We start from the raw sequence: 42,350 nt of genomic DNA on the forward strand, positions 1-42,350 counted from the left end.
ATCAAGTGGATCCATCAGTACAACGTATTTTGCGTTTTTGTTGAGCTCTTTATTGAAGGCGACGGCTTCGTCTTCTTCTTCACTCGCGACACCACAAACTTGATCTCGAGCTTCAAGTGCGGCTTTAAATTTGTCGTTAGCGTACAGGTCTAGCTTTTGTTGCTCTTCACCTTGAACGTTGTCTGTACCAACAGCGCCAGTAATATCGACAAGACCTGCCTTGTTAATTTCGCGGTTAACAATTTTTGCAGCAAGACGAATTGATGACAAAAGGGATGATAGATCACCGCTTGCATGGGGGAAGTCATTTTGTTTTGCAACAATGAACTCACCAAGGGTGCGCATCTCAGACATGTTATTTCCTTAAACTTCTCTGAATATTAGGGGGATTTGAGCACTATAGAATTGGCCTCTTGTACGGGCTTTATTCATCTAGACGCTTACCTAAATTCTAAAGGCTAGATCTTTTTAATGGTAATGAACTAAGCGACGAAGATCTCACTTACTATGTCGACTAAATTTGTTTTGCATTGCCGCTCGCTTTTAACCGCTATTTAATGATAATGAGTGCAAGCCGTTTTAATTAGGGCATCGTTTATTTAGCCAAGCGTTTGGAAGCAATTTATGCATATTCATATCTTAGGAATTTGTGGCACCTTTATGGGTGGTGCTGCGGTATTGGCTCGTCAACTAGGTCACAAGGTTACCGGTAGTGACGCGAATGTTTACCCACCAATGAGCACTTTGTTGGAATCTCAAGGGATTGAAATTATTGAAGGGTTCGACCCTAGCCAACTCGAGCCAAGGCCGGATCTCGTGGTTATCGGTAACGCGATGAGCCGTGGTAACCCGTGTGTTGAGTATGTATTGGATAACAATCTTAGATACACCTCTGGCCCTCAGTGGTTGCAAGAATTCTTGCTGCATGACCGTTGGGTGTTGGCGGTATCGGGAACGCATGGTAAGACCACGACATCAAGCATGCTGGCTTGGGTCTTGGAAGACTGTGGCTATGCACCGGGCTTTTTAGTTGGCGGTGTGTTGGGTAACTTTGGTATCTCTGCTCGCCTTGGTGAAAGCATGTTCTTCGTGGTCGAAGCTGACGAATATGACAGTGCTTTTTTCGATAAACGATCTAAGTTCGTCCATTACCACCCAAGAACCTTGGTCATGAATAACCTAGAGTTCGATCATGCGGACATCTTCGATGATCTTGAGGCGATTAAACGTCAGTTCCATCACTTAGTGCGCACTGTGCCAAGCAATGGCCGTATTTTCTCACCTAAACAAGATGTGGCTATTCAAGATGTTCTATCTCGTGGCTGTTGGAGTGAGACTGAATCAAGCGGCGAGCAAGGCGATTGGGATGCTAAGAAGTTAGTCAAAGACGGCTCTCAATTTGAGGTCTACTTCCAAAATGAATGTGTTGGAACGGTAAACTGGGATTTAGTGGGCGACCACAACGTAAACAATGCCTTGATGGCGATAGCAGCTGCACGACACGTAGGTGTGACTCCTGACTTAGCGTGTGAATCACTAGCTACTTTCATTAACACTAAGCGCCGCTTGGAGTTTAAAGGCGAGGTGGCAGGTGTTTCTGTTTATGACGATTTTGCTCATCACCCAACGGCGATTGAACTTACGCTAGGCGGGTTACGTAATAAGGTCGACACTAAGAAGATCATTGTCGTTTTAGAGCCTCGTTCTGCCACCATGAAACGTGGTGTGCACAAAGAAACCTTGGCTGATTCGTTGAAGCAGGCGGATTCTACCTACTTATTCCAACCGGGTAACATTGATTGGTCGGTTCAAGATGTTGCAGACGCTTGTCACCAACCTGCACACGTGAGTGATGACATGGATGCATTCGTTGCTAAAATTGTCTCAGAGGCACAAGCGGGTGACCAAATCTTGGTAATGAGTAATGGTGGCTTTGGTGGTATTCACCAAAAACTGTTGGATGGATTGGCACTCAAAGGCTAACGGCATCCACGACCTTATAATTTGAAGTAATTGAGAACATGACAAAACACGATAAAGCGATAACTCTTGCTTTCACTGGCGCATCCGGTGCGCCTTATGGCCTACGTTTACTTGAATGCCTTTTGGCGGCCGATTATCAGGTCTATTTGCTGATTTCATCGGCTGCGCGAGTGGTATTGGCGACCGAGCATGAGCTTAAGTTACCTGCTGGGCCGGATGCGGCGAAACAAGCTTTGGTTAAACACCTTGGCTGCGCCCCAGAAAAGCTGGTGGTGTGTGGCAAAGACGACTGGTTCTCACCGGTTGCCTCTGGTTCAGCTGCGCCTAAGCAGATGGTAGTGTGTCCATGTTCTGCGGGAAGTTTGGCTTCGATTGCACACGGCTTGTCGGATAACTTGATTGAGCGAGCAGCAGACGTGGTCATGAAAGAGCGAGGTCAACTGTTATTAGTAGTTCGTGAAACGCCATTTTCTACGCTTCATCTAGAGAACATGCACAAACTGTCGACCATGGGCGTGACGATCATGCCTGCGGCTCCGGGGTTTTATCACCAACCTAAGTCTATTGAAGATCTGGTCGACTTTATGGTGGCGCGTATTCTTGATCATCTTGGTATCGAACAAGGTTTAGTGCCACGTTGGGGCTACGATCAACGTAATTGATCCAAACTTGATAGCTTATTGTTAAAAATCAAATTACAATTCTGAACACTCATCGGGGAGCGAACCATTCAAATAATGAATGCGAGCTGAGATCAAGCAGATGCTTGGGACCCGTAAACCTGAACCAGATAATGCTGGCGTAGGAATTGAGTTAGGAACAACCTCTACCGTTCTCCTCCCTCAAACCTGTGCCGCTCAGACTATGGAGAGCGTCCAGTGAAATTCACATTAACTACTCTTGCTGTTACTACAGCGATCTCTTTTTCTGCCTTTGCTGCAGACAATACTTTGACCGTATACACCTATGACTCTTTTGCTGCGGATTGGGGCCCTCGTCCTGCCGTTGAAAAAGCATTCGAAGAAAAATGTGGTTGTGATGTGAATTTTGTCGCGCTAGAAGATGGCGTCTCTATCCTGAACCGTTTACGTCTTGAAGGGGGCAACAGCAAAGCCGATATCTTGCTAGGTCTCGACAACAACCTGATGGCTGAAGCGAAAGCGACGGGCTTATTGGCTGAGCATAATGTTGATACTTCATCAGTAACGCTTCCTAATGGTTGGAACGATAGCACTTTTGTTCCCTATGACTTTGGCTACTTTGCTTTTGTTTACAACAAAGAGAAGTTGGCAAACCCGCCGAAGAGCTTGAAAGAACTGGTTGAGCTGCGAGATGATCTTAAGGTTATCTACCAAGACCCACGTACATCAACACCAGGCCAAGGCATGATGCTTTGGATGAAGTCGGTATACGGTGATGAAGCGACAGCAGCATGGAAGAAGCTTGCTCAGAAAACAGTGACTGTAACTAAAGGTTGGTCTGAAGCTTATTCTATGTTCCTAGAAGGTGAGTCGGATTTAGTGTTGTCTTACACAACGTCTCCGGCTTACCACATTATTGCTGAGAGCGATTCTAAGTACGCAGCAGCAAGCTTCGAAGAAGGGCATTACACTCAAGTTGAAGTGGCCGCTAAAGTTAAAGGCAGTAAGAACGAGAAACTGGCTGATGATTTTATGGCGTTTATCCTAAGTGATGAATTCCAATCGGCGATGCCAACAGGCAACTGGATGTACCCAGTGACCGATATTGAGCTTCCAAAAGGGTTCGAGCAACTTACGGTTCCTCAGAAAGCGCTAAGCTTCACGCCTGAAGAAATTGCCGCTAAGCGCAAGCCTTGGATCCGAGAGTGGCAGAGCGCGCTTACTTTTTAACTTACTATTTAAAAAATGAGCTTTCTAACGTACTTTAAAAAAACTAGCTTTCTGTATTTAAAGGTTCATTCGTTATGTTTGGAGTGAACCATTTACGGTAAAAAATCAATTTATGATAAAGAAAACACCTAAGGTCGGGATCTGGGTTGCGATACTCATTACCGCCTTCGTGGTTTCAGCAGTTGGGGCATTGCTTAGCAATGCCCCTTCTCTTGATATCAGCCAAGTATGGTCCGATCCCTACTATTGGCATGTAACGAAATTCAGCTTTTATCAAGCGACACTCTCAACAGTGCTGAGTGTTGGCTTTGCTATACCTATTGCTCATGCGCTGTGTCGTAGGCAATTTTTTGGGCGAGCTCTGTTGTTAAGGCTGTTCGCGTCGACCTTGGTTTTGCCTGTGTTAGTCGGTGTGTTTGGTTTGCTTGCAATTTATGGCAACAGTGGTTGGTTAGCTAAATTTCTGGCGAACTTCGATATTGAATTACCATTCTCCATCTATGGATTGAATGGCATTTTGCTCGCACATGTCTTTTTTAATCTGCCCTATGCCAGTCGTTTACTTTTACAAGCTTTAGATACCGTGCCTGCAGAGCAACATAAGCTGTGTGCTCATTTGGGTATGAGTCATTGGAACAAATTCAGATGGGTCGAATGGCCGCGATTGAGACAACAACTGCCTCATGTATGTGGCTTAGTCTTCATGTTGTGCTTTACTAGCTTTGCTACCGTGATGGCGCTAGGTGGAGGTCCGAAATCGACCACTATCGAACTCGCTATTTATCAAGCGATTAAATTCGACTTTGACCTGCAGGCTGGTGCCTTGCTCGCGATATGGCAAATGCTGTTGTGTGGAGTGCTCGCGGTCAGCATTCAACGCCTATCGAAACCTATTTCTGTGACGGCCAGCCAGTTGGCGGAAGAGAAATATTTGGTTAAGGATAGCTGGTGGTCAAAAGCTTGGGACAGCTTCTGGATCATCATAGTCTCAATGCTGGTATTGCCGCCATTAGCTATGGTTATCGTCAGTGGTATTAACTCGCAAGCACTGACAGTACTCAGCAGTGAGCCGTTTTGGGCGGCATTAATGACCTCGGTTAAAGTCGCGTCATTAGCAAGTGTTATCGCGGTTGGTATTGGTATCGCGATACTACTGACCAGCAGAGCATGGCGCTTACAGAATAAGAACTTTCGAGCCGATAAAATCGAGCTGATTGGCACTATTATCTTAGTCACTCCGGGGCTAGTGATCAGTACGGGTATCTTCCTACTATTACGCTCATTTACCGATGTGTTCAGCTTGGCTTTCTTTATCGTGATTGCCGTCAACAGTTTAATGGCACTGCCTTACGTAATTAAAATCTTAGCTCAACCTATGCTGCATTTGTCTCAGCAGTACCAGTATGTGTGTGCAAGCTTAGGAATGACAGGATTCACTCGCTTTAGGTTGGTGGAGTGGCGCGCATTACGTAAGCCGATGGCGCAAGCCTTCTCGATCAGCTTTATGCTGGCGATGGGCGACTTAAGTGCGATTGCCTTATTTGGTAGCCAAGACTTTAGAACACTGCCTTTGTACCTATTCCAATTGCTAGGCAGCTATCAGATGGAAGCCGCAGCCGTTGTTTCGGTTAGTCTGCTGCTGTTGAGTGTGGGCAGTTTTAGCTTCATTGAATTTTTATTTACTCGAACCTCAAATCTCAATGCTAAAAAGTTAAGGAACCGATGATGTTAGTGATGAAAGATGTGGATTACCACTATCACCAAGAGTTGTTTAGTTTTGATTTCCAAGCAGAGCAGGGCGATATTGTTGCTCTGATGGGACCAAGTGGTGCGGGCAAATCAACACTGTTGGCGCTAGTTGCTGGATTTATCGAGCCTACATCGGGTGAGATCTCAGTGGCTGGGCAGTCGCTGATTGGTAAAGAGGCACATCAACGCCCGTTGGCGATGTTGTTTCAAGAGCACAACCTATTTGCCCATCTCACGGTGCGTGAAAATATTGGATTAGGCTTACATCCGGGGTTAAAGCTTACCGCAACCCAAAAGCAATCTGTGGAACAAGCTGCAGCGCAAGTTGGCGTCGCTGAGTATTTGGATAGATTGCCTGAGCACTTATCCGGCGGTCAACGCCAGCGTGTCGCACTAGCGCGTTGCTTTGTTCAGCCTCATGATATTTGGTTGTTGGATGAGCCTTTCTCGGCGCTGGATCCGCTATTGCGAGAAGAGATGCTTAGCTTAGTGAAGCGATTAGCGGCAGAGCGAAATATTACGGTTTTGATGGTGACTCACCATTTAGGTGACGCACGCAGTATCGCAAATAAGTTTGTGTTTGTGGCGCTAGGTAAGGTGCTGGTTGAAGACTCGATAGAGGCACTGACGGCGGATCATCCACAGCCAGAATTAAGCTCATTTGTTAAAGCGGGTGAGTGACTATTCATTACTCCTGTGAGTACTTATTGATATTGAGTGCGTCAAAAACAAAAAGACCTAGCATGCGCTAGGTCTTTTATTCACTCTATGGGTAAAGCGAGATAACGATTAGTCTTCTAGCTTTAGCTCTTTTAAGATTTGGAAGATCTCACGAGAAGACTTTGCAGGCTTGTTCGCAGATTTCTCTTTGTTAGCTTGGCGAGCTAGCTGACGAAGACGTTGACGGTCTGCTTCAGGGTACATTTCCATGACTTCTGAAATAGCCGTATCACCTTCTGCAACAACACGATCACGCAGTTGCTCAAGCTTATGTAGCTCAGCTGTTGCTTGTGAGTGTTTATTACGTACTTTATCCAAAGCCGCCTGAATTGGCTCTGGATCGACATTGCGCATTACTTTACCAATGTATTGAAGTTGACGACGCTTCGCTTCATTTTTAAAGCGTTGTGCATCTTTAATCGCTTGTGCCAAATCTTCAGACAGCGGAAATTTGTCTAATACAGAAGGCTTTAGACCAACAAGCTCTTCTCCCAGCTTTTGCAGGGCATCCATGTCCGTTTTCATTTCTGTCTTACTTACCCAGATGATTTCTTCTTCTGGTTCCCATGGGGCTTTTTGGTTTTTGCGAGCCATCTTTTCTGCCTATGTCACTATCTCAAACGAATATATTGCCTATTTTAGCAAGAATCTTGGGGAGAAAGCGAAATTCTTGTTATCCTACGTAATATTGACCTGAAAAATTAGAATAGATATGGATGTAAAACAGCAAGTCGCCCAGCAAAGAGTTGAACTAGAAGCCGCAGTAGCAAAAGCGTTGGACATGGCCTCTGTGAGTGCCGACGCCGCTGAAGTTGCTATTACTAAGTCAACGGGTTTAAGTGTTTCAACACGTATGTGTGAAGTGGAAAACGTTGAATTTAATAGTGATGGTGCGCTTGGTATTACTGTTTATCGCGGCCAGAAAAAAGGCAGCGCATCTACATCTGATCTGAGCGAGAAGGCGATTGCCCAAACGGTAGCAGCCGCACTTGATATCGCTCAGTACACATCTGAAGACCCGTTTGCAGGTCCTGCAGCAAAAGAATACATGGTAAAAGAAATTCCAGACTTGGATCTTTTCCACCCTGATGAGCCTAACCCAGATTATGCCGCTGAGATTGCGATTGCTGCTGAGAAGCAAGCGTTAGCTTACAGCGACAAGATCAAACAAAGCGATGGCGCGAGCTACGACAGTCACTACGGTGTTAAGGTTTATGGTAACAGCCATGGCTTACTAGCAAGCTACGCTTCAAGCCGCCACAGCACGAGCTGCTGCGTGATTGGGCAAGGCGCTAACGGTGAAATGGAACGTGACTACAGCTACACCGTTGCACGTCACCGTGATGAGCTGTGGACGCCTGAGCGTGTAGGTCAGGAAGCTGCAGAAAAGACCATTAGCCGTTTGGATGCGAAAAAGCTACCAACAGGCCAATACCCAATTATGTTCGCTAACGATGTTGCTACTGGCCTGATCGGTCACCTTGTGATGGCAATCAGTGGTGGTAATCTTTACCGTAAATCCTCTTTCTTATTGGATCATCTAGGACAGAAAATTCTACCGGATTGGTTCAATATATCAGAGCGTCCTCATATCCTGCGTGGCTTGGCTTCGAGCCCATTTGATAGCGAAGGTGTTTACACTCAAGATCGCGAAATCATCACTGATGGCGTGTTAGCAACTTACCTGCTAACGAGCTATGCCGCACGTAAAATGGATATGACACCAACAGGTCATGCTGGTGGTATTCATAACTGGTTTGTTAAATCGACCGGTCAAAACTTTGAGCAGATGCTAAAAGAGCTAGGTACAGGCTTCTTAGTGACGGAAGTGATGGGCCAAGGCGTTAATACCGTAACGGGTGATTACTCTCGTGGCGCTGCGGGTTTCTGGGTTGAGAACGGAGAGATCCAATACCCAGTATCGGAAGTGACGATTGCGGGTAACCTAAAAGACATGTTTACTCAGATTGTAGCGGTTGGTAACGACGTAGAAACACGTTCGCAAATTCAAACGGGTTCTATCTTGCTTGAATCAATGAAAGTTGCGGGTGAGTAATTAGCTCAATTTGCTTCAGTTTAAATCTGGAGCTTAAAACCTGATGTATTAAAAAGGGAGCCGATGGCTCCCTTTTTGTATTCAGCGTATCGTCTTAGATAGGCTATCTGTTTATTCACGCTAGATAAGTATGATTTAAATAAGAATGGTTGCTAAGCCTAAGAACACCGATAGGCCAATAACATCGGTTACTGTGGTCAGTGCCATACCGCCAGCAAGGGCTGGATCGATATTCATTTTCTTCAGCATCACTGGGATAGTTACACCTGCAATACCTGCGACAATCAAGTTAGTCATCATCGCCGCTGAGATGATACCTCCCAGTATCCAGTTACCTTTCCAAGCCACCACTATACCACCAATGATAACGGCCCATAGAACGCCGTTTAGGAAGCCGATGGCCGCCTCTTTGAGTAGCAGTTCGCGTTTGTTACTGTCACCGATATGACCGAGTGCCAAACCACGAATAACCAAAGCAACGGTTTGGTTACCAGCAACACCACCCATTGAAGGTACGATAGTCATCAGTACTGCAATCGCTGCCATTTGGTCGAGCGTTGCTTCAAACATATTCGATACCGATGCTGCAGCAAGTGCAGCGAGTACGTTGGCACCAAGCCACACACTACGACGACGAGCGGACTTTACGACTGGTGCGAAGGTATCTTCGTCATCGTCCATACCCGCCATACTCATCATTGAGTGCTCGGCATCTTCACGGATAACATCAACCACGTCATCGATGGTGATACGACCAACAAGGTGTTGATTGCTATCAACTACTGGCGCTGAAACCCAATTACGACGTTCGAACAGGCTCGCAATATCGGAAGCGCTGGTTTCAACCGCGATCGCTTCGTCGGCATCCTCCATCACTTCGGAAACTGCCACATCAGGCTGAGTCGTTACCAGTGTGGTAAGCGATAGGTTACCGATAAGACGTTCTTCTTCATCAATAACATATAGTGCATCAGTTGCATCGGGCAGTTCGCCACGCATACGCATGTAGCGTAATACAACATCAACATCGACATCACCACGAATCGTGATTACGTCGGTATTCATGATCGCACCCGCTGAATCTTCAGGGTACGACAGGGCGGTTTCAACTAATGCACGATCAACAGAGTCCATTTGAGAAAGGACTTCGCGAGAAACATCATCAGGTAGGCTTCGAAGTACGTACGCGACGTCATCGGTTTCCATGCCTTCGGTTGCTTCTGCTAAGGTCTCAGGTGCCATTTTCGACACAAGAGCATCTTTGACATCTTCGTTTAGTTCATCAAGAATTTCACCGTAGTCTTCAGGATCGGTGAGTTGCCAGAGTACGTCACGACTTTTGCGAGGGGAGGCTTCTAAAAGGTGTGCAATATCTTCAGGTTCCATGTCCTGAAGTTGTCGGCGTACGTGAACAAATCGGCCGTTTTCTAGGGCTTCGCTGACTTCTTGGAGGGTTTGGTGAGCTTGGTCGAATTCTAATTGCTCTGCCATATTTTCCTCCTATCTCATTATTCTAACAATGGTTGGAATAGTAACTTAATTCTGGGACTTATTTAAATCATAAACTTAGATAGAACTAAGATTTAATATTGGTTGGTTCGTTGTTTGAGTCTTAGGCGTTGTGAGTGAAGCGTTTTCGCTACTCACCCTCATCAAACTTGTCTTCAATGAGATGACAGACGGCATCCAGTGCTTGCTGCGAGTCGGTGCCTGCAGCTTGAATAGTAATATGTTGCCCTTGTGCTGATTCCAGCATAAGTAGCCCCATTACGCTGTCTGCTGTCGCTGTTTTGTCTTCTTCGCTATGGATAGTGATGGTTGCATCAAAGCTTTGTGCAAGCTCAACCAACTTTACGGCTGCTCTAGCGTGAAGACCCAAGCGATTTTGGATCAGTACAGTTCGAGTTAATTCCATGGTTAGCCCTGTTGGTGCTTCTCTAGGGAGGCGTGTCTGATTTGGACTTGATGGCCAAGTTGCTCGAAGTACTCACCAATTTTCTGAGTTAGATAAACCGAGCGGTGTTTGCCGCCAGTGCAGCCAATCGCGACCGTCAGGTAACTTCGATTGTTCTTCTCTAACATTGGTAACCACTGTTCAACAAAGCCTTGGATCTGTTGCTTGAGTTCAAGAACTTCTGAGTGTTCTTCAAGAAAAGAGTGAATTGGTGCATCTAGCCCAGTTAGTGGTCGTAGTGCGGGTTCCCAGTGTGGGTTAGGCAAAAAGCGAACGTCGAACACATAGTCGGCATCACTTGGCAGGCCATACTTAAAACCGAAAGATTGAAAGACAATAATCAGCTCTTGCTTCTCTTGACCTTCAACTTTAAATCGAACCTTTTCACTCAATTCGTAGAGGTTGCAGTCGCTACTGTCAATCACAATGCATGCTTGCTCTGCGAGAGGTGTCAGGAGTGTCTTCTCTAAATCAATCGCTTGCTCAAGAGAGAGCTTTTCTTGGCCGATCGATAAAGGGTGAATTCTACGTGTTTCGCTGTAGCGCTTGAGTAACGTCTGCTTGCTCGCATCTAGGAACAAGACGTTCACATCAATATTAGTGGCAGACTCTAGCTGTTCTAGCATCTCTGTAACTAATTGAGGCTCTTTCGGTAGATTACGAATATCAATGCTAACCGCGACGTTTTGATTTATCTCACGTACCGATTCGACAAAGTCGTTGAGCAGGTTTACTGGCAGGTTATCGACACAGTAATACCCCAAGTCTTCAAGGACTCGTAGCGCAACACTTTTACCGGCCCCTGATTGGCCACTAACAACGATTAACCGCATGTTATTGCTCGCAAGTTGGCACTTGAATCATGATGTCGTAAAGCTCTTGATCGCTTTGAGCATTACGCAACTGTTTCAGAGTCTGCTTATCGTTTAGTCGCTCTGCCATACAAGAAAGGGTTTTTAGATGCTCCTTACATTGTTCACTTGGAACAAGCAGGGCAAATAGTAGGTCGACAGGACGGTTATCAATCGCATCAAATTCGATGGGATCTTGGCATTGCAGTAATACAGCAATCGCTTTATCACTGACATTCATACGAGCGTGGGGAATAGCAATGCCATTACCAATACCTGTACTGCCCATTTTTTCACGGCTCAACATGCACTCAAACAGTTCTGTTGAATCTTGACCACAGCTTTCTGCTGCGATCTGACTGATGAGCTCAAGGGCTCTTTTTTTGCTTGTGCATTGGACTGCACTTTTGGTGCAGTCCAATGAAAGTACTTCGCTTAATTGCATGTTAGTGACTACTTAGCTTTTCTTTGTGCTTGTTGAGTTGGCGGACGAGTTTATCAACCAATGAATCAATCGCGGCATACATGCTTTCATCTGTTGCTGTCGCATGGATTTCCCCCTGATTTATATGCAGGGTAGCTTCTGCGATTTGATTGATTTTCTCAACTTTTAAAACAACCTGGACGCTATTTATATGATCAAAGAAGCGCTCAAGTTTGTCGAATTTAGTGTGAACATAGTCTTGCATTGAATCGGTAAGATCAACGTGATGGCCTTGAATATTGATTTGCATAGACTTTCCTTTTCAGTTGGTTGCCTGGCTATAGTTACTAAGTAAATAGCGACTAAATTAGCTTATAGCAGGCGTTTACGCTGACTCGATGGGGCAATGCCCAGAGACTCACGGTATTTCGCTATGGTACGTCTAGCTACCTGAATTCCTTGGTCAGCCAGTAAAGCAGCAATCTTACTATCACTTAGAGGCTTCGCGGTATTTTCCGCTGCGACAAGCTTCTTAATGAGTGCACGAATTGCTGTAGATGAACATTCACCGCCATTGTCAGTGCTGACATGGCTTGAGAAAAAGTATTTGAGTTCGAAGATACCACGTGGCGTGTGCATGAATTTTTGAGTCGTTACACGAGAGATCGTGGATTCGTGCATATCAACGGCTAACGCAACATCATTCAGAACCATTGGTTTCATCGCTTCTTCGCCATGTTCGAAGAAATCACGTTGATGTTCAACAATGCATCGCGCAACTTTGAGTAGCGTCTCATTTCGGCTCTCTAGGCTTTTAATTAGCCACTTTGCTTCTTGCAAATTTGAGCGGATGTATTGATTGTCGGCGCTGTTGCCTTTACTACCCAGATCTGCGTACTGCTGATTCACTTTCAGCTTAGGTACACTATCAGGGTTAATAGTCACTAACCATTTCCCAAGATCTTTGAAGACAGATACATCCGGAACTACATACTCAGTTTCATCCGGAGTAATCTTACTGCCAGGGCGAGGATCCAGCTGTTGAATCAGTTGCAAAACTTCACGTAGTTCTGCTTCTTTCAATTTGGTTTCTTTGATAACCAGTTTGTAATCGCGGTTGCCGAGTTGGTCGATATGGCTAGTAAGTACTAACTTAGCTTCGTTGAGCCAAGGAGTATCTTGGGGGAAAGTTGCCAGTTGCAGTAACAAGCAATCTTGCAGATTTACTGAGCCGACACCTAGTGGGTCAAACTGCTGAATTCGTTTACGTACGGCTTCAATTTCATCAAGCTCGATCTCTTCATTGTCGAAGTTTTCAAGGATGTCTTCACAAGTTACAGTGAGGTAGCCATAGTCATCGATGGCATCTATTAATGCAAAAGCGATGCTTCGGTCGGTGTCAGTGAATGGTGTTAAGTCGAGTTGCCAAAGTAGGTAATCGTGTAGGCTTTGAGTGGTTTCGCCTTGATAAACCGGCATGTCGTCATCAATCGCAATACCCGTATTACCGGTGTTTGCGCTGTAGACGTCTTCCCAAGTTGTGTCGATTTCCAGTTCGTTGCCAATCTCTGATTTTTCGATTAAGTCTGAGCTATCAGGTAAGTCTTGCTCTGTGGCTTCAACTGTTTCTTTTTCGTCACTGCTAGGTTTTTCTTCCGATGTTGGCGTATCTTCATTGCCTTCTTCGACATCGAGTAGTGGGTTAGATTCAAGTGCTTCTTGAATCTCTTGTTGCAAATCTAAAGTAGACAATTGCAACAAACGAATCGCTTGCTGCAATTGAGGAGTCATTGCTAACTGTTGGCCTAGCTTAAGTTGTAATGAGGGTTTCATTCAGTGTGACTTACCTAGTTATTATTCTTAGAACTCTCGATACTCTCTATATAATCATAGACGGAATTGTTCGCCTAGATAAACTTGTTTAACTTGTTCGTTATTGAGAACATCTTCAGGAGTACCTTCAGCGATCAGGTGCCCTTGGCTTACGATGTAAGCTTTTTCACATACGTCTAGTGTTTCACGAACGTTGTGGTCGGTAATCAAAACGCCTAAGCCACGATCGCGTAGGTGAACAATGATTTTTTTGATATCGATAACTGAGATCGGGTCAACACCTGCGAACGGTTCATCTAATAGAATGAACTGCGGATTCGCTGCTAGTGCTCGAGCAATCTCAACACGACGACGCTCACCACCCGACAGAGCCATACCATTACTGGTGCGGATATGTTGGATGTGGAACTCTTCTAGCAGGTCTTCTAGTTTATCTTGGCGCTGTTCATTAGTCATTTCATCACGGGTTTGTAAAACCGCCATGATGTTGTTTTCTACTGACAACTTACGGAAAATAGAAGCTTCTTGAGGCAGGTAACCAATACCAAGACGAGAACGGCTGTGCATTGGCAAGATACTGATATCTAGATCGTCAATACTGATGGTGCCTTCATCACGCGCAACTAAACCGACAATCATGTAGAAAGACGTGGTTTTACCTGCACCGTTTGGTCCAAGCAGACCGACGATCTGACCGGATTCTACTTGCAGGCTCACATCGGTAACAACTTTACGCTTGTTGTAGGTTTTTGCTAGGTTTTTTGCTTTAAGAACAGCCATAGTTTACTTATTCACTTCCGCTGGTTGTAATACCGTTGATACACGCTCGCTACTATCACTATCAGCAACCAGTTTTTGAGAAGCAATCTGGTAAGTAATCTTAGAGCCACGGATGATGCTGCCATCTTGAGATAGCATCGCATTCTTGGTCATGATCAGTCTGTCAGCAACAAGCTGGTAATGTAAGTCGTCAGCTTCACCGTAGAGTGTCTTACCGTCGTCAGTAAGCTGAGAGAAGGTTGCTGGCTTACCGAAGCCTTGAATCTCTTCAATCTCACCATTTACGGCGTTACGAGTAACAATAACCTTATCGGCATTGATGTTGATGCTGCCTTGTTTAAGGTTCACATCACCAAGGAAAGTTACTTGGTTACTTTTCATATCCAATTGCTGGCTGTCGGAGTCAATGTAGACAGGTTGCTCGCTATCCGAAGACAGAGCATAGACATTAGGTGCCGCAAGGGTCAAAGCGAATAAACTAAGGTGTAAGAGTTTCATATCTACCTTGAACAGAATTAAAGAGGGTCGCATTGTTGGTACCGAAGTTACCTTTCATTGCTTGCCCCTCAGTTTCAAAAAATGTACCGATCATATGGACCGGAGTCTCTGAATAAAAATCTCGGCTAGGCAGCTCAACAACCATTTTATCTGTGGTCATTGTATCGAAGCTGGCTTCTGGCAACAGATTCTTTGCCACGACGTTGTCATAAAAAGTGACAACTTGATTCTCATCCATAATCGCGCGATCAGCGGTGACTTGCCATTCAATCGTGTGCCCTTCACGGAATACCGAAAGAACTGGGTTTTGAAAGTGCGTATCGCCAACCACTGAGTAGTGTTCTAAATACGTCGATTCAACCTGATAGCTACGAATACCGCTTTCGTCGTAGCTAATGTTGTTTAGACTTTTGCCACTAAACGCGGGTAGCTCCAAATTTGGAGCTACTTGTATCGTTGATGTTTGCTCTTTGTCGTACAGGTAATAGGTCGACCAAGAGGCAATAAATATTAGTATTAAATAGATAATACGAGTAAAACTCATATGCTTAAACCTTTATGCATGTCGAGTTCATTTCTTGCTTGTAAAATAAGGTCGCAGACTTCACGTACCGCGCCATGCCCACCTTTAATGATTGTCACGTAGTTTGCACGCTTTGCAAGTAGTGGGTGACCATCTGCTACACAGACCTTCAAGCCAACTTTTTCCATCACAGGCCAGTCGATCAGATCATCGCCGATATAACCCGTATTTTCAGGATTCACTGAAAGCTTATCGCAAATATCTTGGTATGCCTTAACTTTATCGTCTTGACCTTGATAAATCAGCTTAATGCCGAGAGCAGTCATTCGATTTTCAACAATTTGAGACTTACGGCCAGTGATGATCGCGATTTCAATGCCAGCATTCATCAGTGACTTAATGCCGTAACCGTCACGAGTATGGAAGGTCTTCAGCTCTTCACCGTTGTTGCCCATGTAGATACGACCATCAGAGAATACGCCATCGACATCGCAAATTAGGAGTTTGATGTCTTTTGCGATTGCAAATACACCTGAGTCAACAGTGCCGTATAGAGTTTCGACTGTCTGTGTCATTACATTACTCCAGCTTTCAATAAATCATGCATGTTTAGGGCGCCAACTAGTTTGCCATCTTGGCATAGCATCAAGCCATTGATGCTCTTCGCTTGCATTAAGTTTAACCCCTCAACTGCAAGCATGTTTGGATCGGCAACGGTAGGATTTAGCGTCATCACATCGCCAATTTGAGTATTATGGATATCAACGCGTTTATCTAAGATACGGCGTAAGTCACCATCGGTAAAAATACCGGCCATTTGACCATCTTGACCAACGATAGCCGTCATGCCTAAGCCTTTTTGAGAGATCTCTAACAGAGCGTCTCTTACTAATGCATCCGGAGCAACAATAGGAAGTGCATCGCCTGTGTGCATGATGTCGTCTAATTTCAACAGCAGTTGACGACCTAAAGCGCCGCCTGGATGAGACAGAGCAAAATCTTGAGCGGTAAAGCCTCGAGCCTGTAAAAGTGCAACGGCTAGTGCATCCCCCATCACCAAAGTAGCAGTAGTGCTAGTTGTTGGCGCTAAGCCCAGTGGACATGCCTCTTCTGGTACTGAAATTTGTAAATGGATATCAGACAAGGTCGCCATGTTCGATGCTGGCTTACCTGTCATGCTGATGATCTTAATGTTCAAACGCTTTAATACTGGGAATAGGCTGAGGATTTCTCCCGATTCGCCTGAGTTGGATATTGCGATCACAATATCACCAGGTTCGATCATGCCTAAGTCGCCATGTGCAGCTTCTCCTGGGTGTACAAAGAAAGCCGATGTCCCAGTACTTGCCAATGTGGCTGCGATTTTATTGCCAATGTGGCCTGATTTACCCATGCCCATCACAACGACTTTGCCTTTGTTGTTTAGGATAAGGTCGCAAGCTTTACAAAAATCATCATTAAAATATTGGTCTAATTGAGTGAGACCTGCAACTTCGGTTTCCAAAACTTGTTTTGCGACACTGCGGTAATCAAATGGCTGAGACATCAAATACTCCAAGTACGGGAAGTTAAATCAACAATTAAGCCGACATGTTCATTAGTAGGTAACTTTGGTAGACAACGAATGTTACGATTAACACGCCGCCTTCAATACGATTCACGCTACGAGATTTCCCTAGTGCCATGACCACAAGCAGTAGCGATACGCCCAGCATTACCCAGAAGTCGCGACCCATCGCAAACTCGCTCAAGATCGAAGGGTTTAGGATGCCGGGGATACCCATAACAGCAAGGATGTTGAATACGTTTGAACCAATGATATTGCCCACGGCCATATCATCTTCACCTTTCATAACACCGGCTAGTGATGCTGCAAGCTCAGGCAGACTAGTACCTACGGCAATGATGGTTAGACCAATCACAAGGTCGCTCATGCCAAAGTATTTCGCGATGATTACCGCATTATCAACCAGCATATCAGCAGCTAAAGGCAGGATGATCAGACCAATCACCACCCACATTGCGGCTTTAGGGTTGCTTACGCCCTCTGGGATTTCTGATTCTTGCTCGTCAAGGAAGGCATCACCGTTCTTTTTCTCACTGCGGCTGATTTGTAGCATGGCAAACAAGAAAGCGCCGAAAAGAACAAATAACAACACGCCTTCGTAGAAACCCAAATGGTTATCCCAAAGTAGTGCGCCAGCTAATAAAGTGACACCTATCATCAAAGGTAGTTCACGACGAATTACGCCTGAGCTGATTGATAGCGGCTTGATAAGGGCTGTAATACCTAAAATTAGCGCGATATTGGCGATGTTTGAGCCTAATACGTTACCTACAGCGGTATCGGTTTTGCCATCAAGCGCTGCTGTAGCTGAAACCATCATTTCAGGAGCCGAAGACCCCATTGCTAAGATCGTCATACCGATAACTAGTGGTGAGATACCGAAGTTGCGAGCAAGAGCAGCGGCACCGTAAACCAGCTTATCTGCACTCCACACCAAAAAACCTAGACCGATAATAAGAAACGCAATCGCTTCAAGCATGATGATTCCTAAAAAATTAATAAAAACGGAGAATTAACCGCTAATTTTGACCTGTTGCTAGATAAAAGGGAAGTCACTCGGCAAATTAATTACCAGTTAGCTGGCAAGAAAGAGAGCTCAATAGATAATTTTCTAATGCTTTCAAATCCCTGCATAGATTCCTGTTTAATATGAATTAATTGAACAGTGCTTTTAATTCTAAAGTAGACTCATTATTATTGCAGCCATAATTGGCGTTTTTTAAAGCAAGGAAACAACAAAAATATGTTGAACACTGAGCTTGTGAAAGTTAAGAACCTCAGCTTCTCACGCGGTGAGCGGGTTATTTTTGATGACATTAGTTTAGAGGTACCTCAAGGCAAAATAACCGCAATCATGGGGCCGTCTGGGATTGGTAAAACAACCTTGCTGCGTTTGATTGGTGGACAATTACTGCCAGATGAAGGCGAAGTTTGGTTTGATGGCGACAATATCCCTGCACTATCACGTCGAAAGCTATATCAAGCACGTAAGAAAATGAGCATGTTATTCCAATCTGGTGCGCTTTTTACGGATCTCAATGTGTTTGATAATGTGGCGTTTCCGCTGCGAGAGCACACTGAACTTAATGAAAAATTCATTCGTACCATCGTATTACTTAAGCTTGAAGCGGTAGGCTTACGAGGTGCGGCGCAATTAATGCCAAGTGAGTTGTCCGGTGGTATGGCGAGACGAGCGGCGTTGGCTCGTGCGATCGCATTGGATCCAGAGCTTATCATGTACGATGAACCGTTTGTTGGCCAAGACCCAATTACTATGGGTGTATTGGTCGAGCTGATTCGTAATCTTAATCAAGCTTTGGATTTAACCTCTATTATCGTTTCTCACGATGTGCCTGAGGTAATGAGTATTGCTGATTGGGTTTACTTAATGGCTGATGGAAAAGTTATTGCATCTGGTTCACCTGACGATCTGTACAACAACAGTGATCCTCGAGTGCAACAATTTTTGCAAGGTGAAGCAGATGGCCCTGTGCCATTTAGATTCCCAGCAAAGAGCCTAGAAAAGGATTTGTTTTAATATGATTGTTAAAACTATTGTGGGTGTCGGTAAGCGCACACTTGCTGTCTGTGAGTCATTTGGTCGAGCAAGCCTAATGTTATTTGGGGCTTTATTTGGCATTCCGAGACTAAAAAATTTCCCTTTATTAGTTAAACAACTTTATAGCGTTGGCGTTCAGTCATTGGCTATCATCTTAGTTTCGGGTCTGTTTATTGGCATGGTGCTTAGCCTGCAAGGTTATGTGGTGTTAATCGACTACGGAGCTGAGGGTAACCTTGGTCAAATGGTCGCGCTTTCATTGTTACGTGAGTTGGGCCCAGTGGTGACAGCGCTACTATTTGCAGGCCGCGCAGGTTCAGCGTTAACGGCTGAAATCGGCTTGATGAAAGCAACGGAACAGATCTCTAGCCTAGAAATGATGGCTGTAGATCCTATTAAACGCATTATTGCGCCACGTCTTTGGGCTGGTCTTATCTCAATGCCACTGCTCGCTATGATCTTCATGGCGGTCGGGATTTGGGGGGCTCAGTTAGTTGGTGTTGATTGGAAAGGGATTGACCACGGTAGCTTCTGGTCTGCCATGCAGTCTTCAGTTGAGCTTGGCCGAGATATTGGTAACAGCATGATCAAATGCATGGTCTTCGCTATCACAGTCACTTGGATCGCACTTTTTAATGGTTATGATGCAGTACCGACTTCAGAAGGTATTAGTCAGGCAACCACACGCACTGTAGTGCACTCTTCTCTGGCGGTACTAGGGCTAGATTTTGTTCTTACCGCATTGATGTTTGGGAATTAATCATGCAACAAACTCGAAAATTAGAATTATGGGTCGGCACCTTTGTTATTGCCGGAATTTGCGCAATCTTAATCATGATCTTTCAAGTCGCTGACGTAAAAGGCATTGGTTCGAACCATACTTACAATCTAAAAGCGACCTTTGACAACATTGGTAGCCTAAAAGTTCGTTCTCCAGTGAAGGTGGGTGGCGTCGTTGTTGGTCGAGTTAAAAGCATTGAGCTTGATACCGAGAGCTACCTTCCTGTCGTTGAATTGTCTATTGATGGGAAGTACTCACAATTTCCAGATACCTCTAGTGCGCAAATCTTAACGTCTGGATTAATCGGTGAGCAGTACATCAGCTTGGTTCCGGGCTTCATTTTTGACGATGAAGAAATGTTGGTTGATGGTGATTCTATCGAAGACACCAAATCGGCATTAGTATTAGAAGATTTGATTGGACAAGTGCTGTATAGCGTTGGTGGCTCTGATGATAGCGAAGCTAAGGAGTAGGCACATGTTAAAGACGAATAAATTATTGAAGACTAATAACTTTTTGAAGATATGGTTTCTGACAGTCGTCGCTTTTCTGATGTCGGCTCAAGCTTTTGCTGCAGAAGCGATTGATCGTACTCAGCCGTACCAGATGATGACTCAAGTAGCAGAAGTTGCATTTGATCGTTTGAAGAGTGAACAAGACAACATCCACCAAGACCCAGAATTATTGAAGGTCATTGTGGAAGAAGAGTTGATGCCTTATGTGAACGCACAATATGCAGCACTTAAGTTACTTGGACCGAACTTGAAAGGCGCGGATAGAAAAGACGTGGGCGTGTTTATCGATTCCTTCCGTAAATACCTGGTTTCTTCTTATGCCCAAGTGCTGACTCAATACACAGATCAGACGATTGAATTTGGTCCAGAACCAAAAATCAAAGCGGATAGCCGTATTACCAGTATCAAGGTCGATATCATCGATACGCCGCGACCAAACATCAAGCTTGAATTTAAGCTTCGCAAAGACAAAAAGTCTGGCGAGTGGAAAGCATTTGATATGGTTGCCGAAGGTATTAGCCTGTTGTCGAGCAAGCAATCGGAGTGGAATACTAAGATTCGTCAAGAAGGCATCTTACAAGTTGCTGACGAACTAGAGAAATTAGCCGCACAACCGATTCGTTTTGAGAGTAACAAATAATGAGCCATTCTCAATGGCAAGCACTAAGCTCTAAAGAATATCAGCTGCTCGGTGATATTGACCGAGACAGTGTCCCTGCAATCTGGCGTATATTGGAAAAGTGGCAAACAACGGAATCGAGCGTTGAAATTGACCTTAGCCATATAAATCGAGTCGATTCAGCAGGAATGGTGATGCTAATTCACTTATTAGAGCATGCAAAAAATCAAAACTGTCATATAATGCTCAGTTTCGTGCCAGAACAATTGAGAACGTTGTTCCAATTGAGCAATATCCAGCCAATGATGGCAGAACACATAAAAAATTAGGCAGGAGCTATTTGTGGACAGCACAAAAGTACAAGAATTATTAGCAGAAGCACTGAACCTTCAGGAAATTTTCGTGAAAGGTGAAGGCAGTCATTACGAAGTTGTTGCGGTTGATCCATGTTTTGACGGCATGAATCGAGTTAAGAAGCAGCAACTAATCTACGGCCCACTAATGGAATACATTCAACGCAATGATATCCATGCTCTTTCTATTAAGGCTTTCACGCCGGAAGAGTGGGAACGTGATAAGAAACTGATGTCACTTTAAGGTTTATGATGGAAAAGTTTCGAGTTATTGGATCGGATAAGCCGCTAAGCGGTGAAGTGACGATCTCAGGCGCAAAAAATGCAGCGCTACCAATCTTATTTGCTTCAATTCTTGCTGAAGAGCCAGTGGAAGTTAGTAATGTTCCTCACCTACGTGACATCGATACTACGATGGAATTGCTTAAGCGTTTAGGCGCAAAAGTATCACGTAACGGTAGTGTTCATGTTGATGGCAGCGAAATTAATGAATTTTGTGCGCCTTACGATTTAGTGAAAACAATGCGTGCTTCTATCTGGGCTTTAGGTCCTCTAGTGGCTCGTTTTGGTGAAGGTCAAGTGTCACTTCCAGGCGGTTGTGCAATTGGCGCTCGACCTGTTGATTTGCATATCCATGGCCTAGAGCAACTAGGTGCGACCATTAAGTTGGAAGATGGTTATGTGAAAGCAAGTGTTGATGGCCGTCTGAAAGGCGCGCACATCGTGATGGATAAAGTAAGTGTGGGTGCCACCATTACTATCATGTGTGCAGCAACGCTAGCGGAAGGAACAACAGTACTCGATAACTCAGCGCGTGAGCCTGAGATTGTTGATACGGCTGACTTCCTAAACAAACTAGGTGCTAAGATCTCTGGCGCAGGTACAGATACGATTACTATCGAAGGCGTTGAACGTCTTGGTGGTGGTCAACACTCTGTAGTTGCTGACCGCATTGAAACAGGTACTTTCTTGGTTGCTGCTGCTGTTTCTGGCGGTAAAGTGGTTTGTCGCAACACCAACGCTCATCTTCTTGAAGCTGCCTTAGCGAAGCTTGAAGAAGCGGGTGCGAAGGTTGAAACGGGAGAAGACTGGATCAGCCTTGATATGACGGGTCGTGAACTGAAAGCGGTGAAAATCGTAACAGCACCTCACCCTGGTTTCCCGACCGACATGCAAGCACAGTTTACTCTGCTTAACATGATGGCGAAGGGCAGTGGTGTTATCACTGAGACTATCTTTGAAAACCGCTTTATGCACATTCCTGAGTTACAGCGAATGGGTGCAAAAGCGGAAATCGAAGGCAATACGGCTATCTGTGGTGAAACGGAAAAACTGAGCGGCGCTCAAGTAATGGCAACGGACCTTCGCGCATCTGCGAGCCTTGTTATCGCTGGCTGTATAGCTCAAGGCGAAACTATCGTTGACCGTATTTATCACATCGATCGTGGCTACGATAAGATTGAAGATAAACTGTCAGCCTTAGGCGCAAACATTACACGATTTAGTGAGTCGAACTAACCTAGGTTAGTGGGTTCATGAATTAGTAAGATGAAAACATAAAAGTCGGAACCTTGGTTTCGGCTTTTTTATAGTTGTATTTGCCGCAAGTAAATCTATTGCTCATTTTTGCATGAATAGATGAATTAACTTGGCGGTCGGTGAGGAACAAAATGATAGCAATATTACGTATTTTCGCAGTGGCGATATTTGCGATTCTTATGTTTGTATTTGGTTGTGGCTACTGTTTATTAAGTCCACGTAACCCGAAACACGTATTTACCTTTGGCCGTTATTTCGGTCGCATGTCGAAGATCTTCGGCATGAAGCTAGAGCTTCGTATTCCAGAGGATGCCTACTCTCGCGGCCAACATGTTTATGTGGCGAACCACCAAAATAGCTGGGATCTATTCACGATTTCATCAGCGGTAACGCCTAAAGTGGTGACGGTTGGTAAGAAAAGTCTAGTATGGATGCCTCTATTTGGTCAGCTTTACTGGTTGACGGGTAACATCCTCATTGACCGTGCTAACCGCAGTAAAGCGGTAGGTACGATTGATCAGGTCGTGACTAGTCTAAAAGAGAGTGATGTTTCAGTTTGGATGTTCCCTGAGGGCACTCGTTCTCGTGGTCGTGGTCTGCTGCCATTCAAAACAGGTGCATTCCATGCTGCGATTGGTGCTGGCTTACCAATCATCCCTATTGTGTGCAGCTCAACAGGTGGCGTGAAGCTAAACCGTTGGAACAATGGTCACGTGATTGTTGAAATGTTGCCACCAATCAGCACTGAAGGCTACGACAAGTCTAATGTTCGTGAACTGGCTAACCTAGCTCGTGAGCAGATGGCCGCTAAGTTGGAAGAGCTTGATAAAGAAGTGGTTGAGCTCAACAAGAAGTAATTGAGCAAAACGCTGAATAATAAAAAAGGTTGCCAAATGGGCAACCTTTTTTGTATCTGATAAACACTCAGCTTTATGCTCAGACGCTTACTATAGATTTAGGTACTAAAGACTATTTGCGAACTGCAATAGCTTCGATCTCGATACCTACATCTTTTGGTAGACGAGCTACTTCAACACATGAGCGTGCAGGGTAGTTTGCAACGCCGTGCTCATCGAAGAACTTACCGTAAACTTCGTTTACTGTGCCGAAGTCGTTTAGGTCTTTGACGAATACTGTTAGCTTTACGATGTCTTTTACAGTTAGGCCTGAAGCTTCTACAACCGCTTTAACGTTGTCTAGAGATTGGCGAGCTTGCTCTGCGATATCAGCAGATACTTCACCAGTTGCTGGGTTTACTGGGATTTGACCAGAAGTCAGTACCATGTTGCCAAGGTCAACGCCTTGTACGTATGGGCCGATTGCAGCTGGAGCAGATTCTGTGTGAAGTACTTTAGTCATTGGTTTATTCCATCAGTTATTAGATAAAAATCAATTTTCAGTGTGCCTTCAAATTTTGGATAGGTAAAGAGCAAAATACCCCGCATAGGCGAGGTATTTGATAGTTTTTACATTCGGTCAGTGTTGCCGTATGGCGTTATCTTTCTGTCACGATCTCGCGAGAGAATACTTTTTCGCAATACTTACACTTTAATCGAATATCTTCTTTCTTTTCAAAGATCTTAAAGCTGCTTTCAACCGGTTCATTGTGAGTAATACAGTTGGTATTTGGACACTCGAAAACGTCGTTGATTTGCTCAGGAAGTTCTAGGGGGAGCTTCTTAACTACTTCGTAATCTTCGATTTGGTTCACTGTTGCATGAGGTGCGTAAAGAGCCAGCTTGCTCGCCTGTTCTTCGGTGATAAACACATTCTCAATCTTGAGTAGGTCTTTCCCGCCTAGTGCAGAAGACGGCAGATTTAGGCCAATGGTCACGCGCTGGTGAGAGTTGTGCATGTCGAACAGTTTTAGCACCTTGATCCCGATGTTAGCTGGGATGTGGTCGATAACAGTACCGTTTCTGATTGCTTCAACTTTTAATTGAGTCTCTTTAGACATGATATCTTTCCTCTACAGCGTTTCGTTAAGAACAAGGGCTAGCAATGCTTCACGAGCGTAAACACCATTCTCTGCTTGCTGGAAGTAGTAAGCGTAAGGTGTTTTATCGACATCGACAGTAATTTCATCAACACGCGGAAGAGGGTGTAGCACCTTCAGATTATCACGTGCATTTTCTAACAGAGCAGCCGTTAGGATGTATGCTGACTTGATATGTGCGTATTCTGACTCATCGAAGCGCTCCTTTTGAACTCGAGTCATGTACAAAACATCAAGCTCAGGAATGACATCTTCCATGTCCGTCAATAGTTGGTACTTGATTCCCGCTTCATCAAGCTCTTCGCAAATGTAGTCTGGCATCGCTAGAGCTTCTGGAGCCACGAAGTAGAAACAGATGTTGTCGAACTTCGCTAGTGCTTGCGTCAACGAGTGAACCGTACGGCCGTACTTAAGGTCACCAACGAATGCAACGTTTAGGTTGTCGAGGCGACCTTGTGTCTCAGCGATAGAGAATAGGTCTAATAACGTTTGTGTTGGGTGTTGGTTTGCGCCGTCACCTGCGTTAATAACAGGTACACCGTTTGAGAACTCAGAAGCCAGACGCGCTGCGCCTTCTTGAGGGTGACGCATCACGTAAGCATCAACGTATGAAGAGATAACCTGTACCGAGTCCGCTAACGTTTCGCCTTTCTTTGCCAAAGAAGTGTTACCACCACTGTCGAAACCAATCACATCACCACCGATGCGTTGAATCGCAGTTTCAAAAGAGAGACGAGTTCGCGTAGAAGGTTCGAAGAAGCAACTGGCAACAACTTTGTTCTTGATGAGTTCTGGGTTTGGTTCAGCCTTTAGCTGACCTGCCGTTTGAACAATTAATTCTAGCTCTTCACGAGAAAGCTCTGGAATTGAGATGATGTGCTTTTGATAGAGCGAATTCGCCATGATCTTCTTCCCCACAATAATGTATTGGCCATAAAAAAGCCCCCCATAATGGGAGGCTTTAAAAAAGTGCTGAAAAGCAGAATAGACGGCCTGGTAAGCATCTTAGCTTACGAGCAATATTTGGTGTTTCCACAATATTATTATGTGTTATCACAATATTGGTTGGCGTCATTTTCACTACTCTCAGACAAATTGCTGAGAATTATACGCTTTCAATTTGTGAGCGCAAGCGATTACATCAAGCTTTTGTTTACTTTCAATATTCGCTATTGGCCCAGTGTCGCAACCATTACCGCTTTGATGGTGTGCATGCGATTCTCTGCTTCATCAAACACAATTGAGTAATCCGATTCAAAGACTTCGTCAGTGACTTCTAAACCGTTCATTCCATACTTGTCTGCGACTTGCTGGCCGATTACGGTTTCATTGTTGTGGAAAGCAGGTAAGCAGTGCATGAATTTCACTTGAGGGTTCCCCGTCAGCTTAATAACATCCATATTCACTTGGTAAGGCGTCATAACAGCAACACGTTCGTCCCAAGCTTCTGGCGCCTCGCCCATCGAAACCCAAACATCGGTGTAAAGGAAATCACAGCCTTTTACGCCTTCAGCAACGTCTTCTGTCAGCGTGATTTTGGCACCTGTACTTTGCGCGATAGCTTGGCACTCTTCAACGAGCTGCTCTTCCGGCCAAAAAGCTTTTGGAGCGACAAGGCGAATATCCATGCCCATCTTCGCCGCACCGACTAACAGAGAGTTACCCATGTTATTGCGTGCATCGCCAAGATAAGCAAAGCTTATTTGGTGCAGATGTTTTCCGCGGCCATGCTCAAGCATAGTGAGGAAATCAGCCAAAATCTGAGTAGGGTGGAACTCATCGGTTAAGCCATTCCAAACAGGCACGCCCGCATAAGCGCCTAGGTCTTCAACAATACTCTGGCCAAAACCACGATATTCGATGCCATCGTACATACGTCCCAATACACGAGCCGTATCTTTCATTGATTCTTTTTGACCAATCTGAGAACCAGAAGGGCCAAGGTAAGAGACTTGAGCACCTTGATCAAAGGCGGCTACTTCAAAAGCACATCGAGTTCGAGTTGATGCTTTTTCAAAGATCAAAGCGATGTTTTTACCGTTAAGCTTTTTCTGCTCTGTTCCTGCATACTTAGCTTTTTTTAGATCAGCAGACAGATCGAGTAAAAACTGAATCTCTTTAGGAGTAAAGTCGAGAAGTTTTAGAAAGTTACGATTGCGAAGATTAAAGGCCATCTCTCGCTCCTTGCGAATATAGAATCAATGAAGAACTCAGTTAAACATAAAAATGCTATATTTGTGAATATTTATTTTATTTATTTAATAAAAAAGGCCAGTAAATGAATACTGGCCTAGATAAGTTATTGAGTCCGTTTAACTGAGCTCTTTGACTTAGATACCATCTCTTTCGATAGGGCAGCTCATACAGCGTGCGCCGCCACGACCACGGCCTAGCTCGTTGCCAGGAATCGTTAGAACTTCGATACCCGCCTTGTCGTATTTCTCATTGGTGTAAACATTACGCTCATAACCGATCACTGTACCTGGCTTCACCGTCAGCACGTTGTTAGCGTCATTCCACTGTTCACGCTCAGCTTCGTAGTTGTCACCGCCGGTAGTGATGATCTTCAGTTGATCAAGGCCTAGTGCGCCTTCAATCGCTGAGAGGTAGTTTTCAGCTTTTTCGACACGCATTTCGCCATTTTCTTTAGGTGTTAGGCGCCAAGTGTCTAGATCTTTGCGAACAATCTCTGGGTAGACAGAGAAAGTGTCGATATCCATGTGTGTCATCACCGTATCAAGGTGCATACAAGAGCGGTGTTTTGGTAAATCGATAGCAATCACTTCGGTTGCTTGGCCTGATCTGAATAGACTAGCCGCTAGGTTTTCGACACCTTGTGGTTTCGTACGTTCAGAGATGCCAACCAGTACCGCACCTTTACCAATAACCAATACGTCACCGCCTTCAATATTAGCGTTGTCGTAGTGCAGATCTTCATCACCAAAGTACTTAATGAAGTCTTGACCGGCAAACACTGGGTGCCAGCGATAGATAGCACGTAAGTGGTTTGTTTCGCGTTGACGAGCCGGTTTCATCATTGGGTTTAGGGACACACCGCCGTAAACCCAGCATGAGGTATCACGCGTAAATAGGTGGTTCGGCAGTGGCTCGATAACGAAATCGAGTGGTCGATGCATTTTAGGCAGCATCGATGATGATTTGATAGGAAGCTCAGAGTAGGCCAAGCCACCGAGTAAGATCGTTGCTAGATGTTCATTATCCATTTGAGCAAGGTAGTTTCTTAAGTCACGGGCAAAAGTCGGCCCATAACGGAAATCTGAGATTTGAGTATTCAGCAACCATTCACGAGCCTGAGATACGGCAAGCGTCTCTACGAGCAGGTCATGAAGCAATAGCACTTCTACGTCTTGACTGCGCAGCGTTTCTGCAAAGGCGTCATGTTCTTCACCTGCGGCTTCAACGGCAAGTACATCATCAAATAGAAGATCATGGCAGTTTGAAGGGGTGAGGTGGGTGAGTGCTCTTTCAGGTCTATTTAGGAGAACTCGTCTCAATTGACCGACTTCGGAGCCAACGTACAGCTTACTCATTTTGCATCCTTACTATTAATCCAGCGTCTATTTATGACAAGCTTGTCCGTAATATGCAAGTTTTGCAGATTGAGTTAATGCAAGGTATTTGGCTGATTATTGGTCATAAAATCTGAAATTCTTAACTTTATGCAGATTAAACTCCAATTAACTGGCTATCGAACGGAACAACGTTTTTGAGGATCTATGCTCAATTCATGGCTTGTTAGAATTGAATTTTGCTTATTAATCGTGATTTTTTATTCACTATTATGCACTTTTTGATAACAAGCTGAGGATTTATGCACCCCAAAAGCGGTTTAGCGTATGCACCTAACGTGACTAATCACGCAAGTTTTATTCAATAAGTCCTAAAGTGTCCATAAAAACGAAATGCTAAAATACACGTCAGTTAATAAAATGTTGAAAATTTGTTTCTGTGATTTTGATTTCACTTTTGAATTGATATTGGCTCAGCGATCTCGTGATAAACTTACCTTTCTAGGCCTGATCTGGGTGGCTTTTCTGGACGATCCGTGCCATATTTCGTGGCAATCAAATTTGATCTTTTCATAGTCAACACTCTGGAGCAGACACATGTCTCACGAAGATGAATATCTATCAGTAGCGGAATTAATTGAATTTCAAAAGGAAGAGACTCGCGACATCATTACAGCATTAATTGAAGATGGTAGCGATCCTGAAGCTCTATACGATATCGAGCATCACCTATTTGCTGAAGATTTCGATGTGCTTGAAAAAGCGGTTGTTGAAGCATTCAAAATGGGTTTTGAAGTGCTTGAAGCTGAAGAGACAGAAGACGAAGATGGCAATAAGCTGCTTTGTTGTGATGCAACGATGCAATGTACTTTGAATGCAGAAGCGATCGATGAGCAAGTTGAGAAGCTTGTGAACCTTGCAGAGAAGTTTGACATTATCTACGACGGTTGGGGCACTTACTACGAAGGTGAAGATGCTATCTACCCAGACGAAGATGATGAAGGCGAAGAGTAATTATTTCCCAATTTTAAAAAATGCCAGCCTCGAGCTGGCATTTTTTTACCCTCAGAAAAATAAATGTCTTTATATGCATTCATTCATTATAATGCGGTCAAAATTGATCTAGCTCAAGGAATGATATGCGGTTGCTTCTCGATGGTCTTTGGCAAATTTCGCCACTGACGGATCTCTCTATCCCACAAGATGACATCACTTTTCCGGCTCCGTTAAGCTCAAAGCTCCCTGATAGCTTGAGTGAAAACGAAATTGCAGAGCAAGAGTGGCATCTGATGCACGACATCGAAGTGGATGACGCCATGTTGGCGTGCCCACTTGTTGAGTTAGTGATGGCTGGGGTTGATTACTTTGCTGAAGTTCGACTTAATGGTGTGGCTGTGTTTGATTGTGATGGTAGCCAAGCTGAATACCGTAAAGATATCCGTCCTTATATGCAGTCCGGCCGAAACCGTTTTGAGATCCTTTTCCTTGAAGAAGAAGAGAGCCTGTTGCTTGAAGAGGATATGGATGATTCTCTATCTTCACAGGTTGTCGCTAAATCGGATTCTCGTATCGGAATCTGGCAAGCGCCATACCTGCAGTTCGTTCGAAACGTCAAACTAGAGCAAGTTGTCACAGAGCAGATCTGGCACCATGGCGGTGGCTGTGAGTTCAAAGTAGATGTTATCTATCAAACGCTAAAGCCAGGGTTAATATCGGCATCCATCAAGTTTAATGGCATGACACTCGTAATGCCGATAGATGTGCGCGCAGAACATACCGGCGTTGTGTTTCAGGTGGAAGCTCCTATGGTATTTAACCTTGAGAAGCCCAACCCTAAGCATCTATACCAATTAGAAGTGGTACTTGATGGGCAAGAAGAGAGCTCTTTTGTTGCCTTGAACCCAACTTCTTGCGTCAGTAACTTTCTACGCTAACTTCGTATATTTTAGCACTATCTTCTCTCGCTATAGCGGCACATTCTGCTTATAACGACTTGGCCATGACAACCTCACAAGCGTCGTGGCCTGTTTCTCCCCAAGCTGAGTCAAGATGCTCAAACCCAAGCTTCTCATAGAGTTTGACCGCAGCACCTAAGCACTCCGTCGTTTCTAAATACATGTGTTGATACCCAAGTTGTTTTGCTTGCTTTAAGCTCAAAGCAACAATTCGCTTGGCTAGGCCATGCCCTCGAGTTTGCGGTAAGAAGTACATTTTTTGTAGCTCACACACATTGGGTTTACCTGCTAGAGGGGCAAAGCCACCGCCTCCGACGATTTTTCCGTTGTGTTCGATAATCCAATACATTGCATTTGCTTGGCTGTAGACAGAGTACATATCATCGAGTGTTGGATCGGCCACGCCATAGCCTTTATCTTCTGTGAGCCCATGCTCAGCCGAAACTTGGCGAATGACTTGTGCGATGCTTGGGTTGTCTTGCGGTGTAATGGATCTAAGGGTGAACTCAGCAATTTTTTCCATGATCTGCCTATGAAAGGGTCACTAATATGTGACCCAATATATGGTGACTAAGCATGTTGGTGCAAACAGAATTGTTGCTGTGCCATTTGGTCACCTGATTTACGTAACCAGACTTTCTCATGGAAGTAGTAAGCAACTGTATTCAAAGTTGGCTCTAGCAAAGCCATCACACCGCCAATGAAGGCATCGCCAGTCAACAAGTAGACAACGGTAAAGGCAACACTAAAGTGGATGGTAGCAAAGCTTGCTGTTTTTAATTTGGTCATCCACTGACGAGCTTTAAGAGCAGGAACCTGAGCCCACGCCTTTTCATGAAAATAGAAGGCAACAGTATTCACTGAGGGCTCAATCATAGCGATTAAGCTACCAATTAAGATGTCGCCTGTTAGTACATAAGCGACACTAAATGCGATAGTAAAATGTAATGAAGCAAAGGTTAGTGTCTTTTTCATGATAATTACTCAATCGTTGTGTTGTTTCGATAGACCTATTATTGAGAATTATTATCATTAAGTATAATGGGAAGTAGAGATTAATTTGATAGATGAAACCTATCAATAATTGAGGCTAGAGTGAGAAGCATAGTAGTCAGAGGTATAAAAAAAGGCTGGTCACGAAGACCAACCTTTCTATTTAGAGCGAGAAGTTCGAAGCCTTCTCGTTCACTCGGTTTAAAGCGCAGCGATGGTCGCTTTTTGCTCTTCAAGCTTCACAAGAGTCTCTTGGTAGCCTTCAAGCTTTTCACGCTCTTTCGCGATAACCGCTTCTGGTGCTTTAGCAACGAAACCTTCGTTACCTAGCTTACCTTCGATACGCTTAATCTCGCCGTGAGTTTTAGCTACTTCTTTATCTAGACGAGCAAGCTCAGCATCTTTGTCGATAAGACCCGCCATTGGGATCATCAGCTCAGATTTGCCAACCAGTTTGGTTGCACAAGCTGGAGTCTCTTCGCCATCAGCTAGAACTTTAATATCGTCTAGCTTAGCTAGAGAGTTTAGAACGATCTTGTTTGCTTCGATACGAGTTGCATCTTTCTCATCCGCTACTTTGATCATTACTTCTAAGCCTTGGCTTGGTGCAATGTCGTATTCCGCACGTAGGTTACGGATAGCAGTGATGAAAGTCTTAACCCATTCGATGTCGTCAACGATCTCAGCATTGAAGTTAGCTTCATTAAACTGAGGAAGCGCTTGAGTCATGATTGTCTCGCCTTCAACGCCATCTACTAGCGGCTTAACGCTCTGCCAGATAGATTCCGTGATGTAAGGAAGAACAGGGTGAGCAAGACGCAAAGTTTTCTCAAGAACCGTGATAAGCGTGTAACGAGTCGCTTGTTGCTGAGCTTCAGTACCCTTCCAAAGAACAGGTTTAGTTAGCTCTAAGTACCAGTCACAGAATTGGTTCCAGATGAATTCGTAAAGCGTGTTTGCTGCCATGTCCAGACGGTAGTTGTCTAGGTGAGCATTAAACTCTTTCGCTGCAATTTCAAACTGAGATTCAATCCACTTGTCTGCTAGAGAGAATTCCATGTTTGCACGGTCTTCTACAGACAGTGACATGCCACAATCGTGCTCTTCTGTATTCATCAGTACGTAACGGCTTGCGTTCCATAGCTTGTTACAGAAGTTACGGTAACCTTCAAGACGCTTCATGTCCCAGTTGATGTCACGGCCAGTTGAAGCCATAGCAGCAAGAGTGAAACGTAGCGCATCAGTACCGTATGGTTCGATACCGTTTTCGAAAGTTTTACGTGTTGCTTTTTCGATTTTAGCAGCCAGTTTAGGTTGCATCATGTTGCCACAACGCTTCTCTACTAGCTCTTCAAGGCCGATGCCGTCAATCATGTCGATTGGGTCAAGTACGTTACCTTTCGACTTAGACATCTTGTCGCCGTTTTCATCACGGATAAGGCCCGTCATGTAAACCGTTTTGAAAGGTACTTGAGCTTTGCCATCTTCGTCTTTCACAAAGTGCATGGTCATCATGATCATACGAGCAACCCAGAAGAAGATAATATCAAAACCAGATACTAGTACTTCTGATGGGTGGAATGTTTTCATTGCTTCAGTGTTTTCAGGCCAGCCTTGCGTGCCGAACGTCCAAAGTGCAGAAGAGAACCAAGTATCCAGTACGTCGTCGTCTTGCTTAAGCACAACAACAGGTGCTAGGTTGTTCTTTTCACGAACTTCTTCTTCAGTGCGACCTACGTAAACTTTGCCATCGTTGTCGTACCATGCTGGGATACGGTGGCCCCACCAAAGTTGACGAGAGATACACCAATCTTGCACGTCGCGCATCCACGCGAAGTACATGTTTTCGTACTGCTTAGGTACGAATTGGATCTCACCATCTTCAACCGCTTTAACTGCTGGTTCTGCAAGAGGTGCTGTACGCACGTACCATTGGTCAGTCAGCATTGGTTCGATAACCACGCCACCACGGTCGCCGTAAGGGACTGTTAGGTCGTGATCTTTGATCTCTTCAAGTAGACCAAGTTCATCGAATTCAGCAACGATAGCTTTACGTGCAGCAAAACGCTCCATGCCTTGGTACTTAGCAGGGATATCTGTTGAGTAAACATCGCTTTCTTCGCCGTTGGTTGTGAATACTTCAGCAGCATCACGGATATCAGCGTTGAACGTTAGGATATTGATCATTGGTAGGTTGTTGCGCTTACCAACTTCGTAATCGTTAAAGTCGTGAGCCGGTGTGATCTTCACACAACCCGTGCCTTTTTCCATGTCTGCGTGCTCATCGCCTACGATAGGGATAAGACGGTTAACAACAGGAAGTAGGATTTCTTTACCGATAAGATCTTTGTAACGAGGATCTTCTGGGTTAACCGCTACGCCAGTATCACCAAGCATGGTTTCTGGACGAGTAGTCGCAACAACGATGTAGTCTTTACCATCAGCCGTTTTAACACCGTTCGCGAGCGGGTAGCGGAAGTGCCACATGAAACCTTTTTTGTCTTTGTTTTCAACTTCAAGATCTGAAATTGCAGTGTGCAGTTTAGGATCCCAGTTTACTAGACGCTTACCACGGTAGATTAGGTCTTCTTCGTATAGACGAACAAACACTTCTTGAGTCGCAGCCGATAGGCCGTCATCCATAGTGAATCGCTCACGATCCCAATCTACAGATGCACCAAGGCGACGAAGCTGTTGAGTGATAGTACCACCTGACTCGCCTTTCCATTCCCAGATCTTGTCGATGAAAGCTTCACGGCCGTAGTCGTGTTTTGTTTTGCCTTCTTCAGCAGCAATCTTACGCTCTACAACCATCTGAGTTGCGATACCAGCGTGGTCAGTACCCACTTGCCAAAGGGTATTTTTGCCTTTCATACGTTGAGCTCGGATAAGCGTATCCATGATCGTATCTTGGAACGCGTGACCCATGTGTAGGCTGCCAGTGACGTTCGGTGGCGGGATCATGATGCTGTAAGCTTCTTTTGATGTGTCACCGTGTGGCTTAAAGTAGCCTTTCTCTTCCCAAGTCTTATACAGAGCTTGTTCGATTGATGTTGGGTTGTATGTCTTTTCCATAGTGCTCTTAAACGGATACTGTGAATGGTTAATCGTGGTCAAACTTCATAAGTGAAGCTTCTTGAATCTAAATCCAAAGATAGCTTTAACTATGAGGTTTGACTATGGATGTTGAATCTCGATAGTTTGTAGCTGATATCCAGCCTGACGGTAAATTTTATACCTTTCTCGAGCGAGTTGCTTAGCTTTTTCTTCGCAAGGGACGAAGTCTATCACCTGAGCAAAGGCGTTCGCAAAGGTTGTATGATTATCGGCCAGATTAATTACTAGCTGACGATTCCAATTATGTTTTACGCCTTGATAGCCAATTTCGATGTTGGTTGAATACTTCGGGCCTTCACCAACCAAGTTGTGCGCTATAAACTCACTGGGTTCGACTTGCCAGAAAACTTCAGCAATACACTCGGCATGTTCTTTGTCATTACAGTTGAGATAAAGTTTAGCGCCTTGTTTCGCAAAGTGCTGAGCAAGAAACAGCACATAGTGAGCAAAACCATCTTCGCTGGCTTGCGGGCTGTCTGAAGGCACAATGTAAAATGTAGCAGTCTGCATACTTAATACTCGAACTGAAAATCGTGGATATCAATGTTACTTGGTTAACAGGGTCTAACAAATAGCGCTTATTAAAAAAGGGCCCGTAGGCCCTTTTTATTATTTTGAAGATTGCTCTTCAGTCTCTTGGCCGCTGCGGTTCAATAAGAATTGGACTAGCATTGAGACAGGACGACCTGTCGAGCCTTTCGCTGCGCCTGACTTCCAAGCTGTACCAGCACTATCGATGTGTGCCCAGTGGTACTTCTTAGTAAATTTAGATAGGAAGCAACCAGCAGTAATTGTGCCGCCAGGACGACCACCGATGTTCGCCATATCAGCGAACGGGCTGTTTAGTTGCTCATGGTACTCGTCTGCCATAGGTAGACGCCATGCTCGGTCACTTGCTTGCTCAGAAGCATTAACAAGTTCGTGAGAAAGCGGGTTGTGGTTCGATAGAACGCCACTGATGTGGTGACCTAGAGCGATAACACATGCGCCAGTTAGCGTAGCAACATCGACAACACAATCTGGTTCAAAACGCTCAACGTAAGTTAGAGCGTCACATAGAACCAAGCGACCTTCAGCATCAGTGTTTAATACTTCAACCGTTTGACCTGACATTGTCGTTAGGATATCACCTGGACGGTAAGCATTGCTGCCAGGCATGTTTTCACAACCGGCTAGGATACCAACCACGTTAATTGGTAGGTTCAATTTAGCCAATGCTTTCATTGTACCGAATACAGACGCAGCACCGCACATGTCGTACTTCATCTCATCCATACCTTCACCAGGCTTAAGTGAGATACCGCCTGAATCAAAAGTCAGACCTTTACCTACCAGTACAATCGGTTTCGCATCTGGATCCGGAGCGCCTTTGTATTCCATGATAGACATCATGGATTCATTTTTAGAACCTCGGCCAACCGCTAGGTATGATGTCATACCCAGTTTTTCCATCTCTTCTTCGCCAATGATCTTGGTCTTCACTGTCTCGTAATCGTCAGCTAAACGACGAGCTTGAGAAGCAAGGTACGCAGGGTTTGCGATGTTCGGTGGCATGTTGCCCAGATCTTTAGACGCTTTTACACCTGAAGCAATAGCAAGGCCGTGAGAAATTGCTTTCTCACCAAGGCTCAGTTCGCGACGTGTTGGTACGTTGAATACCAATTTACGTAGTGGGCGACGAGTTTCTGGTTTATTGCTCTTGAATTGGTCGAATGTGTAAAGACCATCTTTAGTCGCTTCTACCGCTTGGCGAACTTTCCAATAAGTATCGCGACCTTTAACGTGCAGTTCTGTAAGGAAACATACCGCTTCCATAGAACCAGTTTCGTTTAGTGTGCTGATGGTTTTTTGGATAATTTCTTTGTATTGACGCTCGCCTAGCTCACGTTCTTTACCACAGCCTACCAGTAGAACACGTTCCGAAAGTACACCAGGTACTTGATGCAGTAGTAGCATCTGGCCAGGTTTACCCTCTAGATCACCGCGACGAAGCAGTGAACTAATGTAGCCATCACTAATCTTATCTAATTGCTCGGCTACTGGAGAAAGGCGGCGCGGTTCGAATACACCGACAACGATACATGCGCTGCGTTGCTTCTCTGGGCTGCCACTTTTTACACTGAACTCCATGCGTACTCCTACATCCTGAAGACAAATCGAACTAAATGTTAGATAATGGGTTCTTACTTGTTGGATCCTATAATGGAACTAACCTTAAAGAAGAACGCTAACACTTAGCTAAAAATTTAAAAAAATAAAAGGTTCAACGGGAAATTATAGTGATTCAATCAAAAAAACAAGTTTTGTATAGGTAATTTGAGCGTGATTATTGTTAGATATTTGATCCGCGAGACAATCAAGAGCCAATTTGCGATCTTTTTTGTTCTCTTTCTCGTGTTTCTCAGCCAAAAATTCATCAGTGTTTTAGCGGACGCCTCTGATGGTGATATCCCTGCGAGTCTAATATTGTCGATTGTTGGCTTAAATATGCCAGCGATGGGCTTGTTGATGCTTCCACTCAGTATCTATATTGGTATTTTGCTCACTTTTGGACGCCTTTACGCTGAAAGTGAAATAGTGGTCATGAACGCCACCGGTATTGGTAATAAATTCCTGATCCAATCTGCACTTTACCTTGCTTTGATTACGGCGACAGTTGCTGCCTTTAACTCATTTTGGTTATCTCCTTGGTCACAAGACAAAGTTGAACAAATGTATGAAGAAGTGGCAGCGGAGAACAGCGTTGATTTATTACCGAAAGGCAAATTCGAAGGTACACCGGATGGTTCTTCTGTGGTGTTTATTGATGATATCGACGGTAATAAATTAGAAAATGTGTTCGTTGCTCAAATGCGCCCGCGCGATTCAGTACTTCCAAGTGTGATGTTCTCGAAGTCGGGAGATGTAAAAGAGCTCAGCGATGGTCGCCAGGTTATCGTGATGTACGATGGTACTCGCCATGAAGGTGTGCCTACACGTCTTGATTATATGGTGACACATTTTGAAGAGTACGAAGGTCTGATCGGTCAACGTGAAGTTGAGAAGAAAGGTCGAGATTGGGAAGCTATCCCTACAATTGATCTTATCGGCAACCCGAATAATAGCGCGAAAGCTGAATTACAATGGCGTATTTCTTTGGTACTTTGTATTCCATTGTTGACCATGCTTGTCGTGCCACTATCTGCGGTAAACCCTCGACAAGGTCGTTTTGCGAAAATCGGCCCAGCAATACTGATTTATCTCACCTATTTCTTAGCAATCAGTGCAACTAAGTCTTCAATCGAAGAGGGCAGTATTCCTGCGGTAATCGGCATGTGGCCAATTAATGCGTTATTGTTATTTGTCGCGATTGGTGCAAACTTTATGGATAGCGTGGCAGTAAGGCGTTTGAAAGAAAAATTCAAGAATAAGAGGTTGGCTTAAGCCGTGTTTAAGATTCTCGATTTATATATAGGCAGAACCATCATCGCAACCACGTCGCTGGTATTGGTGACGTTTGTTGGTCTCTCTGGGATTATCAAGTATGTAGAGCAGCTGAGAAAAGTTGGCCGTGGTACCTACGATCTACTCCAAGCTCTGTACTTTGTTTTGTTGAGTATCCCGCGTGATATCGAAATGTTCTTCCCAATGGCAGCCTTACTTGGTGCATTGATCGGATTGGGTATGCTTGCGGCGAGCTCTGAGTTAGTAGTAATGCAGGCGGCGGGTTTCTCTAAGTTAGATATCGGTTTGTCTGTACTTAAGACTGCGATTCCATTAATGATCGTGGTGACGCTATTAGGGCAATGGGGTGCACCTCAAGCGCAAAAGATGGCTCGTGACTTAAGAACCATATCGATAGCAGGGGGTAATATTATCTCCACGCAAAGCGGTGTCTGGGCTCGTGATGCCAATGATTTCATCTTTATTGTTAAAATCGACGATGACAAGCTATATGGCATGAACATGTGGCGCTTTGATGAAAATAAGGCTTTGAAAACCGCTATCTATTCTAAAGAGGTTGATTACGTTGGAGACAACGTTTGGACGATGAAAGATGTTGTCGTCACTTCGTTTGAAAATGAACTGCAGATAACGAAAGAGAATTTGCCAACATACACTTGGAAAACATCACTCGCACCAGACAAGCTTGCGATCGTGACGGTTAAACCAGAAGAGTTGTCGTTAAGTGGATTGTATGATTATGTTTCTTACCTCAAAGCTTCAGAGCAAGATGCATCACGTTATGAACTGGCATTATGGAGAAAGATAACTCAGCCAATTTCGATCGCAGTTATGATGTTGATGGCACTGTCGTTTATCTTTGGTCCTCTGCGTAGTGTAACCATGGGCGCGAGAATACTGTCAGGTGTTATTGCTGGCTTTACCTTCTATATATCCAGTGAGTTCTTTGGCCCGGTGAGTTTGGTTTATCAAATACCGCCCGCCTTTGGCGCAATAGCCCCGAGCGTAGTGTTCCTTGGAATAGCCATCATGCTCTTGAGGCGAAAACTGTAACTAGAAAAAAGGAAGGCTAACGCCTTCCTTTTTTGATCTTAATTGGAGCTAACTTAAATCACGCTATCGTGCTTGTGGTAACACAACGACTTCGGTCTTTGCCCAGATATCGTGAAAGCCACGTTTTTGAGGATCGAATGGAACACACAAGTTTGCCAATCCAAAACCTGAAGTACCTAAGCGAATTAGCGCCTGAGTTACTGTGATAGCTGAGCCATCTTTGTTTTGAACGCGCAGCTTCCAAGCTCTCATACCGAGAGTTTGACCTGCTCTAGTCCAGAAAAATACAAAGAAATAGACCCAAACGGCCACCAAGTAAAAGGTGTATGCAGGGCTCCAAATCGGATGGTTGGTTAAGAAGTCACTAACATCGGCATAACCGCTGTGGTTAAAAATGCCGAGAGCCATGAGCGCGTGCAGTAGAGCGACAATGACGCCAGCCGCCAACATTTCAATAGCGATTACGATCAGAGCGTCATAGAACAAGGCACCAAATCGGCGCATCATTCCTGCTGGTGGCAGAGTGTTTGTTGATGTCATGTGTTATTACTTCTTTAAAAATTGAGGCGTCAGAATATAGTTTAAGGCTTAGCCTGAAAAGAGACATGACGCACAGCTTATGACTTAGTGGCGAAATTATCGGCAAACACACATGAATTCAAGTTTTTATACTTGCCACATCAGTTCGCATACGTATAATGCCAAACATCGAAAGGGCAATGCCCCAAGATAATGCCGGTATGGTGAAATTGGTATACACGACGGATTCAAAATCCGTTGCCTTCGGGCGTGGCGGTTCAAGTCCGCCTACCGGTACCATATTTAAATGACAAAGCCTCGACTCAAGTCGGGGCTTTGTTGTATCTGGAGAGCTGATAACGTTGCCTTCGCGGTGGCGACAAGAAGGCTTCTTTAATTAGACAGATCTTGATGTTTCATTCCTAAATCCCATAATTTCCCTTCGCTATTCGCTCTGATAATGAATTAATCATCTTAAATCATGATGTTACCTGTCATTCTCTATTCTATTGTCTATGTTTAAAGGATTAACAGAGGAGAGAAATATGCTGACAGTAACCCCTTACTTATTTTTTGATGGTCGTTGTAGTGAAGCGTTGGATTTTTATCATAAGTGTTTTGGTGGTGTGGTTTTATCGAAACAACTTTTCAGTGATGCACCACAGGTAATAGAGGGAGCTCAACCTGATTGGGTTATGCATGCTGAGTTCGAAGCGTTTGGTATGAAGCTGATGATGTCTGATGGCGTTAAAGCCAAGGAGCTTGAAGGTAACAATCTCGCTCTATCTCTTGTGACTGAAGATACCGCGACTCAAGAACAAATCTTTGAAAAGCTAAAGAAGGGAGGGCGGATAATGACTCCACTCGCAGATACGTTTTGGGGGGCTCGATTTGGCAAAGTAGAAGATAAGTTTGGTATACGCTGGATGGTGCACTGTGATTCTTTAAGTTGAACCTGTGAAATTGGATAGTGAAATTGCTGCTTGGTTTTATTAGAATTATAAATAGAGATTAATCATCAATATTATATATAAAAATGGGCAGCATAAAGATTACCGTAGATCGAATTCAGCCCGGTCTGCATATACGACTCCCCGTAAAATGGAATGAACACCCATTTTTATTCAACAGCTTTAAAATCAAAGATGACGCTCAAGTAAAAGTAATTCGACATCTTGGGATTAAGCACGTCTATATAAACCTGAGCCAAAGTGATACCTCGCCTCTACCTGTTAATCACGTCGGTGAACAAGAAGTTGATATTGATTCACAGGTAAGCCTTGAAACGGAAAGAATGTGGAAAGATAAGCATGAGCGTATCGAAACCCTTAGCTCTTACCGTCGCAGGGTGAGTCATTGCGAGAGAGAGTTTGAACGTTCGCTTGCTCGAATGCGCTCTGTGATGACTAAGATCCGTAACAGACCTTTAGATGCGGTGGGGGAGGTTAAGGCTCTTGTTGATGATATCGTTGAAACCCTAGTGAGCGATGATAACGTTACCTTGCATCTTATGAATACTAAAGCGGATTTCGAAGACATTTACTTTCATACTTTAAACGTTTCGGTTGTTGCACTGATGGTAGGTAAGGCCAAAGGCTATAATACACAACAATTGAAAGAGCTCTCCTTCGCAGCACTGTTTCACGATGTAGGTAAAATCAAAATACCAGTCGCGATACTAAGAAAGCAAAGCGCCCTGACAATACCTGAAGAGAACTACCTGAAGCTTCATACGAAATATGGTGCGGATATTGTTGCAGGAATTGATGACTTTCCTGAAAGTGCTAAAAAGGTGATCGCTCAACATCATGAGAAGAATGATGGTTCTGGTTACCCCGAGGGCTTAAAAGAACACGAGATTGATGAATTTGCCAAGATAGTCTCTGTGGCTAATGCATTCGATAACCTTTGCCATGGTAAAACGCAATCTCAACAAATGATCCCGTATTTGGCGCTGTCTCACTTATATAAGAGCTGTAAACATCTATATAGCCAAGATAACTTGGGTCTGTTGGTTAAGTTCATGGGAGTGTACCCACCAGGAACCGTAGTACAGCTTTCAAATGATTCGATTGGGATTGTGATATCCGTTAACGCTAAGCATATGCTTTATCCAAATGTACTTATCTATGATCCTAGCGTGCCAAGAACTCAAGCCCCGATCATTGACCTCTTTATTAAAGAGATCAAAATCGTTAATGCCGTTCACCCAAGCAAGTTACCTGAACAAGTTCGAGAGTATCTAAACCCTAGGGCTCGTTTATCTTACTTTTTTGATAGTGGAGAGTAGTTATCCACAGGTTGTTGTGGGTAATTTGTTTGAAACTTGGGGTGAAAATGGTATAAATAAGCCCTTGGTTGAAATGTCGTCGCTTAACCTCTTTTTTCAATAAAAAACGCATTTATTGCTTGCCAATATGAGCGGCATCTCTATAATGCCGCCTCACTGACACGGTAGACGCCACAAGGCTTCAGCGAAGAATGTTAGTAAGGCAACTAGCTTTAAGCGATGATTCGCTTCTACTTTTAGAAAGTAGGAATTAATTCCAAATAAGTGTTTGACACTGAGAATTAAATCGCTAGAATGGCCGCCTCTTCCGAAGTGATGTAAGTCATAACGAAGAGAAGCTCTTTAACAATTTAAACCTATCAATCTGTGTGGGCACTCGTTGATGAATATCAAAACGTTATTGGTTCTTTTTCGAAAGAGCGTAATAACAGTTACTTCGGTAACAAACTTGATTTCAATGAACTGAGTGACCAATACGAATAATTACTTTCTATATAGAGAGGGGTTATTTGGCACAGTCAATTCATTATCATTCTGTTGGAATGATAATAGCTTTAGAATTATATGTTCATGTTTACATGAATATTAGTTTTGAAGTCAGTATTCGTTGAGTCACACCTATTAGTTTAGGTAATCAAAACTTTAAATTGAAGAGTTTGATCATGGCTCAGATTGAACGCTGGCGGCAGGCCTAACACATGCAAGTCGAGCGGAAACGACACTAACAATCCTTCGGGTGCGTTAATGGGCGTCGAGCGGCGGACGGGTGAGTAATGCC

The 42,350-nt window shown here is 44.4% G+C and carries 45 protein-coding genes, 1 tRNA gene, 1 rRNA gene and 1 riboswitch (1 of these 48 cut by a window edge); of the genes, 22 read left to right on the forward strand and 25 right to left on the reverse strand.

Annotated features, from left to right (window positions below):
- Window positions 1-354, reverse strand: the start of a protein-coding gene (gene fbp / locus L4C44_RS20350; RefSeq protein ID WP_060983522.1) for a class 1 fructose-bisphosphatase. Its footprint begins 657 nt before the window's first position; the window shows 354 of its 1,011 coding nt (coding positions 1-354); its start codon is at window positions 352-354; the stop codon falls past the left edge of the window.
- 270 nt (window positions 355-624) lie between these two features.
- On the opposite strand from fbp, the gene mpl reads away from it, so the two are divergent.
- The 5 genes from mpl to thiQ all read left to right on the forward strand — a co-directional run bounded on the left by mpl (window position 625) and on the right by thiQ (window position 6,284).
- Window positions 625-1,983, forward strand: a complete 1,359-nt coding sequence (gene mpl, locus L4C44_RS20355; protein WP_428805635.1) for a UDP-N-acetylmuramate:L-alanyl-gamma-D-glutamyl-meso-diaminopimelate ligase — start codon at window positions 625-627, stop codon at window positions 1,981-1,983.
- Window positions 1,984-2,021: 38 nt separating this feature from the next.
- The gene (locus tag L4C44_RS20360; RefSeq protein ID WP_099165086.1) at window positions 2,022-2,645 is read left to right on the forward strand and encodes a flavin prenyltransferase UbiX; all 624 of its coding nucleotides are present in this window, start codon (window positions 2,022-2,024) and stop codon (window positions 2,643-2,645) included.
- Window positions 2,646-2,688: 43 nt separating this feature from the next.
- Window positions 2,689-2,808, forward strand: a riboswitch (TPP riboswitch).
- Window positions 2,809-2,861: 53 nt separating this feature from the next.
- Complete coding sequence (gene thiB / locus L4C44_RS20365) at window positions 2,862-3,854, forward strand: thiamine ABC transporter substrate binding subunit (protein WP_146489822.1); 993 nt, start codon at window positions 2,862-2,864, stop codon at window positions 3,852-3,854.
- Window positions 3,855-3,966: 112 nt separating this feature from the next.
- Entirely contained in the window at window positions 3,967-5,580 is a 1,614-nt protein-coding gene (thiP, locus tag L4C44_RS20370; protein WP_428805636.1) for a thiamine/thiamine pyrophosphate ABC transporter permease ThiP, read from the forward strand.
- Window positions 5,580-6,284: a thiamine ABC transporter ATP-binding protein gene (thiQ, locus tag L4C44_RS20375; protein ID WP_048659272.1), complete on the forward strand. Its 705-nt coding sequence runs from the start codon at window positions 5,580-5,582 to the stop codon at window positions 6,282-6,284. Before thiP ends, thiQ begins: the two co-directional genes overlap by 1 nt.
- 108 nt (window positions 6,285-6,392) lie before the next feature.
- Here thiQ and yjgA read toward each other — a convergent pair whose 3' ends face one another.
- Window positions 6,393-6,917, reverse strand: coding sequence for a ribosome biogenesis factor YjgA (gene yjgA, locus L4C44_RS20380; protein WP_132764297.1), 525 nt, complete (start codon window positions 6,915-6,917; stop codon window positions 6,393-6,395).
- A 118-nt stretch (window positions 6,918-7,035) separates the two neighbouring features.
- On the opposite strand from yjgA, the gene pmbA reads away from it, so the two are divergent.
- The gene (gene pmbA, locus L4C44_RS20385; RefSeq protein ID WP_061019135.1) at window positions 7,036-8,379 is read left to right on the forward strand and encodes a metalloprotease PmbA; all 1,344 of its coding nucleotides are present in this window, start codon (window positions 7,036-7,038) and stop codon (window positions 8,377-8,379) included.
- Between the two features lie 135 nt (window positions 8,380-8,514).
- On the opposite strand, the gene mgtE is transcribed toward pmbA, so the two are convergent.
- The 12 genes from mgtE to L4C44_RS20445 form a co-directional block, all read right to left on the reverse strand.
- Complete coding sequence (mgtE, locus tag L4C44_RS20390; protein WP_048605905.1) at window positions 8,515-9,870, reverse strand: magnesium transporter; 1,356 nt, start codon at window positions 9,868-9,870, stop codon at window positions 8,515-8,517.
- A gap of 148 nt (window positions 9,871-10,018) precedes the next feature.
- The gene (locus L4C44_RS20395; protein WP_017066670.1) at window positions 10,019-10,294 is read right to left on the reverse strand and encodes an HPr family phosphocarrier protein; all 276 of its coding nucleotides are present in this window, start codon (window positions 10,292-10,294) and stop codon (window positions 10,019-10,021) included.
- Window positions 10,295-10,296: 2 nt separating this feature from the next.
- A complete protein-coding gene (gene rapZ / locus L4C44_RS20400; protein WP_146489820.1) occupies window positions 10,297-11,166 on the reverse strand; it encodes an RNase adapter RapZ in 870 nt (289 codons plus the stop codon).
- A 1-nt stretch (window position 11,167) separates the two neighbouring features.
- Window positions 11,168-11,629 (reverse strand): PTS IIA-like nitrogen regulatory protein PtsN, encoded by a 462-nt coding sequence (gene ptsN / locus L4C44_RS20405; protein ID WP_004738707.1) that lies wholly within the window; start codon window positions 11,627-11,629, stop codon window positions 11,168-11,170.
- A 1-nt stretch (window position 11,630) separates the two neighbouring features.
- Complete coding sequence (gene hpf, locus L4C44_RS20410; RefSeq protein ID WP_009847742.1) at window positions 11,631-11,918, reverse strand: ribosome hibernation promoting factor; 288 nt, start codon at window positions 11,916-11,918, stop codon at window positions 11,631-11,633.
- A gap of 62 nt (window positions 11,919-11,980) precedes the next feature.
- Window positions 11,981-13,441: an RNA polymerase factor sigma-54 gene (locus L4C44_RS20415; RefSeq protein ID WP_017058913.1), complete on the reverse strand. Its 1,461-nt coding sequence runs from the start codon at window positions 13,439-13,441 to the stop codon at window positions 11,981-11,983.
- Window positions 13,442-13,495: 54 nt separating this feature from the next.
- A complete protein-coding gene (gene lptB / locus L4C44_RS20420) occupies window positions 13,496-14,221 on the reverse strand; it encodes an LPS export ABC transporter ATP-binding protein (protein ID WP_428805637.1) in 726 nt (241 codons plus the stop codon).
- Between the two features lie 3 nt (window positions 14,222-14,224).
- Window positions 14,225-14,719 carry a lipopolysaccharide transport periplasmic protein LptA gene (gene lptA, locus L4C44_RS20425; RefSeq protein WP_060983516.1) on the reverse strand — a complete coding sequence of 165 codons (495 nt, stop codon included), beginning with the start codon at window positions 14,717-14,719 and terminating at the stop codon, window positions 14,225-14,227.
- Window positions 14,700-15,263 (reverse strand): LPS export ABC transporter periplasmic protein LptC, encoded by a 564-nt coding sequence (gene lptC / locus L4C44_RS20430; RefSeq protein WP_004735306.1) that lies wholly within the window; start codon window positions 15,261-15,263, stop codon window positions 14,700-14,702. The genes lptA and lptC overlap by 20 nt, the downstream gene beginning before the upstream one ends.
- Window positions 15,260-15,817, reverse strand: a complete 558-nt coding sequence (kdsC, locus tag L4C44_RS20435) for a 3-deoxy-manno-octulosonate-8-phosphatase KdsC (protein WP_146489819.1) — start codon at window positions 15,815-15,817, stop codon at window positions 15,260-15,262. The genes lptC and kdsC overlap by 4 nt, the downstream gene beginning before the upstream one ends.
- The gene (kdsD, locus tag L4C44_RS20440; RefSeq protein ID WP_146489818.1) at window positions 15,817-16,788 is read right to left on the reverse strand and encodes an arabinose-5-phosphate isomerase KdsD; all 972 of its coding nucleotides are present in this window, start codon (window positions 16,786-16,788) and stop codon (window positions 15,817-15,819) included. The genes kdsC and kdsD overlap by 1 nt, the downstream gene beginning before the upstream one ends.
- A gap of 34 nt (window positions 16,789-16,822) precedes the next feature.
- Complete coding sequence (locus L4C44_RS20445) at window positions 16,823-17,788, reverse strand: calcium/sodium antiporter (RefSeq protein ID WP_019821462.1); 966 nt, start codon at window positions 17,786-17,788, stop codon at window positions 16,823-16,825.
- Window positions 17,789-18,052: 264 nt separating this feature from the next.
- On the opposite strand from L4C44_RS20445, the gene mlaF reads away from it, so the two are divergent.
- The 8 genes from mlaF (at window position 18,053) to L4C44_RS20485 (ending at window position 23,532) form a co-directional block, all read left to right on the forward strand.
- Complete coding sequence (gene mlaF / locus L4C44_RS20450; protein WP_210446772.1) at window positions 18,053-18,847, forward strand: phospholipid ABC transporter ATP-binding protein MlaF; 795 nt, start codon at window positions 18,053-18,055, stop codon at window positions 18,845-18,847.
- 1 nt (window position 18,848) lies between these two features.
- A complete protein-coding gene (gene mlaE, locus L4C44_RS20455; RefSeq protein ID WP_146489816.1) occupies window positions 18,849-19,628 on the forward strand; it encodes a lipid asymmetry maintenance ABC transporter permease subunit MlaE in 780 nt (259 codons plus the stop codon).
- Between the two features lie 2 nt (window positions 19,629-19,630).
- Entirely contained in the window at window positions 19,631-20,122 is a 492-nt protein-coding gene (gene mlaD, locus L4C44_RS20460; RefSeq protein ID WP_019821466.1) for an outer membrane lipid asymmetry maintenance protein MlaD, read from the forward strand.
- Between the two features lie 4 nt (window positions 20,123-20,126).
- Window positions 20,127-20,804 (forward strand): MlaC/ttg2D family ABC transporter substrate-binding protein, encoded by a 678-nt coding sequence (locus L4C44_RS20465; RefSeq protein WP_210446771.1) that lies wholly within the window; start codon window positions 20,127-20,129, stop codon window positions 20,802-20,804.
- Entirely contained in the window at window positions 20,804-21,112 is a 309-nt protein-coding gene (locus L4C44_RS20470; RefSeq protein ID WP_004735315.1) for an STAS domain-containing protein, read from the forward strand. Before L4C44_RS20465 ends, L4C44_RS20470 begins: the two co-directional genes overlap by 1 nt.
- A gap of 13 nt (window positions 21,113-21,125) precedes the next feature.
- A complete protein-coding gene (gene ibaG, locus L4C44_RS20475; RefSeq protein WP_017058924.1) occupies window positions 21,126-21,380 on the forward strand; it encodes a BolA family iron metabolism protein IbaG in 255 nt (84 codons plus the stop codon).
- Window positions 21,381-21,388: 8 nt separating this feature from the next.
- Complete coding sequence (gene murA, locus L4C44_RS20480; RefSeq protein ID WP_017058925.1) at window positions 21,389-22,654, forward strand: UDP-N-acetylglucosamine 1-carboxyvinyltransferase; 1,266 nt, start codon at window positions 21,389-21,391, stop codon at window positions 22,652-22,654.
- 152 nt (window positions 22,655-22,806) lie between these two features.
- Window positions 22,807-23,532, forward strand: a complete 726-nt coding sequence (locus tag L4C44_RS20485; protein WP_017058926.1) for a 1-acylglycerol-3-phosphate O-acyltransferase — start codon at window positions 22,807-22,809, stop codon at window positions 23,530-23,532.
- Between the two features lie 112 nt (window positions 23,533-23,644).
- Here L4C44_RS20485 and L4C44_RS20490 read toward each other — a convergent pair whose 3' ends face one another.
- The 5 genes from L4C44_RS20490 to arcA all read right to left on the reverse strand — a co-directional run bounded on the left by L4C44_RS20490 (window position 23,645) and on the right by arcA (window position 28,222).
- Window positions 23,645-24,034, reverse strand: coding sequence for a RidA family protein (locus L4C44_RS20490; protein ID WP_004738682.1), 390 nt, complete (start codon window positions 24,032-24,034; stop codon window positions 23,645-23,647).
- A gap of 136 nt (window positions 24,035-24,170) precedes the next feature.
- A complete protein-coding gene (pyrI, locus tag L4C44_RS20495; protein ID WP_017058927.1) occupies window positions 24,171-24,632 on the reverse strand; it encodes an aspartate carbamoyltransferase regulatory subunit in 462 nt (153 codons plus the stop codon).
- Window positions 24,633-24,644: 12 nt separating this feature from the next.
- On the reverse strand, window positions 24,645-25,574 hold the full coding sequence (gene pyrB / locus L4C44_RS20500; RefSeq protein WP_004738679.1) for an aspartate carbamoyltransferase: 930 nt from the start codon (window positions 25,572-25,574) through the stop codon (window positions 24,645-24,647).
- Window positions 25,575-25,840: 266 nt separating this feature from the next.
- On the reverse strand, window positions 25,841-26,845 hold the full coding sequence (locus L4C44_RS20505) for an ornithine carbamoyltransferase (protein WP_019821479.1): 1,005 nt from the start codon (window positions 26,843-26,845) through the stop codon (window positions 25,841-25,843).
- 156 nt (window positions 26,846-27,001) lie between these two features.
- Window positions 27,002-28,222: an arginine deiminase gene (gene arcA, locus L4C44_RS20510; protein ID WP_019821481.1), complete on the reverse strand. Its 1,221-nt coding sequence runs from the start codon at window positions 28,220-28,222 to the stop codon at window positions 27,002-27,004.
- A gap of 576 nt (window positions 28,223-28,798) precedes the next feature.
- Here arcA and rraB point away from each other — a divergent pair.
- Window positions 28,799-29,215, forward strand: a complete 417-nt coding sequence (gene rraB, locus L4C44_RS20515; protein ID WP_017058930.1) for a ribonuclease E inhibitor RraB — start codon at window positions 28,799-28,801, stop codon at window positions 29,213-29,215.
- A 125-nt stretch (window positions 29,216-29,340) separates the two neighbouring features.
- Window positions 29,341-30,135 carry a glycosyl hydrolase 2 galactose-binding domain-containing protein gene (locus tag L4C44_RS20520; RefSeq protein WP_146489812.1) on the forward strand — a complete coding sequence of 265 codons (795 nt, stop codon included), beginning with the start codon at window positions 29,341-29,343 and terminating at the stop codon, window positions 30,133-30,135.
- Window positions 30,136-30,184: 49 nt separating this feature from the next.
- On the opposite strand, the gene L4C44_RS20525 is transcribed toward L4C44_RS20520, so the two are convergent.
- The 5 genes from L4C44_RS20525 to pepA form a co-directional block, all read right to left on the reverse strand.
- Window positions 30,185-30,679 (reverse strand): GNAT family N-acetyltransferase, encoded by a 495-nt coding sequence (locus L4C44_RS20525; protein ID WP_136979705.1) that lies wholly within the window; start codon window positions 30,677-30,679, stop codon window positions 30,185-30,187.
- Window positions 30,680-30,726: 47 nt separating this feature from the next.
- Window positions 30,727-31,131 carry a DUF2061 domain-containing protein gene (locus L4C44_RS20530; protein ID WP_428805638.1) on the reverse strand — a complete coding sequence of 135 codons (405 nt, stop codon included), beginning with the start codon at window positions 31,129-31,131 and terminating at the stop codon, window positions 30,727-30,729.
- Window positions 31,132-31,350: 219 nt separating this feature from the next.
- On the reverse strand, window positions 31,351-34,224 hold the full coding sequence (locus tag L4C44_RS20535) for a valine--tRNA ligase (RefSeq protein WP_428805639.1): 2,874 nt from the start codon (window positions 34,222-34,224) through the stop codon (window positions 31,351-31,353).
- Between the two features lie 102 nt (window positions 34,225-34,326).
- Window positions 34,327-34,776, reverse strand: coding sequence for a DNA polymerase III subunit chi (locus L4C44_RS20540; protein WP_136979701.1), 450 nt, complete (start codon window positions 34,774-34,776; stop codon window positions 34,327-34,329).
- A 99-nt stretch (window positions 34,777-34,875) separates the two neighbouring features.
- On the reverse strand, window positions 34,876-36,396 hold the full coding sequence (gene pepA, locus L4C44_RS20545; protein WP_017058936.1) for a leucyl aminopeptidase: 1,521 nt from the start codon (window positions 36,394-36,396) through the stop codon (window positions 34,876-34,878).
- A gap of 192 nt (window positions 36,397-36,588) precedes the next feature.
- On the opposite strand from pepA, the gene lptF reads away from it, so the two are divergent.
- Both lptF and lptG read left to right on the forward strand, forming a co-directional pair.
- Window positions 36,589-37,689 carry an LPS export ABC transporter permease LptF gene (lptF, locus tag L4C44_RS20550; protein ID WP_146489810.1) on the forward strand — a complete coding sequence of 367 codons (1,101 nt, stop codon included), beginning with the start codon at window positions 36,589-36,591 and terminating at the stop codon, window positions 37,687-37,689.
- Between the two features lie 3 nt (window positions 37,690-37,692).
- A complete protein-coding gene (gene lptG, locus L4C44_RS20555; RefSeq protein WP_428805640.1) occupies window positions 37,693-38,763 on the forward strand; it encodes an LPS export ABC transporter permease LptG in 1,071 nt (356 codons plus the stop codon).
- 63 nt (window positions 38,764-38,826) lie between these two features.
- Here the strand turns inward: lptG and L4C44_RS20560 are convergent, their stop codons facing one another.
- Complete coding sequence (locus tag L4C44_RS20560) at window positions 38,827-39,303, reverse strand: RDD family protein (RefSeq protein WP_428805641.1); 477 nt, start codon at window positions 39,301-39,303, stop codon at window positions 38,827-38,829.
- A gap of 194 nt (window positions 39,304-39,497) precedes the next feature.
- On the opposite strand from L4C44_RS20560, the gene L4C44_RS20565 reads away from it, so the two are divergent.
- From L4C44_RS20565 to L4C44_RS20580, 4 genes are all read left to right on the forward strand, one after another.
- A tRNA-Leu gene (locus L4C44_RS20565) sits at window positions 39,498-39,582 on the forward strand.
- Between the two features lie 245 nt (window positions 39,583-39,827).
- Window positions 39,828-40,235, forward strand: coding sequence for a VOC family protein (locus L4C44_RS20570; RefSeq protein ID WP_048605864.1), 408 nt, complete (start codon window positions 39,828-39,830; stop codon window positions 40,233-40,235).
- Between the two features lie 83 nt (window positions 40,236-40,318).
- Window positions 40,319-41,572: a cyclic di-GMP phosphodiesterase gene (locus L4C44_RS20575; RefSeq protein ID WP_285953147.1), complete on the forward strand. Its 1,254-nt coding sequence runs from the start codon at window positions 40,319-40,321 to the stop codon at window positions 41,570-41,572.
- Window positions 41,573-42,216: 644 nt separating this feature from the next.
- Window positions 42,217-42,350: ribosomal RNA gene (locus tag L4C44_RS20580) — 16S ribosomal RNA — on the forward strand; the annotation flags it as partial.

The sequence above is a fragment of the Vibrio satsumensis genome, assembly GCF_050337435.1.
Taxonomy (GTDB): Bacteria; Pseudomonadota; Gammaproteobacteria; order Enterobacterales; family Vibrionaceae; genus Vibrio; species Vibrio satsumensis.

Excerpts from the sequence above, each read along its gene's own strand:
- L4C44_RS20465 (WP_210446771.1), top strand. The coding sequence starts at position 20,127 with ATGTTAAAGACGAATAAATTATTGAAGACTAATAACTTTTTGAAGATA.
- thiQ (WP_048659272.1), top strand. The coding sequence starts at position 5,580 with ATGTTAGTGATGAAAGATGTGGATTACCACTATCACCAAGAGTTGTTT.
- L4C44_RS20560 (WP_428805641.1), bottom strand. The coding sequence starts at position 39,303 with ATGACATCAACAAACACTCTGCCACCAGCAGGAATGATGCGCCGATTT.
- lptA (WP_060983516.1), bottom strand. The coding sequence starts at position 14,719 with ATGAAACTCTTACACCTTAGTTTATTCGCTTTGACCCTTGCGGCACCT.
- mlaF (WP_210446772.1), top strand. The coding sequence starts at position 18,053 with ATGTTGAACACTGAGCTTGTGAAAGTTAAGAACCTCAGCTTCTCACGC.
- lptC (WP_004735306.1), bottom strand. The coding sequence starts at position 15,263 with ATGAGTTTTACTCGTATTATCTATTTAATACTAATATTTATTGCCTCT.
- ptsN (WP_004738707.1), bottom strand. The coding sequence starts at position 11,629 with ATGCAATTAAGCGAAGTACTTTCATTGGACTGCACCAAAAGTGCAGTC.
- rapZ (WP_146489820.1), bottom strand. The coding sequence starts at position 11,166 with ATGCGGTTAATCGTTGTTAGTGGCCAATCAGGGGCCGGTAAAAGTGTT.
- arcA (WP_019821481.1), bottom strand. The coding sequence starts at position 28,222 with ATGAGTAAGCTGTACGTTGGCTCCGAAGTCGGTCAATTGAGACGAGTT.
- mgtE (WP_048605905.1), bottom strand. The coding sequence starts at position 9,870 with ATGGCAGAGCAATTAGAATTCGACCAAGCTCACCAAACCCTCCAAGAA.
- kdsD (WP_146489818.1), bottom strand. The coding sequence starts at position 16,788 with ATGTCTCAGCCATTTGATTACCGCAGTGTCGCAAAACAAGTTTTGGAA.
- L4C44_RS20570 (WP_048605864.1), top strand. The coding sequence starts at position 39,828 with ATGCTGACAGTAACCCCTTACTTATTTTTTGATGGTCGTTGTAGTGAA.
- L4C44_RS20505 (WP_019821479.1), bottom strand. The coding sequence starts at position 26,845 with ATGGCCTTTAATCTTCGCAATCGTAACTTTCTAAAACTTCTCGACTTT.
- thiP (WP_428805636.1), top strand. The coding sequence starts at position 3,967 with ATGATAAAGAAAACACCTAAGGTCGGGATCTGGGTTGCGATACTCATT.
- rraB (WP_017058930.1), top strand. The coding sequence starts at position 28,799 with ATGTCTCACGAAGATGAATATCTATCAGTAGCGGAATTAATTGAATTT.
- mlaE (WP_146489816.1), top strand. The coding sequence starts at position 18,849 with ATGATTGTTAAAACTATTGTGGGTGTCGGTAAGCGCACACTTGCTGTC.
- pyrB (WP_004738679.1), bottom strand. The coding sequence starts at position 25,574 with ATGGCGAATTCGCTCTATCAAAAGCACATCATCTCAATTCCAGAGCTT.
- L4C44_RS20540 (WP_136979701.1), bottom strand. The coding sequence starts at position 34,776 with ATGCAGACTGCTACATTTTACATTGTGCCTTCAGACAGCCCGCAAGCC.
- L4C44_RS20415 (WP_017058913.1), bottom strand. The coding sequence starts at position 13,441 with ATGAAACCCTCATTACAACTTAAGCTAGGCCAACAGTTAGCAATGACT.
- L4C44_RS20490 (WP_004738682.1), bottom strand. The coding sequence starts at position 24,034 with ATGACTAAAGTACTTCACACAGAATCTGCTCCAGCTGCAATCGGCCCA.
- L4C44_RS20470 (WP_004735315.1), top strand. The coding sequence starts at position 20,804 with ATGAGCCATTCTCAATGGCAAGCACTAAGCTCTAAAGAATATCAGCTG.
- L4C44_RS20525 (WP_136979705.1), bottom strand. The coding sequence starts at position 30,679 with ATGGAAAAAATTGCTGAGTTCACCCTTAGATCCATTACACCGCAAGAC.
- murA (WP_017058925.1), top strand. The coding sequence starts at position 21,389 with ATGGAAAAGTTTCGAGTTATTGGATCGGATAAGCCGCTAAGCGGTGAA.
- mpl (WP_428805635.1), top strand. The coding sequence starts at position 625 with ATGCATATTCATATCTTAGGAATTTGTGGCACCTTTATGGGTGGTGCT.
- L4C44_RS20445 (WP_019821462.1), bottom strand. The coding sequence starts at position 17,788 with ATGCTTGAAGCGATTGCGTTTCTTATTATCGGTCTAGGTTTTTTGGTG.
- kdsC (WP_146489819.1), bottom strand. The coding sequence starts at position 15,817 with ATGACACAGACAGTCGAAACTCTATACGGCACTGTTGACTCAGGTGTA.
- L4C44_RS20520 (WP_146489812.1), top strand. The coding sequence starts at position 29,341 with ATGCGGTTGCTTCTCGATGGTCTTTGGCAAATTTCGCCACTGACGGAT.
- mlaD (WP_019821466.1), top strand. The coding sequence starts at position 19,631 with ATGCAACAAACTCGAAAATTAGAATTATGGGTCGGCACCTTTGTTATT.
- hpf (WP_009847742.1), bottom strand. The coding sequence starts at position 11,918 with ATGCAAATCAATATTCAAGGCCATCACGTTGATCTTACCGATTCAATG.
- L4C44_RS20485 (WP_017058926.1), top strand. The coding sequence starts at position 22,807 with ATGATAGCAATATTACGTATTTTCGCAGTGGCGATATTTGCGATTCTT.
- L4C44_RS20530 (WP_428805638.1), bottom strand. The coding sequence starts at position 31,131 with ATGAAAAAGACACTAACCTTTGCTTCATTACATTTTACTATCGCATTT.
- pyrI (WP_017058927.1), bottom strand. The coding sequence starts at position 24,632 with ATGTCTAAAGAGACTCAATTAAAAGTTGAAGCAATCAGAAACGGTACT.
- L4C44_RS20535 (WP_428805639.1), bottom strand. The coding sequence starts at position 34,224 with ATGGAAAAGACATACAACCCAACATCAATCGAACAAGCTCTGTATAAG.
- yjgA (WP_132764297.1), bottom strand. The coding sequence starts at position 6,917 with ATGGCTCGCAAAAACCAAAAAGCCCCATGGGAACCAGAAGAAGAAATC.
- L4C44_RS20360 (WP_099165086.1), top strand. The coding sequence starts at position 2,022 with ATGACAAAACACGATAAAGCGATAACTCTTGCTTTCACTGGCGCATCC.
- pepA (WP_017058936.1), bottom strand. The coding sequence starts at position 36,396 with ATGGAGTTCAGTGTAAAAAGTGGCAGCCCAGAGAAGCAACGCAGCGCA.
- pmbA (WP_061019135.1), top strand. The coding sequence starts at position 7,036 with ATGGATGTAAAACAGCAAGTCGCCCAGCAAAGAGTTGAACTAGAAGCC.
- lptB (WP_428805637.1), bottom strand. The coding sequence starts at position 14,221 with ATGGCTGTTCTTAAAGCAAAAAACCTAGCAAAAACCTACAACAAGCGT.
- L4C44_RS20575 (WP_285953147.1), top strand. The coding sequence starts at position 40,319 with ATGGGCAGCATAAAGATTACCGTAGATCGAATTCAGCCCGGTCTGCAT.
- L4C44_RS20395 (WP_017066670.1), bottom strand. The coding sequence starts at position 10,294 with ATGGAATTAACTCGAACTGTACTGATCCAAAATCGCTTGGGTCTTCAC.